The 57671-nt window shown below is 40.6% G+C and carries 43 protein-coding genes and 1 pseudogene (1 of these 44 running past the window's edge); 28 read left to right on the top strand and 16 right to left on the bottom strand.

What is annotated here, in order from left to right:
- Both H6G74_RS12985 and H6G74_RS12980 read right to left on the bottom strand, forming a co-directional pair.
- Positions 1 to 902, bottom strand: the 5' portion of a protein-coding gene (locus H6G74_RS12985) for a DUF4437 domain-containing protein (protein WP_190968063.1). It extends 76 nt beyond the left edge of the window; the window shows 902 of its 978 coding nt (coding positions 1-902); the start codon lies at positions 900 to 902; its stop codon lies off the left edge, out of view.
- A 151-nt stretch (positions 903 to 1053) separates the two neighbouring features.
- On the bottom strand, positions 1054 to 2394 hold the full coding sequence (locus H6G74_RS12980; protein ID WP_190968062.1) for an aromatic ring-hydroxylating dioxygenase subunit alpha: 1341 nt from the start codon (positions 2392 to 2394) through the stop codon (positions 1054 to 1056).
- Between the two features lie 221 nt (positions 2395 to 2615).
- Between H6G74_RS12980 and H6G74_RS12975 the strand changes: the two genes are divergently transcribed.
- The gene (locus H6G74_RS12975; protein ID WP_190968061.1) at positions 2616 to 3014 is read left to right on the top strand and encodes a nuclear transport factor 2 family protein; all 399 of its coding nucleotides are present in this window, start codon (positions 2616 to 2618) and stop codon (positions 3012 to 3014) included.
- 31 nt (positions 3015 to 3045) lie between these two features.
- Here H6G74_RS12975 and H6G74_RS12970 read toward each other — a convergent pair whose 3' ends face one another.
- Positions 3046 to 3522: a hypothetical protein gene (locus H6G74_RS12970; RefSeq protein WP_190968060.1), complete on the bottom strand. Its 477-nt coding sequence runs from the start codon at positions 3520 to 3522 to the stop codon at positions 3046 to 3048.
- A gap of 239 nt (positions 3523 to 3761) precedes the next feature.
- On the opposite strand from H6G74_RS12970, the gene H6G74_RS12965 reads away from it, so the two are divergent.
- Positions 3762 to 4790, top strand: a complete 1029-nt coding sequence (locus H6G74_RS12965; protein WP_190968059.1) for a 1-acyl-sn-glycerol-3-phosphate acyltransferase — start codon at positions 3762 to 3764, stop codon at positions 4788 to 4790.
- Between the two features lie 872 nt (positions 4791 to 5662).
- Positions 5663 to 7975 carry a hypothetical protein gene (locus H6G74_RS12960; RefSeq protein WP_190968058.1) on the top strand — a complete coding sequence of 771 codons (2313 nt, stop codon included), beginning with the start codon at positions 5663 to 5665 and terminating at the stop codon, positions 7973 to 7975.
- A gap of 137 nt (positions 7976 to 8112) precedes the next feature.
- Here H6G74_RS12960 and H6G74_RS12955 read toward each other — a convergent pair whose 3' ends face one another.
- Entirely contained in the window at positions 8113 to 9558 is a 1446-nt protein-coding gene (locus H6G74_RS12955; RefSeq protein WP_190968057.1) for a sensor histidine kinase, read from the bottom strand.
- 299 nt (positions 9559 to 9857) lie between these two features.
- On the opposite strand from H6G74_RS12955, the gene H6G74_RS12950 reads away from it, so the two are divergent.
- The gene (locus tag H6G74_RS12950; RefSeq protein ID WP_190968056.1) at positions 9858 to 14687 is read left to right on the top strand and encodes a GAF domain-containing protein; all 4830 of its coding nucleotides are present in this window, start codon (positions 9858 to 9860) and stop codon (positions 14685 to 14687) included.
- On the opposite strand, the gene hpsU is transcribed toward H6G74_RS12950, so the two are convergent.
- The 4 genes from hpsU to H6G74_RS12930 all read right to left on the bottom strand — a co-directional run bounded on the left by hpsU (position 14684) and on the right by H6G74_RS12930 (position 18446).
- Positions 14684 to 15247, bottom strand: coding sequence for a hormogonium polysaccharide biosynthesis acetyltransferase HpsU (gene hpsU, locus H6G74_RS12945; RefSeq protein ID WP_190968055.1), 564 nt, complete (start codon positions 15245 to 15247; stop codon positions 14684 to 14686). The two genes, H6G74_RS12950 and hpsU, sit on opposite strands and share 4 nt — an antisense overlap.
- 192 nt (positions 15248 to 15439) lie before the next feature.
- A complete protein-coding gene (locus H6G74_RS12940; protein WP_190968054.1) occupies positions 15440 to 16381 on the bottom strand; it encodes a glycosyltransferase family 2 protein in 942 nt (313 codons plus the stop codon).
- 15 nt (positions 16382 to 16396) lie between these two features.
- The gene (locus H6G74_RS12935; protein WP_190968053.1) at positions 16397 to 17329 is read right to left on the bottom strand and encodes a glycosyltransferase; all 933 of its coding nucleotides are present in this window, start codon (positions 17327 to 17329) and stop codon (positions 16397 to 16399) included.
- Between the two features lie 304 nt (positions 17330 to 17633).
- Entirely contained in the window at positions 17634 to 18446 is an 813-nt protein-coding gene (locus H6G74_RS12930; RefSeq protein ID WP_190968052.1) for a hypothetical protein, read from the bottom strand.
- A 177-nt stretch (positions 18447 to 18623) separates the two neighbouring features.
- On the opposite strand from H6G74_RS12930, the gene cobU reads away from it, so the two are divergent.
- The 12 genes from cobU to H6G74_RS12870 all read left to right on the top strand — a co-directional run bounded on the left by cobU (position 18624) and on the right by H6G74_RS12870 (position 30485).
- The gene (gene cobU, locus H6G74_RS12925; RefSeq protein WP_190968051.1) at positions 18624 to 19181 is read left to right on the top strand and encodes a bifunctional adenosylcobinamide kinase/adenosylcobinamide-phosphate guanylyltransferase; all 558 of its coding nucleotides are present in this window, start codon (positions 18624 to 18626) and stop codon (positions 19179 to 19181) included.
- A 129-nt stretch (positions 19182 to 19310) separates the two neighbouring features.
- Positions 19311 to 19742, top strand: coding sequence for a hypothetical protein (locus tag H6G74_RS12920; RefSeq protein WP_190968050.1), 432 nt, complete (start codon positions 19311 to 19313; stop codon positions 19740 to 19742).
- A gap of 254 nt (positions 19743 to 19996) precedes the next feature.
- Positions 19997 to 20959, top strand: a complete 963-nt coding sequence (locus H6G74_RS12915; protein WP_190968049.1) for a ribonuclease Z — start codon at positions 19997 to 19999, stop codon at positions 20957 to 20959.
- 534 nt (positions 20960 to 21493) lie between these two features.
- Positions 21494 to 22420, top strand: a complete 927-nt coding sequence (locus H6G74_RS12910) for a carbohydrate ABC transporter permease (protein WP_190968048.1) — start codon at positions 21494 to 21496, stop codon at positions 22418 to 22420.
- A gap of 118 nt (positions 22421 to 22538) precedes the next feature.
- The gene (locus tag H6G74_RS31515; protein ID WP_277927150.1) at positions 22539 to 22670 is read left to right on the top strand and encodes a hypothetical protein; all 132 of its coding nucleotides are present in this window, start codon (positions 22539 to 22541) and stop codon (positions 22668 to 22670) included.
- A gap of 142 nt (positions 22671 to 22812) precedes the next feature.
- Positions 22813 to 23091 carry a type II toxin-antitoxin system VapC family toxin gene (locus tag H6G74_RS12900; RefSeq protein WP_199340984.1) on the top strand — a complete coding sequence of 93 codons (279 nt, stop codon included), beginning with the start codon at positions 22813 to 22815 and terminating at the stop codon, positions 23089 to 23091.
- Between the two features lie 422 nt (positions 23092 to 23513).
- The gene (locus H6G74_RS12895; protein WP_190968047.1) at positions 23514 to 24134 is read left to right on the top strand and encodes a TMEM165/GDT1 family protein; all 621 of its coding nucleotides are present in this window, start codon (positions 23514 to 23516) and stop codon (positions 24132 to 24134) included.
- Between the two features lie 202 nt (positions 24135 to 24336).
- Entirely contained in the window at positions 24337 to 25068 is a 732-nt protein-coding gene (gene radC, locus H6G74_RS12890) for a RadC family protein (protein ID WP_190968046.1), read from the top strand.
- 544 nt (positions 25069 to 25612) lie between these two features.
- A complete protein-coding gene (locus H6G74_RS12885) occupies positions 25613 to 26419 on the top strand; it encodes a GNAT family N-acetyltransferase (protein ID WP_190968045.1) in 807 nt (268 codons plus the stop codon).
- A gap of 47 nt (positions 26420 to 26466) precedes the next feature.
- Positions 26467 to 28101 (top strand): glycosyltransferase family 39 protein, encoded by a 1635-nt coding sequence (locus H6G74_RS12880; protein WP_190968044.1) that lies wholly within the window; start codon positions 26467 to 26469, stop codon positions 28099 to 28101.
- A gap of 414 nt (positions 28102 to 28515) precedes the next feature.
- Complete coding sequence (locus tag H6G74_RS12875; RefSeq protein ID WP_190968043.1) at positions 28516 to 29085, top strand: hypothetical protein; 570 nt, start codon at positions 28516 to 28518, stop codon at positions 29083 to 29085.
- Positions 29086 to 29342: 257 nt separating this feature from the next.
- On the top strand, positions 29343 to 30485 hold the full coding sequence (locus tag H6G74_RS12870; protein WP_190968042.1) for a hypothetical protein: 1143 nt from the start codon (positions 29343 to 29345) through the stop codon (positions 30483 to 30485).
- 19 nt (positions 30486 to 30504) lie between these two features.
- Here the strand turns inward: H6G74_RS12870 and H6G74_RS12865 are convergent, their stop codons facing one another.
- On the bottom strand, positions 30505 to 32799 hold the full coding sequence (locus H6G74_RS12865; RefSeq protein WP_190968041.1) for a glycosyltransferase: 2295 nt from the start codon (positions 32797 to 32799) through the stop codon (positions 30505 to 30507).
- Between the two features lie 668 nt (positions 32800 to 33467).
- Here H6G74_RS12865 and H6G74_RS12860 point away from each other — a divergent pair.
- A complete protein-coding gene (locus tag H6G74_RS12860; RefSeq protein WP_190968040.1) occupies positions 33468 to 34574 on the top strand; it encodes a metallophosphoesterase family protein in 1107 nt (368 codons plus the stop codon).
- 115 nt (positions 34575 to 34689) lie between these two features.
- Here H6G74_RS12860 and H6G74_RS12855 read toward each other — a convergent pair whose 3' ends face one another.
- Positions 34690 to 35904: an FIST signal transduction protein gene (locus H6G74_RS12855; RefSeq protein WP_190968039.1), complete on the bottom strand. Its 1215-nt coding sequence runs from the start codon at positions 35902 to 35904 to the stop codon at positions 34690 to 34692.
- A gap of 385 nt (positions 35905 to 36289) precedes the next feature.
- On the opposite strand from H6G74_RS12855, the gene H6G74_RS12850 reads away from it, so the two are divergent.
- From H6G74_RS12850 to H6G74_RS12825, 6 genes are all read left to right on the top strand, one after another.
- Positions 36290 to 36529, top strand: coding sequence for a Calvin cycle protein CP12 (locus H6G74_RS12850; RefSeq protein ID WP_190968038.1), 240 nt, complete (start codon positions 36290 to 36292; stop codon positions 36527 to 36529).
- A gap of 492 nt (positions 36530 to 37021) precedes the next feature.
- A complete protein-coding gene (locus H6G74_RS12845; RefSeq protein WP_190968037.1) occupies positions 37022 to 37615 on the top strand; it encodes a DUF3177 family protein in 594 nt (197 codons plus the stop codon).
- A 29-nt stretch (positions 37616 to 37644) separates the two neighbouring features.
- Positions 37645 to 37944, top strand: a complete 300-nt coding sequence (locus tag H6G74_RS12840; RefSeq protein ID WP_190968036.1) for a DUF7734 family protein — start codon at positions 37645 to 37647, stop codon at positions 37942 to 37944.
- A 203-nt stretch (positions 37945 to 38147) separates the two neighbouring features.
- The gene (gene cbiD / locus H6G74_RS12835) at positions 38148 to 39263 is read left to right on the top strand and encodes a cobalt-precorrin-5B (C(1))-methyltransferase CbiD (RefSeq protein ID WP_190968035.1); all 1116 of its coding nucleotides are present in this window, start codon (positions 38148 to 38150) and stop codon (positions 39261 to 39263) included.
- 364 nt (positions 39264 to 39627) lie between these two features.
- Positions 39628 to 41250, top strand: a complete 1623-nt coding sequence (gene guaA, locus H6G74_RS12830; protein WP_190968034.1) for a glutamine-hydrolyzing GMP synthase — start codon at positions 39628 to 39630, stop codon at positions 41248 to 41250.
- Positions 41251 to 41412: 162 nt separating this feature from the next.
- Positions 41413 to 42903, top strand: a complete 1491-nt coding sequence (locus H6G74_RS12825; RefSeq protein ID WP_190968033.1) for a caspase, EACC1-associated type — start codon at positions 41413 to 41415, stop codon at positions 42901 to 42903.
- A 160-nt stretch (positions 42904 to 43063) separates the two neighbouring features.
- Here H6G74_RS12825 and H6G74_RS12820 read toward each other — a convergent pair whose 3' ends face one another.
- The 3 genes from H6G74_RS12820 to H6G74_RS12810 all read right to left on the bottom strand — a co-directional run bounded on the left by H6G74_RS12820 (position 43064) and on the right by H6G74_RS12810 (position 50966).
- Positions 43064 to 48904 (bottom strand): translocation/assembly module TamB domain-containing protein, encoded by a 5841-nt coding sequence (locus H6G74_RS12820; RefSeq protein WP_190968032.1) that lies wholly within the window; start codon positions 48902 to 48904, stop codon positions 43064 to 43066.
- A gap of 722 nt (positions 48905 to 49626) precedes the next feature.
- Positions 49627 to 50277 carry a sigma-70 family RNA polymerase sigma factor gene (locus tag H6G74_RS12815; protein ID WP_190968132.1) on the bottom strand — a complete coding sequence of 217 codons (651 nt, stop codon included), beginning with the start codon at positions 50275 to 50277 and terminating at the stop codon, positions 49627 to 49629.
- Positions 50278 to 50414: 137 nt separating this feature from the next.
- The gene (locus H6G74_RS12810) at positions 50415 to 50966 is read right to left on the bottom strand and encodes a PadR family transcriptional regulator (protein WP_190968131.1); all 552 of its coding nucleotides are present in this window, start codon (positions 50964 to 50966) and stop codon (positions 50415 to 50417) included.
- 108 nt (positions 50967 to 51074) lie between these two features.
- On the opposite strand from H6G74_RS12810, the gene H6G74_RS12805 reads away from it, so the two are divergent.
- Positions 51075 to 51566, top strand: coding sequence for a DUF4188 domain-containing protein (locus H6G74_RS12805; RefSeq protein WP_190968031.1), 492 nt, complete (start codon positions 51075 to 51077; stop codon positions 51564 to 51566).
- A gap of 134 nt (positions 51567 to 51700) precedes the next feature.
- Complete coding sequence (locus tag H6G74_RS12800) at positions 51701 to 52072, top strand: 2TM domain-containing protein (protein ID WP_190968030.1); 372 nt, start codon at positions 51701 to 51703, stop codon at positions 52070 to 52072.
- Positions 52073 to 52331: 259 nt separating this feature from the next.
- Here H6G74_RS12800 and H6G74_RS12795 read toward each other — a convergent pair whose 3' ends face one another.
- Positions 52332 to 53750, bottom strand: coding sequence for an aspartate ammonia-lyase (locus H6G74_RS12795; RefSeq protein WP_190968029.1), 1419 nt, complete (start codon positions 53748 to 53750; stop codon positions 52332 to 52334).
- Positions 53751 to 54001: 251 nt separating this feature from the next.
- Between H6G74_RS12795 and H6G74_RS12790 the strand changes: the two genes are divergently transcribed.
- Positions 54002 to 54565 (top strand): Uma2 family endonuclease, encoded by a 564-nt coding sequence (locus H6G74_RS12790; RefSeq protein ID WP_190968028.1) that lies wholly within the window; start codon positions 54002 to 54004, stop codon positions 54563 to 54565.
- Between the two features lie 20 nt (positions 54566 to 54585).
- Positions 54586 to 55104, top strand: a complete 519-nt coding sequence (gene pgsA, locus H6G74_RS12785) for a CDP-diacylglycerol--glycerol-3-phosphate 3-phosphatidyltransferase (protein ID WP_190968027.1) — start codon at positions 54586 to 54588, stop codon at positions 55102 to 55104.
- A 31-nt stretch (positions 55105 to 55135) separates the two neighbouring features.
- Here the strand turns inward: pgsA and rfbA are convergent, their stop codons facing one another.
- A complete protein-coding gene (rfbA, locus tag H6G74_RS12780) occupies positions 55136 to 56047 on the bottom strand; it encodes a glucose-1-phosphate thymidylyltransferase RfbA (RefSeq protein WP_190968026.1) in 912 nt (303 codons plus the stop codon).
- Entirely contained in the window at positions 56044 to 57111 is a 1068-nt protein-coding gene (gene rfbB, locus H6G74_RS12775) for a dTDP-glucose 4,6-dehydratase (RefSeq protein WP_190968025.1), read from the bottom strand. Before rfbB ends, rfbA begins: the two co-directional genes overlap by 4 nt.
- Before the next feature lie 133 nt (positions 57112 to 57244).
- Between rfbB and H6G74_RS12770 the strand changes: the two are divergent.
- Positions 57245 to 57559: pseudogene (locus H6G74_RS12770) on the top strand (hypothetical protein); the annotation flags it as partial.
- Positions 57560 to 57671: the final 112 nt, after the last annotated feature.

The raw sequence follows: 57671 nt of genomic DNA, 5'->3' as shown, positions 1-57671 counted from the left end.
TAACAATCTAAGCGATCGCGCGTCCGAAATAACACCAATGCGCCACTTTCTGTCCAGAATGGGCCGTGGGGAACATGGGCAGGTCGCCAATAGTAACCATCTTTGCACATTGCTGCATAACGTCTATTAAATGGATCATCGCTCATTGACCAATGTCCCAGTACATCTCCACTGATGACATAAGCTTCTTCGGTAGTAGGATGACTTTCACAAAAGTTGCTTCCAATCCACATTGGTACTAAGCCAAGAACCCAGGTGGCGCGTCCAGTTTTTTTGTTGGTATACAAACTTTTACGTGCTGAACCAGGGGGTAAGAAAGTTGTGCTTTCCCATTTCATGGCGTGGAGTTCTTGCAATGGTACATACTCAGCCATGCGTGGGTGCGTCTGCATATTCCCGTGGTATAAAGAAGTGGCGGGAATTTGCTCTAGACTGGCATAATCTTCTGTAATATAAGTGGGAGTAGCATCTGGCATCCACAACAGAATTGTGTCTTCTTCAGTTTTCCAAGGGCCTGTAGGTATACCAGCCGGGATATATGAGTAACTGAGATTGCGAAGTTTAAATCCACCTTGGCAAAGTGTACCAGTCAGGACGAAAATTTCTACATCTGTGGTGAAATGACCGATAGGTGCATTCCAACCTTGTTTGAGGATGACTCGTTGTGTAGATTCACCAGTACTGTCGTTGATGGATAAAATCTGAGTCGTACCATATTCACCAGTAACAAAGTTTGTTACCTCAAACAACACTTGCGGGAAGTTAATCACTGAGTTGAGTGATGCTTCTGTTTCAATATGTTTGCGTCCTGTCCAAGTTTGATTACTTGTGTCTGTCTGTGGAAGGTTCACATTGTGATGTTGTAAATATGAACTTTTATTATCTTCGTATGCTTGCACCATATTTATTTGCGATATCCATGAATTGATAATTTACAAAAGTTATACTAAGTTGCTTTCAGAAATAGTATTACTACTCCCCACTCCCTACTCCCTACTCCCACCCCAGGTTACTATCTTTGATTGAAACTTGGTATTAGATTTAGCTGAAAAACTAATGACGAGTATAGGCACGTTCAAATTTAGTTTTTAATTGCTGTGCCGCAAAGGCTAATATTACTGCTAATAAACCACCCACTACAGCTACAGGTTTAACCCAAGAGTTATCTGTAAGTATAGCTAAAGCAGCAAGAGCGATCGCTACCCCAATTAAAATTTGTTTGCTGAAGTTTGTCACCTGATAAGCTTGATTGCAAGAATTACAGATTTGAGTATGTTGGGATAATCTATCCAAAGTCAGCGAATTTTTCTGTAACTCATCGCTATGAAAGTTTTTCTCTGAGTCATAACCTTGATAAAATGGCAAACCCTGACCAAATTTATCTAACCACTTGCGATACTCAACTACTAATGTATCGGAAGTCTTGAGTGGTAAATAAATTTCCTTGAGACTTTTTCCTAAACGCTCAATTTGTCTTTTTTGTTCGACAACAATTTGCAAATCCCCTTCTAAAATTATGTTACGGATCATAATATGGTCGAACCATCTAGGCATCAGCTTTACTTGCCAAGGGAAGAAATTTCCATAATTTCTGACAAAAACTCGACAACTGTCTTTACTTAAAGGTAGGGAATACAAAACTACTCCCCCAAATTTATCTGTATTACTATTGTCAGACTGATAAATAACTAAGTTAGGTGCAACAAAATTTAATAACGACCAAGGCTGATGCGGTTGTCTGGTGCTGCGCCATCTCCCCCGAATGCCTGATAATGAACTATCAAGAACTTCTAGGTCAAGTGGTTGGGCATTTTCACGTTTACCAACAACACCATCATGGCTAATGTAAACATGGGCTGGGTCAATGACATTTTCAATAAAATATGTTTGGTCGTAAGGTAAATCGCGGATGTAATCTGTACAAAATACCCCTGGTTTGTCTAATTCTGGGATGGTGGGGATTAATTCTTCAATAGGTTGTTCTTGCCCAGCCCACATCCAAATTATCCCTTGGCGTTCTACCACAGACAATGCTTTCACACAGGCGTTAGCAGGAATTTTGGCATCCTGCGGTAATTGCGGAATATGCAAACATTGACCATCAATCCCAAATTGCCAGCCGTGATATAAGCACTCAATTCTGCCATCAATAATTTGTCCATCAGATAGTCTAGCAGCCCGATGAGAGCAACGGTCTGTTAAACAACCTAATTTTCCTTCTTGATTTCTGAATAAAACCAAGGGTTCATTATATAGGGAAAATCTGTAAGGCTTGTCTTTTGGTAAATCTTGTGTAAACGCAATGGGATACCAGCAGTTTTGCCAATCAAATTCTTGATTGTTTGCTGGTGTTGGCAAGGTTTCAGAAATTGCTTTATCAGGTGCGATCGCCATATATTTTCACTCAGTTTTTAGCTTAAGACATACAAGAAAATAGTAAATATTATTATTGATAATTGTTAATTAACATTTAGGAGAGATATTAAATTATGAAAATTTTAATATCTCTCCCTAGAGAATGATGACTTTATACATACAGTCTGAATCAAACGTTTTGATGTGAGATAACAAATATAGTTTAAAGTTGACGCTGAGTGTATAAATAGTTAAGAACAATGACACAAGACCCTGCAAATACATTAAAAGTTGCTCACCAAGCATTTAAAAATTTTACATACGGTCTAGCGACGGGAGAATGGCAACAGTTTCTCGATATGCTGACAGAAGATTTTACCTTCTGGTTTCCGATGGGTAAGTTTCATGGTTTGAATGTGGGAAAAGAACGCGCCCAAGAGTTTTTTCAATACGTCTCAGAATCTTTTGGTGGGGGAATTAACTTAACTGCTGTTGACAGTGTTACTAGTAATGATCAAACCGTTGTTTTTGAGTTTCGTGACGAAGGTCTATTATTAGGACAACCTTACAAAAACCGTGTTGCTGTGTCTTTTGATGTGCGCGGCGATAAAATTTGTGCCTATCGAGAATATTTTGGTAGCGATGGGAAATCTTATTAATTAATCAAGAATTAATAGCCTATGACTAGTGTTAATTGCGTTCTTTTAATTCTTGACATTTAGCCTCGGCGGCTTGATAAGCTGCTAAATATTCTTTACCTCCCAACATCACATCACCATAGTATTCATAAGGTGTTGTGCCGTAAATTGGTAAGGGATCATCTTCGGGATAATCTTCTTTTGATTCTTCGATGATGGCTTTGAGTTGTTTAGCGTTTAAACTTTGTGCTGCAAAATACCAAAGTTCTTGGTTAGTTTTACTGATGTGGGGTAAGTTGGGATCAATGATACGTGTGATAGCATCTTCCCCAGATGTATCATTTAATTCAATCCAACCATGTTCAACAGGGCGATATGGTTTACCAGCATAAACTAAGAAACCTTGAACATAAATTGCACCCTCTGTTGCTAATGCTGCTTTGTAAGCATTATCAAAAGTTTTATTTGCTTTACTTTTAATGCGTTTAGCAATTGCTAACGAAAAAGTTTCATCCAATACTTTATTCATTTACAGAGGAAATTTCAGTGCGTACTTATATTATTGTATCACTGGCTTAGACTGGATTGAATTGATTTAAATATCAGGCGATCGCTCTTTGTCTTCACAAAAATACTACTAACTACAAATATTGCTAAACGTCAGCGACAAATGTCAATTATTTTACATCTACAGTAGGATGTCTAGTTTAAATCTCAGAACTTAAAATACATACTTAAGTATACCGTTGTCTAATCCGCATAACCACCGTGATTAATCAACACTCCGAGAATGTCTTTCACCAAACGCTAGAAACATCTTCCGACAAAAACTATAAATTTAGTTGGTTTGATTGGGTTTGTCTGTGGTATCCGCCAGGATGGTTAGTTTTGTTTAACCGTCACTGGCAACATTATCACAGTGACCCAGATGGTTGGAATTGGTTGGAATATATATTATTTCTGATACCGGGTGGATTTTATTTAGCACTACTAATTCGATGGTTGCGCTTGGGTTGTCGTCCTCCCAGAAAAGAAGTTGGAGAATTTAACCCCAAATATCAACAAGCTTTTCGGCAAGAAATTTTAGCCCCAATTGTGAAATATTATTTTCAGGGAGAACTACAACACATTGAGCATTTGCCACAAACAGGGCCAATGATTGTGGCGATGAATCATGCGGGGATGTGTTTCCCTTGGGATTTTCTGACTTTGGGTTATTTATTGAGTGAAACACGGGGATGGGTAGTGCAACCCTTAGCCAATGTCTCTTTATTTGAACATCCTTGGATGATTTGGTGGCTACCATCCCAATGGTCGCAGGTGTTAGGTGCAGTGCGAGCAGAGATTCATGACTTTGAGACAGCGATCGCACATGGTAAAATTTTACTGTATGCACCAGAAGGCATACGCGGGCCGGGTAAAGGCTGGCGAAAACGCTATCAACTGCAAAAATTCGATATCAGCTTTATTCAGTTGAGCGATCGTTATCAGATTCCGATTATGCCAGTAGTTTGCATCGGTAGCGAATTTTTACATCCTTGGACTGTTAATAGTAAAAAGTTACAACGCATCATCAGACTACCATTTTTACCCGTATCACCATTAATGTTTATCTTGCTGTTATTTCCCTCAATGGGAGTTTGGGCAATGAAAACACGCTTGCAATACTTTATCCAACCCTTAGAACAGCAGATTCATACAGGTAAAGACCGTGCTGATACTTATCAGAAAGCTCAAATATTAAGAAATAAACTACAAACTCAAATTACTAGAATGTTGAATAATGTAAATTCGTAGAAATACTCAAATTACTTCTCAAGCTTATCCAAGTATAATTTGGGAGTCAAAAGTCAGAATTCAAAATGACTTTTCTACAAAGTTATGGATGAATCAGTGCTGCAATACCAAACTCAATTTTAAATTAGCAGTCTACAAATGAGTGCGATGCTTTGCCACAGTCTCTTATTCTGATTTCTTCCTTTATTTTTCAACAAGAATATTGACTAAAAGGTTGAATATATCTGCATAAATTAAAAACCATTGAAATGGTAAATATAACCGAAATTTATTGTTACATCTAATTCCTAGCTTTATAGTAGTTCTTGTTGATGTTACCCCAGAAGTCAGGATTGTAAATCATCAATAAATCCGCAGTCCCATAGATAAAAAGTTTGCCAATTAGTCTTGATGTAGCAATTTTTTTAAACATTTGAGTATAAACACTGCATATATATATAAATACATAAAAAATCTTCTTTTCATTCCTCAAATTAAAGTTCTGATAAAAAATAAAGAAAATTATAGACTCTTAGTAACTTGTTGTGCCAAGTTATATCTATCAATCACTGAGAAGCACAGTTCAGAGATTGACTTTAGGTGCATCTTCCATTGAACTCACTAGCAAGTAGAAGTTGCTGTTAGATAACTCAGTGAGCTAACCCAGGCAGGATTAAATACTGATTTGCAGGAATGAATTAGCTTTCGCAAAGCAATTTATAGGCTTAGTGCTTAATGGCTTCAAAATTTATTTTTGAAGGAGAGTTTCTGCTGCGGTGCATTTTTATGAAACTTTTTAGATGCGAAAAGGAGAATTAAAAAAAGTGACACAAATGAACTCAAAAAAACTCATAGGTTACATAACCTGTGGCGTATCATCATTAGCAGTAGTCATGGCAGGACAAACGTCCCAAGCAAACGCAGCAGCCATGAGCTTCACAACCACAAACTTTACAGGCAGTTCACTACAAGCCAAATATACATTAGATGACAGCATAGCAGGAGCAGGGAAAGTTCAGTTTAAAGTAGAATTTATCACCGACTCAACCTATAAAAATATCGGAGACATTCGCGGAGTCTTCTTCGACATCAAAGACAACTACCTGCTATCGGGACTAAAAGTTACAGGTGTAGGAGGAACAGACATCACAACAACAGCCTACAGTAACTTAGGACTACTAGAAAGCGTCGGACAAGCGAATCTCAATGGAGATGGCAACACTCACAAATTTGACTTTGGAATCGAAATTGGCGATAACGGTTTAAAAGGTGGGTCAGATGACTTCCGCACAGCCACCTTCGTTCTATCTCACAGCACAGCAGCCTTAAGCCTGGATCAATTTCTTGGTCAAGAATTCGGCTTAAGAGCAACCAGTGTAGGAGTTGCAGGCTCTTCTAGAGAAGGAAGTAGCAAACTAGCAGGGATAGCAACACCAGCACCAACACCAGCGCCTGCACCAATACAAACCCTCAAAGAGCAATACAACAAACTAATTGTTGAAGCCGACGAAGCGGAAGAAACCGTCAAAACAGCTAGAACCAATTACGAGAGATATCAGAGAGACGCAGACAGCAAAAAAGCCGACTACGAGAAATATCAGAAAGACGCAGACAGCAAAAAAGCCGACTACGAGAAATATCAGAAAGACGCAGACACCGATAAAGCCGAATACGATAGATATCAAAAAGACGCAGACAGCAAAAAATCTGACTACGAGAAATATCAGAGAGACGCAGACAGCAAAAAAGCCGACTACGAGAAATATCAGAAAGACGCAGACACCGATAAAGCCGAATACGATAGATATCAAAAAGACGCAGACAGCAAAAAAGCTGACTACGAGAAATATCAAAAAGACGCAGACAGCAAAAAAGCTGACTACGAGAAATATCAAAAAGACGCAGACAGCAAAAAAGCTGACTACGAGAAATATCAAAAAGACGCAGACAGCAAAAAAGCTGACTACGAGAAATATCAAAAAGACGCAGACAGCAAAAAAGCTGACTACGAGAAATATCAAAAAGACGCAGACAGCAAAAAAGCTGACTACGAGAAATATCAAAAAGACGCAGACAGCAAAAAAGCTGATTGTGACAAAGCTCAGAAAGATGCTGACAGCAAAAAAGTAGCATACGATAAAGCCCAGCAAGAAGCCAACAAAGCTTACGGTTCAGACAAAGCCAAAAAACAACAAGAAGCTAACAACAAGAAAGCCGAATACGAACAAGCTCAGAAATACGCAGACAGCAAGAACGCCGAATATCAGCAAGCTCAGAAAACTGCTGATGTGAAGAAAGCGGACTGTGACAAAGCGCAGAAAACTGCTGATGTGAAGAAAGCAGACTGTGATAAAGCGCAGAAAGAAGCTCAAAGCAAGAAAGCAGACTGTGACAAGGCTCAGAAAGACGCTGATAGCAAGAAGGCTGATTACGAGAAATCACAGAAAACTGCTGATGTGAAGAAAGCAGACTGTGATAAAGCTCAGAAAGAAGCTCAAAGCAAGAAAGCAGACTGTGACAAGGCTCAGAAAGACGCTGATAGCAAGAAGGCTGATTATGAGAAATCACAGAAAACTGCTGATGTGAAGAAAGCAGACTGTGATAAAGCTCAAAAAGAAGCTCAGAGCAAGAAGGATGATTGTGACAAGGCTCAGAAAGAAGCTCAGAGCAAGAAGGATGATTGTGACAAGGCTCAGAAATATTCTGACAACAAAAAATCTGAGGTTTACAACAAGAAAGTAGAGTGTGATAAGGCGGAGAAGGAGTCTGGTACACCTAAGCCTACACCAGCACCAGCGCCAGTACCTGCACCTGCACCAGCACCCGCACCAGTACCAGCACCAGCGCCTGCACCTGCACCAGCACCCGCACCAGTACCAGCACCAGCACCAGTACCAGCACCAGCACCAGCGCCTGCACCAGCACCAGCGCCTGCACCAGCGCCTGCACCTGCACCAGCACCCGCACCAGTACCAGCACCAGCGCCAGCACCAGCACCAGCGCCAGCACCAGCACCAGCACCAGCGCCAGTACCTGCACCTGTACCTGCACCTGCGCCTGCACCATCTCCCACAACTTACTATCAACCGCCTGCTTCTCAGCCTCAGCCTAAGAAGGTACCTGAACCTAGTACACTAGCTGCTTTGGGATTATTCGGTCTGAGTACTATCAGGTTGAAGAAAGTTAACAAGAAAAATGATGTGTAAGCTTCGGTAATACTTTTAAGCTTTCATATTTAGCTAAATATGGGTTGAGAGGTAACAAAAAACTTCTCGCCCAATTTTTTTATAGTTAAAAGTATTTATAGCAGTGCGATCGCCAGTCTATTTAAGCTATTCAGCACCTAATTTTTCCTCACTTCTAACTTTTGCTGATGGCTAACTTCTAAAGGTAAGAAAATCGTCAACACTTCGCCATATTGGGGTCTTTGACGCACAATCAGCTTACCGCCAATCGCTTGGAACAAGTGTTTAGTAGCATTTAAATTTAAACTAATGGTACCTGTCTCTGGTTGAAACATCAGCAATTGACCCAGAGCTTTCCGAATTGGTGGTGTGACAAATGTATCTGCTGTTTCTGAGTCTTGGCACTGGAGTTGCGGTGACAATTGCAGCTTGAGTTGGTCGCCTGCAGGAATGACCTGCACTTGAATATGGCTCCCAGCAGGTAAGCTACGGGTAAAATTCTCCATCAATCCCGTCAGTACGCGATCTAACATTATCGGATTACTGACCACTGTAGGCAATTGTTGGGGAACCACAACTTCTAAGGTGAGGTTGCGTCGAGATGCAGCTTGTTGCCAACGGGGAATACTCTGTTGCAGAACTTGATGCAGCGACATAGGCGTAAGATGAGTATTAGCTGCTTTTGTAGCAGCACAAGTTTCTAATTCTGCCGCCTTGAACAGCAATTCCATCCGATCAATTTGCTCAGTACACTCATGATCAATAATTTCTAAGCGGTTGACAACAGCCGCAGGCAAGTCACGCCGCTTGAGTAGCAGACGTGTCATGGTGCGAATGGTAGTTAAAGGAGTGCGAACCTCATGAGCAAAAGCTTGGAGCAATTCCACATCGGGAACTGGGTGTTGGGGATTGGAGATTTGCGTTTGGGGATGAGGTATGCTGGTTGCAGTTTCCCACTCTTTAGCAACTTCTGGTGCTGGCAATTCTTGAAGTAGCAACTGACTAAACTGCATAGCAATACGATAATCTGGCGCTACTGGCGAATATTGCTGCACTAACCCATCAAGTTCCGCGCAAAAATCAGGATTAGTCAGCATTACCCGCGCTCCGATCGCTCGCCATGCTTGCTGAACTATCTGGGGTTCAAAGGAAAATGAAAATCTTTTGTTGCCATTTTTGCATTCTGCCAAAACCAAGACTAATCGGAATTTCTCGGTAAATACCAAACAAAACTGCTCGGCAACTAGGGGATCAGCAGGTAGTATCGGCAGCACTGCTTCTTGAAAAGAATTTTCTTTGGCTACTGTGGCTGTTGTTGGCATTTGAAACGGCATCAAAGCCAAGGGGTTAAAAGGCTTGGCTGTGAAAGTAACCGTCTGGATGTTTTGAGTTAATACTGGTTGACTAAATAAAGGTGCTGGTGCAGCTAATACCAGTGCTGGTGCAGCCGGAGAAGTTGTTGCTAAAGTCTCAATTAATAAATGTTCTGTTGCGGCTAAACTCATTTGCCACTGTCGCTCTGCCTTGGCTGGTGAACATTCAGCCATAGTTGATTGACTGTCGGCTAAAACTTCACTCAGACTTGGCAAGATCCATTCGTACACAGGTTTTCACCCCTTGGTTGAAGAGCGACTAAATAAAATAAAAACGTAATTTTTTACTACTACTTAAGAGGGTATAGTCATTTGTGTACAAGAGACAGTCGTATAACCGAACAAGATAGGCGCAATTTCCCCGTCACCTGGGAAAATCTTACATTGCATTCAATAGAGAGCAGGTTACAGCTTACAGGAAGAGAATGTGTTTGACGGAAATTACAAGCTAGAAAAATCCCAGAGATAAAACTAGATTGTAATGGGAACAATAAGAACAATAAATTATATATTTCTTGGTCAATACATGAATGCTTAACCACACAACTTCTCTGACAGCATCAGAACTGAAGTCGGCGATCGTTCCCCATCCGCTCATCGTGAAACCAGAGACACTGGTAACGGAAGTGATTAACCAAATGAGTGGTATTCGCAATATTTGTGATACTACTCAAGGTCTGGATGGGCAACTAGATAAAGTTTATCTAGAGGCACGCTCCAGTTGTGTATTAGTAGTAGAAGATGGCAGCTTAATCGGGATCTTCACAGAAAGAGATGTTGTGCGGTTGAGTGCAGAACAGCATTCTTTAGCAAATTTGGCAATTAGGGAAGTGATGATTTCTCCAGTCGTCACCCTACACGAATCTGATTTGACAGATTTATTTTCGGCGGTGAATTTGCTTCAGCAGTACCACATCCGCCATATACCGATTTTGAATGAGCAGGAGCAGGTGCTAGGGTTAGTAACTCATGAAAGTCTGAGTCATGCTTGTCGTCCGGTGGATTTGTTGCGGTTGCGTTTAGTGTCGGAGGTGATGATCACTGAAGTGATTTGTGCTTCCCCTGATAGTTCAATGTTAGCGATCGCCCAACTGATGGCTCAACATCGCATTAGTTCGGTAATGATTGTAGATACTGGTGGTAGCCCAATTCAACCTCTGCAATTTCCTCTAGGAATTATTACCGAGCGTGACATTGTGCAGTTTCAAGCTTTGGGCTTGAACTTAAAACATTGCCTAGCTCAGATAGTCATGAGTTCACCAATGTTTACGGTAAAACCCCATGATTCCTTGTTGGTGGTGCAGCAAATCATGGAACAACGCTTAATTAGAAGATTGGCAGTCATCGGGAAACAAGGTGAACTCTTGGGAATTGTCACCCAAAGCAATCTGCTACAAGCCCTCAACCCCTTGGAATTATACAAGTTAGCAGCAATACTAGAAAAACGAGTGGTGCAATTAGAAGCGGAACATGTGGCTATACTAGAAAATCGCACCGTTGAACTAGAACAACAAGTTGACTTCCGGACAAGCGCCCTCCAAGCGAAAGTCAGGCAGGAAAAATTAATCGCAGAGATCGCCGCTCAAATTCGCTCATCCTTGAGTTTGCAAACTATTTTGAACACCACAGTCGAAAAGGTGCGGCATTTATTAGGGTGCGATCGCGTCAATATTTTGCAATTTGATACAGACGGGCAAATGACAGTGATTGCCGAGTCAGCAAACTCATCGCTATCACTGGTGGGTGAACAAATTCATGATCCCTGCTTTCAGCCAACTAACACCGATAGTTATCGCCAGGGAAAAATTCGTGTTGTCTCAGATATCTACACAACCCAATTATCTGACTGTCACCGCGAGATGCTGATACGCCTGCAAACAAGAGCCAAAATCTTAGTACCACTTTTATGCGGTGATCAATTGTGGGGTTTGCTGAATGCCACTGAAAGTCAATACCCCCGTGAGTGGCAACGAGAAGAAGTTGAACTGCTGCAAGTATTATCGGTGCATTTAGCGATCGCGCTTCAGCAAGCGACAACTCACCAAAAATTACAGGAAGAATTGCGCGATCGGCAACGCATTGAATTGACTTTACAGAAATTGGTTGAAGGTACAGCCGCAGTTACTGGTGAGGAATTTTTTCCCGCCTTAGTTAGCCACATTGCCGAAGCCTTAAATGTCTCTTATGCTCTCGTTACCGAACGAGTGGGTGAAGAACTCCATACCTTGGGCTTTTGGGCAAATGGAGCCTTGCAACCACCAATTTCCTACCCTATGGCTCTAACTCCCTGCGAATATGCTCTGAAGAACGGGGAATTTTACTGCCAAAGCCAAGTCCAGGCATTTTTCCCTGACGATTTAGACTTAGTAACGATACAAGCAGATAGTTATCTGGGGATTGCCCTCAAAGATGATGACGGTAATGCCATTGGGACTCTTTGCATTATCGATTTACAGCCCATCCAGGAAAATCAATATGCTGAAGCCATCCCAATTCTCCAAGTATTTGCAGCCAGGGCAGCCGCAGAATTGCAGCGCAAAGCCGCTAATCATGCACTACATCGGTTGAACCAAGACTTAGAGCAGAAAATTGCACAGCGCACCCAAGAACTCCAGGCGAAAGAAGCACAATTACGAGATTTCTTTGACAACGCCACCGATTTAATTCAAAGCATTGCCCCTGATGGGCGAATTTTATTTGTGAATCGCGCATGGAAAGAAACCTTGGGATATGACGATAGCGACTTAGAGCAGTTATCAATTTTCCAAGTCATTCATCCCGATGAATTGGTACATTGCCAAACAGCAATGCACAGCTTGTTTGCAGGCACTATGTGTTTAGGAATCGAAACCAGATTTCTCACCAAAGCCGGCAGAGAAATTATTGTTGAGGGGAATGTGAATTGTCAATTGCAAAATGGACTGCCGATCGCCACACAGGGTATCTTTCGAGATATTACCGCTCGTAAACAAACCGAGAAAACAATCTATCTCCAAATACAACGAGAAAAACTACTGCGAGAAATTTCCCAAAGGATTCGTGAATCCCTAGACTTGCAAACGATTTTTAACACTGCTTGTCAGGAAATTCGCCAGGTAATTCAAGCTGATCGGGTGGGTATTTTTAAGTTTTATCCTGATTCCAGCTATAACGACGGCGAATTTGTGGCGGAATCAGTAGGTGAGCGTTTTAGTTCAATCATCGCCATTCCCATACATGATCACTGCTTTGGCAAAAATTATTCATACCTCTATGCTAAAGGTCGATTTTTTGCGGTTGATGACATTTATCAAGGTGGAATGAGTACCTGTCACAGTGACATTTTGGCTGAGTTTCAGGTGCGGAGCAATTTGGTGATGCCCTTACTTTGTGGTGATGAATTGTGGGGTTTGTTGTGTATTCATCAATGTGCCGAAACTCGTTCTTGGCGACAATCTGAGATTGAGTTTACCCAAGAATTATCATACCAGTTGGCGATCGCCATTCAACAAGCCAATCTCTACGAACAAATTCAGGCGGAATTATTAGTACGACAGCAAGCTGAAGCCAAAATTGCCTTACAACTCCGGCGACAAGAAACACTAAAAATTATTGTCCAAAAAATTCGAGAATCCTTGGATATTAACGAGATTTTGGCAACGGTAACTCAGCAAGTGAAAGATGTACTACACTGCGATCGTGTGATCGTCTTCCGGCTGTTTGCTAACGGTAAGAGCCAAATTGTCGAAGAAGCTATATCTGAGGGATTGCCTAGACTCAAAGACCAACACTGGGAAGATGAAACTTGGTCTCAAGAAATCCTAGATTATTACTGGCAAGGCAAGCCACGCATTGTCCCCGATGTCATGCAAGATATCTGGACAAATTGCTTAGTAGAATACTCCCAGACAGGTCAAATTCAGTCCAAAATCGTCGCACCAATTCTTCAAGAAATGCGAGACAGAGAAAATCATCGCTGGGTGACTCCTTGGACAAATAACAAACTCTGGGGCGTTTTAGTTGTTCATGCTTGTCAAGAAAAGCGTGTCTGGAAAGACTCAGAAGCACAACTCCTGCAACAAATTGCCAATCAATTGGCGATCGCAATTCAGCAAGCAAGTTTATTTCAACAATTACAACTAGAACTCGCCGAACGCCAGCAAGCAGAAGCGAAACTCACCGAGAGTAATCACAAATTGGCAATTTCTAACCAAGAACTGGCTCGCGCTACCCGTCTCAAGGATGAATTTTTGGCCAATATGAGCCATGAACTCCGCACTCCCCTCAATGCCATTTTAGGTATGACCGAAGGGCTACAAGATGAAGTCTTTGGCATTATTAATGAGCAACAACTCAAAGCATTACAAACAATTGAGCGTAGTGGCTCTCATTTGCTGGAGTTAATTAACGACATCCTTGATGTGGCAAAAATTGAATCTGGACAGATAGAACTTGACTATACCTTAATTTCCGCAACTCATCTATGCCAATCTAGTTTGGCATTTATCAAACAACAGGCATTGCAAAAACAAATTCAAGTTGAGCTCAAATGTCCGCTTAATTTACCGGAAATACTTGTAGATGAACGACGCATTCGTCAGGTTTTACTTAACCTGCTGAATAATGCAGTCAAATTCACTCCCAACGGCGGACGCATTACCCTAGCAGTTACACAAGTTTCATCCCCGCATAACTTCTTGCACTTTGCAGTCACAGATACTGGTATTGGGATCTCTCCAGAGAATGTCAAGAAACTATTTCAACCCTTTGTACAAATCGATAGTGACTTAAATCGTCAATACACAGGCACAGGCTTAGGACTGGCATTAGTGAAACAAATTGTCGAACTCCACGGTGGTAGAGTAGGACTCACTAGCGAACTTGGTCTAGGTAGTTGTTTTACAATTGATCTGCCTTGTAATCCTATTTCTGACATCTCACCGGAAATCACAACAGGTACTCAACCAATTAGTACTTCAGAACTAGGCTTTTCCAGCAATGATGAAACACTAGCTCTTGACCCCCTAATCTTGTTGGTGGAAGATAACGAAGCCAATATCAGTACTGTTTCTAGCTATCTCGAAGCCAAGGGGTATCGCATTGTGCTGGCGAAGAATGGTCAAGAAGCCATTGACTCGACAAAAGCATACCGTCCTGATTTAATTTTGATGGATATTCAAATGCCAGGAATAGATGGTTTAGAAGCTATCAGACAAATTCGCCGAGATCCTCAATTTGCCGATGTTCCCATTGTGGCACTCACGGCACTGGCGATGAGTGGCGATCGCGATCGCTGTTTAGCAGCAGGAGCCAATGACTACCTGAGTAAACCTATAAAACTCAAGCAACTGGCAACTACCATCAAAAAGTTTTTAATTTAATTTTTCAACCTGGGATACTGCGGTTTACAAGGACTACCCCAACAAACTTGTCCAGGGGGCAAATTGGCAAATACAGTACTACGAGCGCCAATCACAACATTTGCACCAATTTCTACCCCAGGGCCAACAAAACAATCGGCTGTAATCCACACCCCATTACTAATAGTAATTGGTGCTGTTTTTAACCCAAAAGCCGGGTCTTGGATGTCGTGACTACCCGTACATAAGTAGGTTTTTTGGGAAATCACACAGTGTTCACCGATATTAATTTTATCCAAGCTGTATAAAACTACATCATCACCAATCCAACTATAGTCACCGATGGTAACTTTCCACGGATAAGTGAAGCGGGCTGTGGGTCGAATTAATACACCTTGACCAATATGCGCCCCGAATAGTCGCAGCAAAAAACAACGCAAACCATTAAAAGGATGGGGAGTTAAGGGAAAGGCGATCGCCTGTACAAACCACCACAACAAAACATACCAGCCTGGACGACCACGGTCAAACCAGGATTGGTCATACTTGCGTAAATCTACAAAGGATTGGTTATTTGTCATTGGTTATTTGTTATTCGTCATTCGTCAATAAACAAAAGAGACTGGGAAAATCATACTACCCAGTCTCTCACGTCTAAATAAAGCAGTCGGAGTATAAATTAGGACATTGAGAAAGCACGAATGCTAGTTATAGTAAGACTTTTACCTCCTGCCTTCTGCCTTCTGCCTCCTGCCTCCTTCAATCCATACTTCCTAAACTGCCGTTTGCTCAATTTTTTGGGGGAGAGATGGCGGCGCAGATTTAGCAGTATTGGCTGTATTTAATTTACCGCCACAACTACGTAATTCATACAGTTTCACCCCAATTTGATATTCATATTGACTCAGTAGGCGGCCATAAATATATCCGGCTCTGCCATCTAAAAAACCACGCTGAATAATATAGAACAAAATAAACCGTAAAACTGGTTTAAAAGGCAAATGTACCCAGACTTTCTTGAGAAAACGTTTACGTTGAACGGCATCACCAAATAAGTTAGCGCCAATTGTACCTGTGTCACCTTGACCAGTCAGCAGATTGTAATAAACTCTCGCTTCCCAATTAGAATAGCGATTGTGTCTTTCTAGCCAGTGGAACAAATCACGAAAGTCTTCATGGAGCATATCATTGTTTAGATATCCCACTTTACCTTGCAAAATCACATGTTCGTGAACTTCGTTATCACCAGTGTTGGGGATATCTTCAGTATTGAGGTTTTCGTAACGACCAGCTTTGTGTTTAAACAAACGCAAATTCCAATCGGGATATTTCCCACCATGACGAATCCATTGACCTAAGAAAAATACGCGGCGATTGAGATAGTAACCGCTATATTCTTCATTTTGAATTGCTTGAGCAATTTCATCCCATAATTCGGGAGTAATGCGTTCATCGCAATCAACAATTAGTACCCATTCGTTACGGAAAGGTAAGTTATCTAAAGACCAATTTTTCTTTTTTGGCCAGCGTCCATTGAAGTGAAACTGCACAACATTAGCACCGTAACTGTTAGCAATTTCCAGACTTTTATCAGTGCTTTGAGAATCGACAATAAAGATTTCATCTGCTCTTTGGAGGCTGGTCAAACAAGCCGGTAAATTGGCTTCTTCGTTTTTGGCAGGAATTAAGACTGAGACGGAAATTTTAGAGGACATATATGTTGTTATTTGTTATTTTTTATGGGATGTAGACAGCAGACCCTGAATAGCAGCATTTAAATAACCTATTTGACAATATGTATACACAAGTTTGTCGAAGCGTTCTGCTGGGTCAGAAAAATACTGTAATGATTTATATAAACCCCGAATCAAACGCTCACTACCGCGTAATAACTGACGGCTCCCTGTTTTGCCTGCAAGTTGTTCTCGGTAGCATTCACTGATACCTTGCCACCAGCCGCGATTCAAAAACCAAGAGCGATTGAGCCGTTCGGGTGCAACGTTATGCGCTACTAAAGCTTCTGGCAGATAGGCAACTTGCCAGCCATGCTGGAGTGCAAATTCTGTCATTTGCAACTCTTCATTAGATAACAAGTTTTTGCCGACTCGACCAAGATGGGGGTCAAAACCACCAATTTCTGCCAGAAAACTCTGTCGGATGGAATAATTTAAGCCTCTGGGGGTTAAGCCTGGTTGATCGATATAAACTATTTTGTCACCTAGATCATAAGCTCCCAAATTACCGGCTAACCCAGAGGATAGCCATTTGGGTGGTTGGACTGTCGGCGGCCATAAAAGTGTGACTTTGCCACCAGCGATCGCTAGTTTGGGGTTGCTTTGATAGGCAGAATACAATACTTGCAACCAGCGATCGCTGGCGACAGCATCATCATCTAAATAAGCTAAAATTTCGGCACGCGCAACTTTAGCACCAGTGTTCCGAGCAACTGATAAGCCGGTGGTGGGTTCAAAGATATACTTTAAACGGGGGTTGCAGGCTCTTTGTTCGACAACTTCGCGGGTGCGATCGCTGGAGTTGTTATCTACCACTATCACCTCAAAATCGGCGGCGAAGTCCTGCGCTAACAGGCTATCAATTGCCGCACCTAAATAGGTATCTCGATTGTGAGTACAGATAATGGCAGAGATTTGGATGTCTGACATAGGATTAAGTTTAACAACAGAGAATTCAGGAGTCAGGAGGAGACAGTGCGGCGGATGGTTACTGTATTAACAGTGAAACACCACACACTCATCAAAGATTCAGTGGATGAACAATTAGTGCAGGATTATACCTATTACTCATTGCTTCTGAATTCTGAATTCTGCATTCTGTATTCTTTTTTAAGTTGTCACCCTTGGATTTGAGACTACAGCCTGCTATCCAACGGTCGCCTGCTCTGTGCTAATCTATAACAAAAAATTCCAACCCACCAACCGCGTTTCTTCGGAATTCGTCTTTAATTCTTTAAGCTTGTTGAATATGGCTGTGTAAAACTACGAGAGTTTCGGCTAATTGACTCAGACGGGTTTCGAGATATTGTTTGCGTGCTAATAATTGGCGGAGTTTTTGATGTCGTGCGATCGCCATACTCACTGTCGGTACCTGATCTGGTGGACAGGGACGTGACCAAACTTTACCCGAACCATCCAAGCCACACAGCCGATATCCTGTGCGCGAAAATTGATAAGCGTCTTTATTCCCAGTAGTGCAGAGTTCTTCAACATAGTTCATCAAGCGGTCAACTTCCGCGTGGCGGAGTGTGGCGGTTCCTGGTTGTTCTGGTTCTTTAGGATTAGACTCTAACCAACCGTTGACTATCGGCCCTTCTAAATATAGCTCTTGAATTTGTTGCAGGATATGTTGCAGTTCTTGTTGCCAACCCGCTACATGAATTTGAATTTCTTGGAGCAAATTCATGGCTAAGGCTGGGTTAGCTCCGTGGCGATGGTTACTAAAGCTAGGAGTTTTAAACTTAGGTAGGCTGGGAGTTTTATTACCTATTTCTTTAGCGGAAAATGTATCTACAGCCGGATGTTCTGCAAATAAATGCTGTTCAATAGTGCTGTCGTAGACAGAATTTATCTCTAGATTTTCTGTGAGTTCTGGTGTCACACTTGGCTCATCAGATATATCTACATCTGGGGTAGCAGCTTTGGTAGAGACACTAATTCTAAAAGATACTGGCTGCTTTGGCGAATCTCCAGCTTCGACTGTGGCGTTGTCTCGATTTCCGAGATCATGTAGAGTCGCTTCAATCCGTTTTAGCCCTGTTTTCATAAGCATATCCTGTGAGTTTGCTGCTCTTTGTGGTGTTTAATCATTCACAAAGGTTAGTTGGGAGTTTTGGCTTTTGCCAATTTTGGCACAAATTAATCTGGTGCTAATTTTATCTTTTAAAAGATATTTGCAACAAACAAACTCAAAATTATCTTCTCAAAGTATGAGGAAAAATTTGTGGGTAAAGTCATTTTAATTACAGGGGCTGCTCGGTCGGGAAAAAGTGAATGGGCAGAATATCTTGCCCAGCAGTTAGGTAAACAAGTAGTTTATATTGCCACTGCTACCGAAAATCCTGATGATCCTGAGTGGCAAAAACGCATTGCGGCACATCAACAGCGCCGTCCGCAAAATTGGGTAACTTTAGCAGTACCTAGAGAATTATCAGCTACTTTGGCTGATGCTAAACCCCAGAGTTGTTTGTTAGTTGATTCTTTGGGAACTTGGGTGACAAATCTATTAGATGAGGATGAAATTAGTTGGCAAAATACAATTGCCGAGTTTTTAGACACAGTACAACTCGTAGCCGCCGATATGCTATTCGTAGCGGAAGAAGTCGGTTGGGGTGTGGTTCCTGCTTACCCTATCGGTAGACAATTCCGTGATCGCCTGGGTACTTTGGTGCGGCAATTAGGTGTTGTTTGTGACACGGTTTATCTTGTAGCTGGTGGTCATGTATTGAATTTAAGTGTGCTGGGTACATCATTGCCAACAGCGATAAATGAGGAATTGTAAATTATTGAATTAAGAAAAATGAAGAGAACTTGATTATTATTTTGTCTACCGATGGAGGGTCAAATTTTTAATAGAAAATTAATACTATATACAGAGCAAGTCTCCTCATGCCGAATGTACAATCGTGGTATGGCAAACACAGAAGATGTCAAAAAGTATCTCGCCTACTGGTTTCAGTTGGGTAAGAGAGTAGTGGTTGGTAATGGGGTAGCAAGCTTGTTGCCTCAACCTGTATATAGAGGCGATCTCTATAGCCAGGAATTTGAAGAGTGTTGGCAGAAAATTATTTCGCCAGAATCTGGTGATTGTTATTTAGAAGGCACTCACGAAACCATTGCCGAATTACTGACAGCCGCATGGGAAGTATCACCTTGTAGCCGTTGTAATATGCCGGTTCCGATGAGAAACGTAGGAATGCCAGCAGAAACTTGCCCATGCAATAATTTACCCGGTTGGCCGAATACTGATTTACCAGCACCACGCTCGGCAATTGATAATCAAACCCGACTGATGGGAATTCGCGATCGCTTGTTAGAAAATCTTTCCGCCAAAAGTAAATAAACTTGAGTTAGGCAATTCATAACAAAAGGTTTGTAACCGTGGTTTATCAGCAAAACTGCGGTATTTTTATATAAGAATTCAGGAGTCAGAATTCAGAAGTATGAATAAATTAGGATATCAGAGAAAAATTTTTCAAGTCTGAGAATAGACATTATCAAACGCTTTCACAATTCTGACTTCTATATTCTAGATTCTGTTATGTCACCATATAGAATAAAGAGCCAAAATCAGTAATAGGGAAACAAAAAAACGCTGTGCAGATAACATTTTTAGGGACAAGTTCCGGTGTACCAACGCGATCGCGTAATGTCTCTAGCGTCGCCCTAAGATTACCCCAAAGGGCAGAGCTATGGTTATTCGATTGTGGTGAGGGTACTCAGCACCAAATTTTGCGGAGTGACCTAAAAATCAGTCAACTTTCCCGAATTTTTATTACCCATCTGCACGGCGACCATATTTTTGGCTTGATGGGTTTGTTGGCTAGTTGTGGTTTAGCTGGCAATGTGGACAGAATTGATATTTACGGGCCGCCGGGATTAAATGAATATATCCAATCGGCATCAAAATATTCTCATACACACTTTTCTTACCCGATTAAAGTTCATGCTATCCGTCCAGGTGTAGTTTACGAAGATCAGGAATTTACTGTCACCTGTGGCCAGTTGCATCATCGAATTACCGCATTTGGTTATCGAGTAGCCGAAAAAGACCGCGCTGGACGTTTTGATGTCGAAAAAGCCAAAGCACTGCAAATTCCTGCTGGTCGGATTTACGGTCAACTCAAACGGGGTGAAACTGTCACCTTGGAAGATGGGAGAGTAATTAACGGTGCTGAACTTTGTGGCCCCACAGAAATTGGCCGCAAAATAGCTTACTGCACAGATACAATTTATACAGAAGGTGCGGTAGAACTAGCTAAAGATGCGGATGTGTTAATTCACGAAGCGACCTTTGCCCATCAAGACGCAGAGATGGCTTTTCAAAGATTACATTCAACAACCACAATGGCAGCACAAACAGCTTTAGCAGGTGGTTCCCATCGGTTAATCATGACTCATTTTAGCCCTCGCTACGCTCCAGGCAACCCCATAGAATTGAAAGATTTGCTTCAGGAAGCACGGGCAATTTTTCCTAAGACAGATATGGCTTATGATTTTATGACTTATGATGTCCCTCGACGGCGAGAAGTAGAGTTGAAAGAAGTGCCTGTAAGTTAAAAATCAAGGGTTTGGGAAAGGCTAAAAGAACAGAATCAAGTCAAAAATAAAAAAAAGCGTTTCTTGAAGATTTATATGAAAATAGCTTAATTTTATTCTGGAAGATAAATATATTCCTAGCTGATGGGAACAATAAATCTTGAAAAAATCCTCAAGATTTAACTTAATTTCATGGTGACTCCACATTTAACAGAAACTGTAAGTTAAACTGTATTTCGGCTCCTGGTCAGGGTGCAGAATTTCAAATCGAAATCCCCATTTGAGAAGTGAGATGATAGCGAAACCCAACATTTAAAAACTTGGTATTGCTGGTTTACGCTACATTTTACCTAACCGACTTTCATTTTACTGGGGCGATCGCGTTACCATTGCCTACAGTTAATCAGGCGATCGCTCCAAGTTAAGCGATAATTACAATTGATAAACTAAAAAATCATTGAGACAGCAATTCTCAAATCTCAATTTATGCGATCGCTCTCCAACCGCAACTATTCGTGTAATATGAGTTAGCTTTGTTGTCGAACTCACAAGGTTATGAGTCAACTAACATCTAAAAATTGGATTTTCATCCAACAACGACTGACACCATACTTGTTTTTGCTACCTGCATTAGTACTGTTGGGGTTAACTGTTTTTTGGCCTGCATTACAAGCCTTTTACCTCAGTTTCACCAGCTACGAAGATATTTCCCAGCCACCACAATGGATAGGTTTTGGCAATTTTCTGCGGTTGTGGAAAGATGCAGTGTTTTGGAAAACTTTAGAAAACACCTTTCTTTATCTGGTGGGTGTAGTTCCCATTCTCGTCATTACTCCCCTGGGTTTAGCAATTTTAGTCAATCAAAAACTGCGTGGTGTAAGTTGGTTTAGAGCCGCATACTATACACCAGTAGTAATTTCAATGGTAGTTGCAGGTATCGCCTGGAAATGGTTGTACGCTGAAAACGGTTTACTGAACCAGTTACTCAAAACTTTAGGAATTTTCCCCGAAGGAATTCCTTGGTTAACTAGTCCAGATAAAATTTTGGGGATTTTACCAATTTCTCTAGCCAGCGTGATGGCTGTAACTATGTGGAAAGGGTTAGGCTACTATATGGTAATTTATTTAGCTGGGTTACAATCAATCCCGGCTGATGTTTATGAAGCCGCCGCTATTGATGGTTCGGATGGTATTAAGAAACATTGGGATATTACAATCCCTTTAATGAGACCTTATTTAGCTTTAGTCGCAGTAATTTCTGCAATTTCCGCCACAAAAGTTTTTGAAGAAGTATATATTATGACTCAAGGCGGGCCACTCAGTAGTTCCAAAACAATTGTTTATTATTTATATGAACAAGCTTTTAGTAATTTAGACATTAGCTATGCTTGTACAATTGGATTGATATTATTTTTAATAATTTTATGTCTGTCAGTTTTACGGTTAACCCTAAATCAATCAGGAGGAGATTCTCTGGTTTAACATTAACAAAATCGAGATATTTAGATACACGACTTCTTGAAGAAGTCGGGTATCTCGTTTTTCAATATGACAATATAATTACTCATATATTGAACAACAAACTGTGGAGTTTATGACTATGAGATGGACACTTGAAGAAGCCCAAAAACAGCTATCATCAATCATTTATGAAACTAGTAGAGAACCTCAGTTAATCTACACCCAAGAACAATTAGTAGCTGCTATTGTAGATCCTGAGCTTTTTGAATAATTTTTAACATGGCGGCAAAAAAATCAGCAAAATTCTCTAGCCCAAGTTTTTCAAGAACTTCAACAGTTGTGTATTGAAGAAGATTACAGCTTAGAAATTCCACCACGCAGTAATCGCAATAATTCTTTTACTGACAATGAGAATGAGTAGTCTGTGTGACACGAATATTATTAGTGAGTTAACTCATTCGCTGCCAAATCCAGGGGTAATAGCATGGAGTGGCACTGTAACCTCTATTAACTTAAGTGTGATTACAATTGAGGAAATTTATTATGGTATGACAGCCAAGCCAAATGCCAAAATCCAAAACTGGTTTGAAAACTTTCTCACAAATCACTGTCAAATTATTACTATTTCCTCAGAAATTGCCCAGTGTGCAGGTGAATTGAGGAGCTGGCTCAGAACTCAAGGTAAACCATGATGTCTGGCGACAAGAAGCAAAGCTTCTACGCAAGCTGATATACTAATTGCTGCCACAGCTAAAATACATTCCATGATTCTTGTTACCAGAAATATTAAAGATTTTGAGGGTTGTGGTATATCTACATTTAATCCTTTTGTTTGAACGCTAAGATGATTGTAGTTGCTGGCAATCGTGATAATTTAACGATTGACTCTATCTTCAGACAGATGTAATATTTAACTTAATCGAAGGGGAGTAGCTACTGGCATCAAGCCAGTTTATCTGAATCAACATACTGGTGATGAACCTGGTTCAGATATCAAATTTAAGTATTTGACAGCGAGACCTTCACTAAGTTCACAGAAAAGATGTGAGCTTGGTGAGGTCTTTTGGCTCTCTTCAAGCTCACATCGCTAAAAATGATTTAGGAGCTTGAGAGAGTGTTAACAGCTTTTACCGCAGGTTTATTATTAATTACCGTTTCTGAGCTTGGTGATAAAACTTTTTTTATCGCTGTAATTTTGTCGATGCACCATTCGCGGCGGTTAGTGTTTGCTGGAGTGACAGCCGCTTTAGCTGCAATGACTATTCTTTCGGTAGTATTTGGGCAAGCTGCATCGTTGCTGCCAAAAGTTTACATTCATTACGCTGAAATTGCTTTATTTATTGCCTTCGGTATTAAGTTGTTGTACGACGCAAGTAAAATGACTGCTGCTAGTTGTGATACGGATGTAGTCGAAGAAGCAGAAGCAGCAGTTAAAAAAGCAGATGCACAGTTACCCAAGCGCAAAACACCTTGGGCAATTGTAACTGAAGCCTTCTTACTAACATTTATGGCAGAGTGGGGCGATCGCACACAAATTGCTACCATTGCTTTAGCTGCTGGTAATAACCCAATTGGGGTGACAGTTGGAGCAGTTTTAGGACATAGTATTTGTGCAGCGATCGCAGTTCTTGGTGGTAAACTCATTGCCGGACGCATTTCTGAACGCCAACTCACCTTTATTGGTGGATGTTTATTTCTGATTTTTGGTGTAATTGCGGCTGTAGAAGGAGCGTAAAGAGGGAGTTGGGGCTGAAGGAGTGACAAGTGCATCACCCACCACAGATGACACATTCTTTCCCCACTCCCCACTCCCCACTCTCTACTCCCTCATCTCCAGTTTCAAAATTAAAGATTTTCTCAACTTAAGATAATTTGGAGCGCAAACAAGGGATAACTAAAAATAGTTCCATCTCGGTAACTATTTCCTGAATGCTTCTATGACCTATTGCCTAAGAATTGCTGATATCCCGACAAATGAACGTCCGCGTGAACGTTTGATGACTTATGGCCCGAAAATTTTAGGAACGGCGGAATTAATTGCAATTCTTTTAGGTACTGGTCAAGGGCCAGGAAAACTCTCAGCCGTGGGTTTAGGACAATATTTGTTGCAAGAATTAGGCAAACATCAACGTGACCCATTAGCAGTTTTACGAGAAGTTACGCCCGCCGAATTGATGCAAGTTTCTGGTATTGGCCCGGCAAAAGCCACAACTATTTTAGCGGCGGTGGAATTAGGCAAACGTGCATTTCAATCTCGTCCCCAAGACGGCGTACCAATTGATAGTCCAATGGCGGCTGCGGCTGCACTCAGTCAAGATTTGATGTGGCAAGCGCAAGAACATTTTGCTGTATTGTTATTAGATGTCAAAAACCGTTTATTAGGTACACAAGTTATTAGCATCGGTACGGCGACCGAAACTTTAGCTTCGCCACGGGAAATTTTTCGGGAGGTCATTCGTCAAGGTGCAACACGCGCTATAGTTGCCCACAACCATCCTTCTGGGAATGTCGAACCTAGCCAAGAAGATATAGAATTGACACGCCAATTATTAGCCGGAGCGCAATTATTAGGTATTCCGTTGCTAGATCATTTAATTTTAGGTAATGGAAATCACCAAAGTTTACGGGAAATTACAACTTTATGGAATGATTATCCCCAAGGTGATTGATAGAAGTCTGTAGACGCTTTTAGCGGCTTGCCGCAGGCTAGTATGAAATGAAGAAACTCTGATAGTGAGCTTTTCTGCAATTTATCATCGGTGCTTCTACCTGGACTAGCTCTAGCCTCTAGCCTCTTTCTCTCTATCAACATTGAACTAAGAAACACTACGATATCTGAAAATTGTCTATTGACAACAAAATTAATCCATGTATTCGTAAAATTTGTATCTTATTGCCAGATTTTTCTCTAACTCAAAGGCATAATAAAAGCACTCATTTCTCACTCTGGTGACTCTACTAACTTCTCAAATCATGACGGGGAGAGGATTTGTTGATGAAATGGGGAAAATCAATACTGTTTTCAGAAGAGGTTTGGTGATAATTCTCAGATAAACCTGACACGCTACTAAGTCAAGATTTATCAAAAGACCTTTCTGGAAATGTATCCTAGAAAATTACGCCTGTAACGCTTTGGTATGATGGTGCATCGAATGTTTGAGTAAAGCGTGTGAATTGACTAGGATATCTCCGCACATCTCAGTTGGAAGACAGATGGAAATTTCTTACCGCAACATTCATTATTCACGCAATCTTTCTTCTTCTTGGACAGATTTTCCAGTCCTTCAAACCGACAAGTATATTTTGCGACTGGCTGCAACTGAAGAAGAATTAGAATCTATCTTCCGCTTGCGGTTTGAAGTCTTTAATCTGGAATTAGGCTTGGGATTTTCTGGTTCTAGCCTCACCCAGATGGATAGAGATAAATTTGATGAAGTTTGTCATCATTTAATGTTGATTTCCAAACAAACTGGTCAAACAATTGGCACTTATCGGATGCAAACTTATCAAATGGCATCTCAAGGTTTAGGTTTTGATGCGGCTGATGTGTTTAATCTCAGCACAATGCCTGAACATATACTGCAAGCATCGGTAGAAGTTGGACGTGCGTGTATTGCTAAAGAATTTCGTCACAGTCAAGCCTTGTTATTACTGTGGGAAGGACTAGCAAATTATCTTATATGGAGTAAGAATAAATACTTTTTTGGTTGTGCTTCATTACTAACGCAATCTGCGAGACAAGCTGCTTGTGCATATCATTTTTTTCAAAAAAACAATTTCACACATTCAAGTATTTTAGTATCTCCCAATTCGCCCTACAGTTTAGAAATTACGCCACCTTCTTTAGATAAATGTCAAGTGGAAATTCCCAAAATTTTACAAGCTTATTTAAGTATCGGGGCTAAAATATGTAGTTTGCCAGCGATTGATAGACAGTTTAAAACTATTGATTTTTTGACTATTTCTAACCTGGAAAATTTTACAAAATGGCATTTACCCAAGTGTTTGAATAATAAATAATTTGACTAGCGATCGCCATCTTTCATCTCCCTATAATTTATGTAACTATGCAGCAGAACACAATCATGCCAAGTTGGTTGCGGTTTTTAATTATTGTTTTGCTGGTGATGGCTGTATTGTTCCGCTTTTTTAACCTAGATAGCAAAGTTTATTCCCATGATGAAACATATACATCATTGCGAATTTCTGGTTATACAGTCGCGGAAGTCAAGCAGCAATTATTTAATAACCGTGTTGTTTCGCCAGAGAGTTTCACTCAGTTTCAAGGTGTGAATGCACAAAAAGGACTGAGTGATACAATTATGTCTTTAGCTAAAGAAAATCCCCAGCGTACACCACTTTATTTTGCGATCGCACGATTTTGGCTAGAGATTTTTGGTAATTCAATTACAGCAATTCGCAGTTTATCAGCTTGTATTAGCTTGTTAGTATTTCCGGCTATTTATTGGTTATGTCGGGAATTATTTCCTTTATCGTTATCAGTATCTGGGATTGCGATCGCACTTACCGCAGTTTCTCCAGTTTACCTGATATATGGCACAGAAGCCCAAGAATATATTCTGTGGTTTGTCATTATTATCATTAACAGTGCAGCACTCATTCGCGCTTTACGGCTAGAGTCAAAATCTGGTAATAAATCAGCACCAGATCAGTTTACGAATTGGAGTCTTTATACAGTCACTTTAATATTAAGTTTTTATACCTGTATATGGAGTATATTGGTTGCGATCGCACATGGAATTTATGTGATCACAATTGCCGGATTTCGTTTTAATAAAGCTTTTCTTGCTTACCTCTCAGCCTCAGTTGTCGCCTTTTTTGCATTTATTCCTTGGCTCATCATTGGGTTAGCCAAATTTTTTCAATTCTTAATCTCAAATAATAAAGTAAATAGCCAATTACCATCACAGCCTGTCTTCTCATTTCTATTAACACAGTTCAGAAGAATATTTTTTGATTTGGATATGATGTTAGATGACAATTACAGTTATCTAATTTTAGGATTTTTGGTAATTTTGGTAGGATGTGCAATTGCCTTTCTCTGTATGACTGCTAACTATCAAGTTTGGCTATTTATTGTGATTTTGATTTTAGTGCCGTCCTTACCATTAATTTTATCAGCCTTAAGCTCTGGCAGCATCGAAATAGGTTCTGAACCATATTTTTTCCCAGCCTATTTAGGTATTCAAATTGCTGTCGCTTACTTGTTAGCTACACAACTTAATAACGGTGGTTTAGCAAGACGCAGAATTTGGCAAATTATTCTATCACTGCTGATTATTAGTGGACTAGTTTCGGCGCGGGTATATTATCAAGCAGAAATTTGGTGGAATAAAGGCGTGAGTTATGATAACTTCCAAGTTAGCCAAATTATTCATCGTTCTCCCCGTCCATTATTAATTAGTGACGCGGAAGGAGTTAATTATGGTAATATCTTTTCTTTGAGTTATCTTTTAGAGCCAACTGTCCGTTTAAAATTGGTGAAAAATCAAATTATTCCCAAAATACCAGAAGGCTATACCCAAATTTTCTTCTTCAACATTACTGATACTTGGCGACAAAAATTAGCGACTCAATACCAAGCCAAAATAAATCTTGTTTATCGAGATGAGTATTACTCACTCTGGGAATTACGTAAACCAATTAATCCACGCCCAATCATTATTCTACCACGTAATTAGTTGTCTAAAAGTTGATAGTGTAATATTTTGTGTGACAAAATATTAAGCTAGCTTATTTCTATTTTATTAATTCAATAGAGAATAATCTAAAATAAACCTTGATAAAGCTGAAATTCGATGCGATCGCACAATTATTATCTATTGTTCAGATATGATTAGGATAATTTTTTCCTCTCTTTGTAGGAATAAAAAATAGTTATTCTTCATCCGAGATTTGAGAAATTTGCAAAACCTAATTCATAAGATTACACAGGGTTTCGATTGATTTATTTCAACATTAAGACTGCGGTAAATTATTTTTTAAATCTATCATCTGAAAAAAGTAAATATATAGTATATTATTTCTATCGACTAATAGAAAATAATGTTCTTGCTTTAAAAAATCAAAACTAAATTAAAATTATTTAATATTCTATGACAGAAAATAAAGAGACAGGAAATTTCTGGACTACAGTTCCTGGTATACTCACAGCGATCGCAGGTTTAGTCACAGCCGTAGCTGGATTATTTGCATCCTACAATGCCATTTTAGAAACAACCAATAAAAACCCTTCACCTACTCCTTCGATGACTTCGGGTGCGGCGATTGCAACAGGGGTAGGAGTAAATTCACAACAAAGTGGAACTCTAAATATTTCTGCCAAAAATAAAGAAGGTGTTAAATTTACCAATCCTACTGGTAAAGTAGTTAACGTGTATTTTCGTCCTAATGGTGAATCTTTATGGAGTGTAGGAAGTGATTGGGGTTCTGTGTCATCAAGAGGCTATGAAACGCAACAATATCAATATCAAAATCGTCTACGTTGTCCAAAGCATAACATTGGAGCTTTAGTAGTTGAACACAATGGACAATGCGAATCTGTTGGGTCAGGCATAACTTTAAAGTTATTAGCCAATGACGAAATTTCCTTTTTCATCAATGAACTTCCTGATTATTATGAAGATAATCAAGGTTTTGTTCCAGTGACTTGGAACATTGAATGAGACTCAGCCATCTTTGAAAAATTTGAATTAACACATATCTTGCACCTAACCCTGACGAATGGAATTCGCGGCTATAAAAACAAAGTCCGCCTATCGCGCTTGCGCTGCGCTTGGCGCACCACGCGGACTAATGTCAAATCAAGGGTTTTGTTCTTGTAGCCACCCACGACTTCATTGGCTTGGTGCAAGATATCAATTAATTCCTTGTGTTATAAACATTTAAAGTAGCTATTTTGATAAAGCTGCTCAATTTCAGCATGAAAATCACGCTAGAAACACAACCTAAAGATAATAATTCTAAAATCAATGGCTATCTTTTTGTAATTTTAATGTGGTTGGTGAGCAGACTTGTAATTATCTTTGCCATGCAAGTTGTTGCTCCTTTCATGCACACATCACCTGTGCATCCATACTGGCAACCTCCATATCCACTAGACTATACTCGTGGTTTCTTTCCGCAACCAGGTTGGGAATTATTTTCTCATTGGGATGGTAAATGGTATCGCAGAATTGCTGTTGAAGGTTATAGCTATGCTAACGATGGCAACCAGCATTCTATTGCTTTTTATCCTCTATTCCCCTTAATTAGTCGTGGGTTAATGATGTTTGGCTTACCCTTTGAAGTGGCGGGAACAATATTGAACAACCTCACTTTCCTTGGGGCGCTACTTCTTTTGTACTACTGGGTAAAAGAACGTCATGGAACTAATGTGGCCAGATGGGCAACTGCTGTAATGGCTTGGTGTCCGTTTTCTTTATACGGCACAGTTATTTATACTGAAGGTTTGTTTCTATTGTTGACTACGGCAGCTTTGCGAGCATTTGATAATCGTCAATATGTTTGGGCTGCTGTTTGTGGGGCGTTGGCTAGTGCAACTCGCGCCACAGGAATTACATTATTACCTACGTTTATTTTGGTTGCTTGGCAAGAAAAGAAACCATTAAGTGCTTATATTGCGGGGCTTTGTGTCCCATTAGGATTAATTTCATTTAGTATATATTGCGCCATTGCTTTCAAAGATCCTTTAGCATTTGTGCATATCCAAAAAACATGGGCGCAACCAAGTTGGTGGTACATTTTAACGGATGCTATTGCTGTGGGCAGAGATAGTTTAATTAAAGTTGTGATGGTATTTGGTGGCGGTTATATGTTGTGGTATTTTCGCCACCAGTTGAGTAAAACGGCTGTAACCTACGGTTTTTTTTATTTGTTACTCATCATATTTTCTGGAGCTTTGATGTCTATTAATCGTTATGCTTATGGCATTGTGTCACTTTCATGGGCATTAGGCTTAGTGTTTTCTCGCAACAATCGTTGGGGATATGCAATTTTAACTTGGTTTGCTATATCACTTTATGCTTATGCTTTTAATTTTTCTATTTGGAATTGGGTGGCTTAATCTAGCCAAAATCTGTTAATTACACCTTAGTTACAACCACTGGATTAACATCAATTTTGCGATTAAAAATAAAGCGGGGTTTTAGCAAGATTCTTAATATTAACCATAGAGAAATTAACTCTCCCGGCGCATTTTGACGCTTCCATTGTCCGGGACGACAAAATAATATTTCTACTAAATGACGATGTTGACTAATAGTGAGTGATTCAAACTGGAGGCGAATAATAGGAAACTCATTAGCAAATCCTTGATGCACAACTTCTGCTTTTAGCTGTAAATTTTCTTCAGCAATTTTGATTTCGACTGTTTGACCAACTAATAAATCGATGGGTGGTTGCTGAGTTAGTGCTATCTCTGCACCAATTTCTGACATCATTGTGGTGACACCCCAAAAGCTTTCACTGCCAATTTGTAACTCTACAACTCGCCGTAAATCAAACCATTCAAATTTATCCGTCTTGGGTGCATCTAAAAAAACTAAAATAGCTGAACCAATCATGATTAAGTTATAAACACTCCATAGCCAACCCACACCTATGCCGACAGTTTTTTCAGCCATTGCAGGTGCTTGTGTGGCTATCATTTGTTTAAGTACACTCATGCAGAGATTTTGCCACAAACTAATAGCTGTACCAATAAATAGTATGATTAAAGGTAAGGCTAATTTCCAGTTAAAAGTATAGCGATCGCTACTCAGTCCTTTAGGTGTAACTTTAAATCCTTTGCCAAAGGGACGCAATAAAGATTGAATAACAGTCCAAGCCACAGGAAAACATAACACTAGAAAATAAATATCAGATAAAAACGCCGAACGCGAATATTTATTCAACCAAGCAAATACTGAAAGATTGACTACATAAAGAGGTAACCAAAAATAAATTAATTCTGGTAAGTTTGCCCGAATGGGAATTACACCCAAAAATGAATAAGCCAAAGGCATTAACAAAAAAGAAATTCGTGCGACATTGGCAAACCAACTCAAAAAACCTCCTAAATGAGCTAATCTTTGAGTTAAAGTCAATCCGGGCAGAATCAACGGATTAGTTTGAATAAACAGCCCTTGGAGTGTACCTTGCGCCCAACGCAAACGTTGAGTTGCATAAGCAGCTATGTTTTCTGCGGCTAAACCTGCACTGAGTAATTCATTTAAATAAATAATGCGATAGCCATAAGCCGCTAAATTAACTCCTGTAAAATAATCTTCTGATAAAGATTCGGTAACAAATCCTCCCGTTTTTTCTAATGCAGCGCGACGCATCACAAAAGAAGTACCAGCGCAAATTGCACTTTCAACGTTATCTCGGACTGATTGAACATGGCGATGAAAAACTTCTTCATCAGGGGTAAGAATATTTTCTAAACCAAGATTTCTAGCGACGGGATCAGCATTATAAAAGCTTTGTGGTGTTTGCACTATGGCTATAGTTTCATCTTGAAAAAAGCCCACAGTCCGCAAGAGAAAGTTAGTGGTAGGCACAAAATCTGCATCAAAAACAGCAATTAATTCACCACTAGTTTGAGTCAGGGCATTATTTAGATTTCCGGCTTTGGCATGTTGATTATTGGGGCGGCTAATGTAGTTACACCCCAGTTCGACTGCTAGTTTTCCCATTTCTGTGCGCCGATTATCATCCAAAAGATAGATGTTTTTTTGAGGATAATCTAGGGCTTGACAACCCATAATCGTACGCCGCACGATATACTCTGGTTCATTGTATGTAGGAATATAAATATCTACTGATGGTGTAAACTCACCATTGATAACCGCTAGAGATTTTTCATCGGCTTCCCGGTGACGCTCTTTAATATTTAACATTAACAATAATTCGATTAAGCTGCTAGAAATGATCACAATTTCTAGAGCAAATAAGCTTAAACTAATTGTGCCATTTAAGGGGTCAGCTAAGTTAAAGGTAGAGAGCGATCGCCATAACAAATAACGCACCGTCAAAATAATTAATATGCCAACGACTAACCTTTGTGACCAAACACGCGGTTGGGGTGAAAGTTTCATCACGGCAAACATTGTAACTAGCAATGCTAAAGTCAGAGAAAGTAAATATTTATTATGTATCATTGGCGCTTCTAACCACATTGGTGGGTTCATTTGCCAAGTGTAAATTTGAGCAAAAAACTGATTAATTGTCATTTCACCGGCAAACCAACCTGCTACCAACAAGCCAGATAAAATCACAATGCTCAAAAGTATGAACGCTACTAAGCGAAAGAGGAAAACTCTTTGTGTAATTAAATCATCATTATTTTTCTCTCCCCGATTCAAAAGATTAACTCTGGCAAGTTCATGTTTCTGCACTTGATCAATCTCCTAAATAACTAAAAAATATGACTGACTTTAATGCAAACATTATTATATAGTCTATTCCTGAAGGTAAGGTTAAATAAGTAACAATATAACCTCGATCAGCTCCATATCTCTGAAACCTTGTTGATAATACTTCCATTTGTTGCGATTATTTTCACTAATTGTGCCACTAATTCCACACAAATATATTTGAAATTCACCCAAATTTGTCCCTTATGGGTTTACCAAACCTTACACAAAAAGCGTTTGAACCTATTTCGTCTCCCCTTCAGTATTTTTACATATACACATCATTGATCTTCCAATTTAAAGTTCAACTTTTCGGAAGCTAAAAAGTAAGAATTCAGCATACAGAAGTCAGAATTCAGAATTTAAGAGTAATTCAGTATGATTAATTAATCGTGATTAAGAAGAATGTGATTAAGTTTTCTAACATTCTGGCTCCTGGATTCTGACTCCTGAATTCTTACGCTAAAAAATATATTCCTGCTCAATAATAGGTGAATAAATAAATCCCTGGCTTCTTTAAGAAGTCGGGGATCTGAATTTTACTCTATTTACAAATGTTAAGTATTTTCCAGCCGAGTAGACAAGGCAAAGGTTATACTTTGTGGAAAAGGCTTTTTTTAACCTGTATTTTTAAATTTGTCTGCAAATCAATGGCTCTCAATTTTCGCTTTGCTGTAGTCAGCGACTTACACATTGCACTTCCCCATACAATCTGGGATCATCCCAGTCGTTTTCATTTGGTGGAAGTTAGCATTCCAGCTTTTGAAAGTGTCATCGAACATTTAACACAACTTGATTTAGATTTTCTGTTGCTTCCAGGCGATTTAACCCAGCATGGTGAACCAGAAAATCATCTTTGGTTACAACAACGCTTATCTAAGTTGCCCTTTCCGGTTTATGTTGTTCCGGGTAACCATGATGTACCTGTAATTATGGCAGATCATCAATCCATTGGTTTTGCTGATTTTCCCCATTATTACCGCAAGTTTGGCTATGACAATCCTGAGCAAATTTACTACACACATCAAGTGTTACCGGGAGTGCGGGTAATTGGTTTAAATTCCAATTTTTTTGATGCAGAAGGTAAGCAGTTAGGACGTTTAGATCAGCAACAGCTAACTTGGTTGGAAAATGTTTTAGCCACAGCCACTGAAGAGTTAGTGTTAGTGATGATACATCACAATGTAGTTGAGCATATACCCCAACAGTCGCGCCATCCGATGGGGAACCGCTATATGTTGCAAAATGCGCCGAAACTGTTGAAATTGCTGCGTCAATATCACGTCAAGTTAGTATTTACAGGACATCTGCATGTCCAGGATATTGCCTGCTCAGATGGAGTTTATGATATTACTACTGGCTCTTTAGTGAGTTATCCTCATCCTTATCGGGTGTTTGAGTTTCGCCAAGATAACTACGGCAGAGAATGGTTGCAAGTATTATCGCATCGAGTGGAATCTGTACCGGATTTTCCCAATTTGCAATATTTATCAAAACAATGGATGGGCGATCGCTCTTTACCTTTTTTGATGAAGTTTCTCACTCATCCACCGTTAAATTTACCATCAGAGCAGGCACAAGCCCTAGCCCCCAGTTTACGTGACTTTTGGTCAAAAATTGCCGATGGCGATGCTTTATTTGACTACCCCCAATTTCCGCAAAATGTCCGTCACTATATTCAAACTTACAGTGCGATCGCTCGCTGTGGTACTCCGCATTTTATTGATAACAACAGTACTTTGTTGTTGGAGAAATAGAAGAGGCAGGGTGCAGGGGGCAGGGAGACAAGGGAGCAATTTTTCTACCTTGTCTACTCCTACTCAGTACTCACACTTCAACTGCGCTCAGTGTAAAACACTCAGCACTCAGCACTTAAAACTCCGACTGACGACAAATGCCGAATACAGAAGTGTAACCATGTAGGAAAGTATTACCAGCTACAGGGCCAATTTCGCCAGCGCAGAAAAAGCCCCCGATGGGGATATTTTGGAAGTAGCGCCTAAATAATGAGGAATCAAAATTAGGTTTACCATAAAGTCCTTCGCCTCGACCGACGCAAGCAAACATTAACGCGGCAATTGCTGAGGATGAGGAAGTTTCTTGGTTTTGATATCTTTCCAAGAGAAATTCCAAGTCTTCTGCGGAAGCTTCGGCATCACGTAAATGAAATTGTAAACGTTGACCAGGCCGGACGCGATCGCCAATTGCGATCGCGCCTCCCGTGGGATCTACCCCTAAAATACTGCGAATTAAAAAGTCTCCTTGCTGCAAAGCCAGTTTAAATTCATCCATCGCCACCCCAACAAATAAAGAATGTTGGGCTAAAGTGCGTTCTTGATCGCTCAGACTATTAATTAAATCACGCAACACCACCAAAGGCACTTGCTCATCTAGTTCTAAAATAATGTTGCGTTCGGCTTTGGTAACTTGCATTGGTTTACCAATGGGGCGACAGCCTTGAGCCACAATGGTTTCTAACACAATATTACCAGTTAAAGCCAAGCCGACAGTGCCTTCGCGGTAGAGGCGATCGTTACAAAATAGCGCCTGTCTTCCACCCATACCGCCACCACTAGCTTGTCCGCCCACAATCACCGAACCAGGATAAGCAAAGTCTAATCCTTGCAAAAGTTCATTAATACCGGAAGAAAAAGAACTAGACAGTAAAATAAACTGTGGTTTAGCGGATGGTTCCACACCAATCAAATTCACCCAAGCATCTGGCGAACTGTCCAAATCGGGTAATTCATCCGCCAAAACATGAAAAACTTGGATATTAACCCCTGGTAAATGTGCCAATGTCAAACTTAAAGCTGCTTCTGCTTCGATCTCTTGAGTTTGCCCATCTGATGTAGTTCCAATTACTCCACCACCGCTACAACCAATCATGACGGGTACAGACAATTTTTCTGCCAACAAAGGTAAAAGCCGAGAATATTCGCTAGCAAAAGCAGATGAAATAAATACCAGCCCTAAATCCGCCGGTGCTGTTAACGAAGACGTAGTTTTCTGCACCGCATCTGTAATGGCGGCTTCTAGAGAAGGACGGGTTGATAGGGCATTAGCCCACTGCATTTGATCTGCCATGAAATTTCATCTCTTCCTTTTTCATCGTGCTTTTAGCCCAAGGTTTTGACAAGGTAAAGCGTCTCACAGACTGCCTCACCGCCTTGCTTTACCTCCTGTTAGCAGTCTTTAAAGACAGATATTCATCAATAACCATTACATGCAATAAATCATGCAATAAATATAGTTTATAGATGCACTTTCGCAGTACTGACTCTACAAAATCTTAAAAGATAGATAAAAATACAGCCTGGATATCCCAATATACCGTGGTTATCTATCATCAGGCGGCCATAGATACTAAGTGGCTCAACTAATTAGGTAGAATGATAAGTGATAGTACAGAAAATAGAAATTTTTGAATTTTTCTATACTAGTATTAACAACACACAGCAAAACGAAAGCTATGAGCGAAACCAAAGCAAAAGTTGATATCGAAGAACAAATTCAAGCAGAAGTAGAACAAGCTCGTGCTGTCTGCGACATCTCAGGTAGCAATTCTGCTGAGTGTGCAGCCGCTTGGGATGCAGTTGAAGAACTGCAAGCTGAAGCCTCTCACCAGCGCCAAAATAAGCCCAAAAATTCTCTAGAACAGTACTGTGACGACAACCCAGAAGCAGTTGAGTGTCGAGTTTACGATGAATAGACATTGAGTGGGTAAATTTCTATTCATCCAATCAAGCAAGCAACCAAAATCTGTTTACTGTGACCTTGTGCTTGATCATTTTTAGGGTATGTTTTTTAACTCATCCTAAATCGCAAGTTATCAGTTAGTACAGGTTACAAAAGTAAAGGATACACAAGTTGCTTGTTTTTTTACTCTACACAAGCACATTTCACCCCGATGAAGGATGAAGTGAGTAACCATACATCAATGAGCTATAGGAATACGGTTTGATTCCTGAATTTAGTTGTGTAAGCAGGGAGTAGGGAATGGGGAGTAGGGAGTAGGAAAGAAGCCTGCTCTGGGTGTGCTGATTTTTTTCCCAAATCAAATATGAATCCTATATTTAAATATTTTTCCGTAACTACTGCCTGATGAGAGTCTTATAGTCATTTCTAATATTTCCAGAAGTATCCGTTATTATTAAATATCTGTTCTTCATGCAAACTTTTTATTGAGCGTCTGGCAAAGATAATGGAAGATGTATGGTTTCGCCCTTATGTCTGGGCGGATTATCGACTGGCAGTATTATTTACACTGATTATTCCCTTAATTCTGCTGATTTGGGCATTTGTCCAGAGGGCAGAAGGAATACAACGCCTGTTAATGATTTACTGGCGAGTGGCAAGTCTGTTGGCAATTACGATTTATTTAATGATTGCTGAGTATCCAGTCAGCTTTGTTTCTGGGTTGATAGCGCGTATCCTGATTCCGATTTCTCTGTGGTTTTGGGTGGATCTCAATGATGAAATTGAGTATCAACAAACTGGCCTGTTAAAGTTGATTTTTACTTCTTGGCGCTGGGCTGTAACAGTTTATAGTTTACTTGGTGCGATCGCCTTTGTTCCTTTTATCGGTTGTGCCTTTTCCGAAACAGCCATTAAAAGTCCCTATTGTCGAGTCTGGTTTGAAGCCCCTTTAATCTTTAAAGACTACTTCCATCACAACAGCAAGCCTGCATTTCTCGGTTTTCTGGGCATTACCTTTTTAGTGATTTATGTACTTTACTTAAGCTACTTTGTTCTGATTAAGCTGGGCAAACAAGGACGTTCAGCAACACCTCATTAAATTAACTCCAAGACAAATTTTCAATTTTGATGAATAATTCCATTGGCAAGCGCCTAGAACAGTACACCAGCAAACGCCCCCAAGAAGTTTTATTGATTACGGTGGAAATAGGCGATGAACAAGACAAAATTGCCGTCTTCAAAGGTTTTTCTAGTTCTTTGATGCGTCCCACAGCTTTTGATCCCGATGTCCCAATCCTATTAGATGAGGCCACAATTCTCAGTATTGATCGCATCGCCAGCCCCTATAATCCTGAAGCACCCCGTTACATCGAAAAAGGCATCTCTTGGGAAGCAATGCAAGCTTTGTTGGCAGAAGTGGGAGTGTGAAAGAGTTGTGGGAGTAGAAAGTAGCACCTCGACTTCTCCTGACGGAGACGCTGCGCGAACGTTCGGCGACCGGGGGCAGAAGAATTTTAGATTTTGGATTGCCGATTTTAGATTGAAAGATTTTCCTAATCTAAAATCCAAAATTTAAAATCCAAAATTGATGCACTCAGCACTCAGCACTAATGACAAATGACCATTAACCAATGACTAAAGCAGGATACACTTTACCTGTGTTTGCTTGTGCGGCGGCGATGGCGGCGTTACATTGGTTACGCCAAAATCAGCCTGTGCAAACTGTGGCGGTTGACTTAATTACACCAGCACAAATCGCGGAAATCCCGATAGAACAAGTGGCGGGACTATCGGAAAATCTCGCCTTGGGAATTACTCGCAGTGATCCTGGTGATAATCTTGACCTGACAAAAGATACACCAATTTGGGCAATGGTGGCTTGGGGTGGTGAAACAGCACAAGCAGTCACAATTAAAGGTGGCGAGGGAATTGGCAAAATTCTGGATGCAGATGATCAACCTGCGATTTATCGTTATGCCCAAAACTTATTGCAAGAAAACTTGCAACGGATGTTAGCACCAGGGGAGAAAATCACAGTCACGATTATTTTACCCGAAGGGCGATCGCTGGCTGTCCGCACTTCTAATGCTGCCTTTGGTGTAGTGGAAGGACTGTCGCTTTTAGGAACAACCGGCATTTCCCAACCTTTAAGTTCACCAGACCAGTTAACTGCGTTTCGGGCAGAATTACAACAAAAAGCCAGTCGCTTTGAGAGTTTGGTATTTTGCATTGGCGAGAATGGTTTAGATTTGGCGCAGAAAATCGGTATTAATCCCGAACAATTGGTAAAAACGGCTAACTGGTTGGGGCCGATGTTAGTTGAGGCGGATGCTTTAGGTGTTAAAGAAATCTTATTGTTTGGTTATCATGGCAAGTTGTTGAAATTGGCGGGAGGCATTTTCCACACCCATCATCATTTGGCAGATGGACGGCGGGAAATTTTAGCAGCCCACTGTGCTTTGGCGGGAATGCAGTCATCAGATATACAAGTAGTATTTCATAGTCCGACGGCGGAAGCAGCCCTGAAATATCTCCGAGAATTGGATACTGACAGTGCTAGTGATTGGGTAAATCAAGTTTATGGTGCGATCGCTCAAACCATAGATACTCGTTCTCAAGAATACATGCAAGCCCATAATAACCGAGGTACGACAGTACCAAAATGTGGCTCAACTCTCTTTGATCGCGATCGCAAAATTATCGTAAAGAGTAAAACTGCTTGTTTCTTAATCGCAAAATTATGTTAACTTAATATGAATAATCATTAATAATCTAAATAAATAGCTTTTTCAGTAACCACTCTAGGGTAATTTATTCCTTCTAATACCATGTCAGACTGAATGGCCGAGCAAACGCTTTATAACCCGCGTTTGTAGGGGACTCCTTTACCATTTACCAGCCCATAGTAGAGTGCTGAGTTACCGAAGTTTGCTCAACGGGGGGAACCCCCGCACGCAACTTCTCGCTGAGTGCTGAGTGCTGAGTATAGACCCAGTTACTTCCAAGCTTTGAGCAATCAACACCGCTCTAATCTATTTGACTAAGGCTATAAATGGTATTTTTGTCAAACCACAGTGCAACCATCTACTACTTCATTCACACTTCCCCATCATGAATACAGCGGTGACTCTACTAACCGAACAAGCACCTCAACCAGTAGAAGAATTGAGGCAGCTTGAGCGTCAAATGATTATTATTTTAGACTTTGGCTCTCAGTATTCCGAACTGATAGCCCGACGCATTCGTGAAACTCAGGTATATTCTGAAGTTCTGTCTTATCGCACCACAGCCGAACAATTGCGGCAACTTAACCCCAAAGGCATTATTCTTTCTGGCGGGCCGAGTTCAGTTTACAGCGAAAAAGCTCCCCACTGTGACCCAGAAATTTGGCATTTAGGTATTCCCATTCTGGGTGTATGTTATGGGATGCAGTTGATGGTAAACCAACTCGGCGGAGAAGTGGCGAAAGCCGATCGCGGTGAGTATGGCAAAGCCTCATTATATATAGATGATCCCACAGACTTATTAACCAATGTCGAAGATGGTACAACCATGTGGATGAGTCACGGCGACTCCGTGGTGAAAATGCCAAGCGGTTTTGAAATTTTAGCCCATACAGAAAATACTCCCTGTGCGGCTGTTGCTGACCACGAAAAGAAACTTTATGGTGTGCAGTTCCACCCCGAAGTTGTACATTCTATTGGTGGTTTAGCCTTAATTCGCAACTTTGTTTATCATATCTGCGAATGCGAACCCACCTGGACAACTGCCGCTTTTGTGGAAGAAGCAATCAGAGAAATTCGGGGTAAAGTCGGCGATAAACGGGTACTTTTAGCATTATCTGGCGGTGTTGATTCTTCTACCCTAGCCTTTTTACTGCATAAAGCGATCGGCGATCAACTGACTTGTGTATTTATCGACCAAGGCTTTATGCGGAAATATGAGCCAGAAAGGTTAGTGAAATTGTTCCAAGAGCAGTTTCATATCCCTGTAGAATATGTCAATGCCCGCGATCGCTTCTTAGATACCATTGCAGGTGTGACAGATCCCGAAGAAAAACGCCGTCGCATTGGTCACGAATTTATTAGCACCTTTGAAGAAGCATCAAAGCGCCTCGGCCCCTTTGATTATTTAGCTCAGGGTACACTGTATCCAGATGTCATCGAATCTGCTGATACCAACGTTGACCCCCAAACAGGTGAACGGGTAGCAGTCAAAATTAAAAGCCATCACAACGTTGGCGGTTTACCCAAAGATTTGCGATTTAAACTAGTCGAACCTCTGCGGAAACTATTTAAAGATGAAGTCCGCAAAGTTGGTCGTTCTATTGGTTTACCAGAAGAAATCGTTCAGCGCCAACCCTTCCCCGGCCCTGGTCTAGCAATTCGCATCATCGGTGAAGTCACCGCCGAAAGGTTGAATATTCTCCGCGATGCTGATTTAATTGTGCGGCAAGAAATCAATCAACGTGGATTATACAACGAAGTTTGGCAAGCCTTTGCTGTCTTGTTACCCATTCGCAGCGTTGGTGTGATGGGAGATCAAAGAACTTACGCCTTTCCTATAGTTTTGCGAATCGTCACCAGTGAAGATGGTATGACCGCAGATTGGGCGCGTCTCCCCTATGATGTGTTGGAAGTAATTTCTAACCGGATTGTGAACGAAGTCAAAGGTGTGAATCGTGTAGTTTACGATATTACTTCCAAGCCACCTGGAACCATCGAATGGGAGTAATTAAGTGAATGTTTAAGTGAAAGATTGAGGTGGGAAATACCCACCTTTTTTTTCAGAAGTAGAAATAAATGGAGGAAACCTAGGGTTGAAGCTGATAGTCGTCAAAAATTAGTAGTAAAAATTGAGCCATCTCAAAAATTTGTAACAGGGTAACTAGCTAAAATGTCAAAGTTAGCTTTACTAATTGGTGTAAGTGAATACACACAAGGGTTAACTCCCTTACCTGCTGCGACAAAAGATGTGGAAGCTATACAGAGGGTTCTACTGCATCCTGAAATGGGGAATTTTGATAGTGTGCAACCACTGATTAACCCTGAACCATTAGCAATGCAGGAAGCAATTGAGAACCTTTTTGCTAACCGTCAACGAGATGATTTAGTATTACTCTTTTTTTCCGGTCATGGGATTAAAGACTCTAGTGGAAAACTTTACTTTGCTACTCGTCTCACCCGCAAAACATCTCAAGGAGAATTAGTTAAAGCTACGGCTGTTCCTGCAACTTTTGTGCATGACATCATGAGCAACAGTCGCTCACGACATCAAGTTATTATTCTTGACTGCTGCTTTAGCGGAGCCTTTGCAGAAAACTTGTTAGCTAAAGATGATGGTTCAATCAATGTGAACAATCAGTTAGGAGGTGAAGGGCGAGTTGTACTGACTTCCTCAACTTCTACTCAATACTCTTTTGAGCAAAAAGGCACAGAACTGTCAATTTATACCCAGTATTTAGTAGAAGGAATTGAAACCGGGGCTGCGGATTCCAACAGCGATGGAGCGATCGCAGTAGATGAATTACACAACTATGCTAAACAAAGAGTACAAGCAACTGTTCCGGCAATGAAGCCAGAAATTTATGCAGTCAAAGAGGGCTTCAAAATTTTACTTGTTAAAGCTGGGATTCGTGATCCACAACGAAGATATCAAAAAGAAGTTGAAAGAGTTTTGACTGATGGCAATATCTTTCCACCAGATCGCCGCTATCTTGATGAATTATCGAGTCAGCTAGGAATCTCTCAAGTTGAAGCTAATTATATTGAAATTGCAGTATTAGAAGCCTATAAAAACTATCAAAACAATTTAGAACAATATAAGCAGATTTTCTTACATAATATCCAACGTGAATCTACTTTAAGTGAAATAACTCGTCACAAGCTCAATCAATTTATAGAACGTTGGGAGCTTAAATACGAGGATATCTTACTAATAGAAAATCAAATTACGCAACAATTAAAAGTTGCACCAATAGCTGAAAAATCTTCTAATCCTGTTTCTAGATTTGCAAAATCATCAAATATAAAGTCACAATCCAGAAGCTCTAATTCCTGGGTTGGTGTAGTCATAGTTTTCATCGCTCTCAGCTTTCCTTTAACAGTTGGTTGGGTAATATTTCGTTTTGTTACATCAATTTTTCCAGAAATTTCTATCCAACAAGAGCCTGAAATTACACAAGCTGAGTATGAAGCAGTAAAATATGGAATGACCTACGAAGAAGTTGTGAAAATCATTGGTTCACCGGGAACAGAAGATGGTGGAAGTCAATTGAGTTCTGACACAACAATCACCTATTATAAATGGAAAAAAGGCTTTTCAGAACCCAACGTGACTATGACATTTAAGAATAACAGATTAATTCACAAAGGAACTTGGTGGTAAAGTTAACGTTAAGTCCGATAAACATATTCAATATGTTGGATAGGGAAACAGAAACCAAAAGCATCAAGACTTTGTTAGATTACACTAGCGCCACATCCAACTTACGAACTTATTTCTCCGCACGCAGCACTTTGATATATCTTGAATTGTAGCAACCGAATTAAAACCTTGTTTGATACTCAATCACGGCGCGACTATCATCTTCTAAGTTAGTAGAGGCACGTATCCGTAATTCATCATTAATGCGGTAATTTATCCCCCACTGAAAGGGGTCATTAGCTGTTAAAATCTTGATACTGGAAATCGAAAACTTTGTAGAAATATCAACACCAGCTTCAGCCGCTAATTCTAATGTGGAACTATTTCTACCTGCTTCGGGATTATCAGAAATCACAGTTGGAAAGATGCGAAATTCACTCAAACCAAAAGCATTGGCAATTTGATTAAATGTTGTTTGAAAGTTATTAAAGACGGCGGAACCTGCAATATTAATTAAGCCTAATGTACTATCAGCACGTCCTTGAGTATCAACAAACCCGCCGCCTAATAAAGCAACAATTTCGGTTTGACTGCGTGAGGGACTGCTGGTAAGTTCGAGATTTTCATTGAGTTTACTAGCTGGCCCTTGGACTCTTGCTTCCACTCGCACACTTTCTAATGAACCTAAGCCACCGACGGAATTGTTTCTGGTGAAATCTGGTGTTTGAACTGCATCCAGTACCTTAGCAAATAACCGCACATCTAAAATAGGATCGCGGGGCGAATCAGACCTAAATGTGGCTGTATTTTTATAGCCACGCACTAAGTTAAATTGGGTGGTAAATAAATTCACGCCACCTTTTTGCAGCCGAATTGTACCATCAGGTACAGGCTGATTCAAAGCGCCATTAACTTTTAAATTACCTGTAGCACTAAAGCTAAGAATTGGCGGACGAGTAATTTGGATATTGTTTCCTAATGTTAATTCCAGATTATTTAATCTAGCGACATTGGGATTATTTCTCGCTTCGGTTTTATCTTGTTTGTTTGCTTTAACAGCATCGCTAGTTGTAGGTTCATTAGTGCTAGTTGATTCTGCTAATAAAACCTGACCATCAGATAACCGAATTTGACCGCCAATGAGGGGGTTTAAGGCTGAACCTGTAATTTGTAAATTACCACTGGCACCACCTTTATATAAACCTTTGAGATTTAAATTTAATTTTTCTAAATTAACAGTCAGAGGATTACTTGCGACTTCTCCATTATTAAAGACAGGAATTTCCCCAGCCGCGTTTACTTGACCCCGACTAAATCTGCCTTCAACACCTTCTACAAGAATGCGGTCAAAATTGAAATTTATCTTGCCTGTTACCCGCCTAATTTTACCGGGTAAGGCTTGGGCGGCAAAGGTAGCATCTTTGACGCTGGCAATTCCGGTTAACTCTGGGCGTTGTCTGGTTCCCCGGACTGTTAAATCAATTTCACCTTCACCTTTTTCAAAGGCTATTTGATCTGTTAACAGATTTAGTAGTGCTAATCCTTCATTACGGACTTTGACATCTAAACTAATTTCATTACTGGCGGGTGCGGTAGTTGCAAAGGGTAACTGATAAGGGATGCTGCCACTAATATTAACTGGTTCTGGCCCGGCAACGGAAACATTACTACCAAAGTTCAACCGACCATTGATATAGCTAAAGCTGGCGGTAGCTGCTTCTACTGGCTTTTGATTGAGGGTTCCGTCGGTAATTTCTAATTCGCCTTGGGCTTGGGGGTTGCTAAGACCACCTGCTAAGGCGGCGGAACCATTCAAATTACCTGTGATATCAACTGGGAGTTTGACAAAGTTATTAATTAAGGCGATGGGAAAATTATTGACACGTAGCTGGCCTGATTGGTCTTTACCGCCGATGTTACCTGTAAAGGCTAAGAGACTATTATCTAACTCTATGCGTAACGGGCGTAACTGCAAGACACCATTTTCAAAGCTACCTTGGGCAATGATTTGTTTTGCATTGTAGTATCGCTCGCTTTCGCTTTCTTTACCCCAGGTAAAGTTCTGCCCGTTAATATTAAACTGTACTGATAATCCGTTGGCTGTGGCTGTATCTAAGGCAATATCGCCGTTAAAGGTTCCTTGCAAGTCTGCCAGTTCTGGTAATAAATTGTTATCCCGCCGTTGTTGTTGCTGTTGTGCGAGTTCTGCTTCAATTTCGTAAAAGCGGCGCAGTTGATCAAATAAAGATTGATTGGGTAAACCACGAGAGTTGGTAGTTAAGTCGGCTGCTGTGCCGTAAGCTGGTTCTGATATGCCTCGCTGAAAATCTTGGATTTCAAATATTTGGGCAACAGCTAATACATCTTGGATTTTGCCTTGGCTGATGTTGATTTTGCCTTGGAGTTGCGGCCCTTTGGGACTTTGACCCAAACTCCCCGCAAAGGCATAAATACTGCTGCCTTTGACAAATTTACTACTGGTGAGTGTGACTTTACCATTAGCAAAGCTGAATTGGGCTGTTAATTCGTTGCCTTGAATGCGTCCGATTTTTGGGGATGCGATCGCTAAATTACCATTGGCGGCAAATGTTTGTTGATTAACTTGCAAGTCGCCACTAATTAAACCAGCTACTGTACCCGTACCTAAACGCAAAGCTGGTGGTACAGAAACATTCAAAATTTGTAAGGGGAAGTTCTGCACATTCAAGGCGATGTTATTGCCTTGAAATTGTCCTTTGGCTGAGGCATCTTGCCACTGTACTAAAAAGGATTGGGGGCGATTCTTGCCGTCTAAATTGAAGGCGATGCGGTCTCGATTGCCCATTAAATTTAAGTTCAAGCCGCGCCCTTGGGCTGAATCAATACTACCTGTTAGCAGTGGTTCAAAAGCAATGTTCTGTACTACCAAGTCTCGTAAGGCAATTTTGCCACTGACGTTTGGCAAGGGTAACTTGCCTGTGACTCTGCCGTTAAAATCTACCTTGCCTTTCAACGCCACTTGATTAGGCAAATTAATCGGTAATTGTTGCAAGTTATAGTCCTGGGCTTGGACATCCAAATTTAAGGCGGTAATTTCTGGAATGCCTGCTTTATTGGCGTTGGCTGTGATGTCTCCAGTGACATTTAAACCAGGGGCAGTGAGTTGATTAATTGCTAGTTTCTCACCATTCCAAGCGATCGCAGCTGTTAATGGTCGTTCTAATCCCGGCAAACCTTGGGATAACTGCACTTTACCAGAGGCATTCAAATTAGCTAAAGTTGCCGAACCCAGCGCCCCAGCAACTTGTAATCTACCGCCCAATTGCCCCCGCAATTGCTGATTCAACTTGGTTAACTGCACATCAGCCGCATCCAAGATGGCTTGATAACGACCTTGATTCACTTGAATATTCGTGGCGGTAATTGTCCCCCCGGCAATATTCAACTTGCCTTGACCACTGGCTTGAATGGTTTGGGGTTGGAAAGATGTAACTGAACCCGCCACGTTTAATTGACCTGTTAAATTGCCTTGAAATTGGGGCGGGACGGCTGCTAATTTTTGCAAGGGTACATTATTCGCTGCGACTTGCGCCTGATAACGACCGTCAGCCACGCGAATATTAGATGCGGTAATTGTCCCCCCTGCCACATTCAACTTAGCTTGACCACTGGCTTGAATAGTTTGGGGTTGGAAGGATGTCACCGAACCCGCCACGTTTAATTGACCTGTTAAATCTCCTTGAAATTGGGGCGGGACTTTGGTTAAGCGTTGGACTGGTACATTGTTAGCTTGAATCTGCGCTTGATAACGACCGTTATTAACTTTGATATTTGCGGCATTAATTGTCCCCCCAGCAACCGTTAACTTAGCCTGACCACTGGCTTGGATAGTTTGCGGTTTGAAGGATTCCACCGAACCAGCCACATTAAATTGACCACCTAACCGACCGCGAATTGGTGCAGTCTTGGGTGTGAGTTCTTGGACAGCCAGATTATTTGCCACTAACTGCGCTTGATAATTGCCATTGGCGAGTTGAATATTGGTGGCTGTAACTGTACCGCCAGCGACACTTAAGTTAGCTTTGCCGCTACCACGCAGCGTTTTCAAGCTGAGGTTATCTCGATTCCCGGCGATTTGAAATGTTCCCGCCAAGCGCCCTTGCAAAGCTGGGGGTGCTTGTTTGAGAATACGTCCTACGTTGATATTATTGGCAACTAATTGGGCGGCAAAGTTTTGGTTTTGGAGTTGGACACTGGCAATGGCAACTGTCCCACCAGCAATCTGCACTGCTGCCCCTTGACTCCGAATTGATGTCAGTTGAAATGGCCCGCTAGTCCCAGCCAAAATCAACCGCCCGTTAAATTCTGCCCCATCCAAGGAAACGTTTTGCAGTTGATTTTTGTTTACAAAGGGTTCTAACTCGACACCATCACCTGTGACGACGGCTTGCCAACGTTCTTTGGCATAGGTACCCACCGCCCGGACTACCCCGCGACCAACTTTCAGGGCGACATTTTGGAAGTAGATAGTGCGATCGCTGGCAATGATCAATTCCCCTCTACCTGGGTAAGTGGCTTGGGGGACTTGCCACTGTACCGCCGTTCTGACGTTGGTGGGCGTACCTGTAACTTGGGCGGTGGCGGCGACTCTGCCAATGCGGAAAGTCGGGCTGGAGTTGTAGATTTTAGCGATCGCATCTCCCGCAAAATTCTTGGCAGTAAAAGCCAGATTCAATCTTGGACTTTTACCCACCGATATTTGACCGCCGCCGATGATTTCCCCACCTACCGTAGTTTCGCCTTGAACATCTCGCAAGGTTAACAAGGCATCATTCGCCGAAAATTCAAATTTACTCGTAATACTTTTAAAGTTAATTTTATCAATCCGGGCCGTGTTAATTGTGGCAACCGCTCCAGAGAGAATCGGGTTTGTCGCTTTACCAGTAATTTGGATATCTGCTTTGAGTTGTCCCGTTACAGGTACAGGTAATTTCAACTTAAGTGTACTTTGGGCGTTAGCAACACTCACTGTTTTAATTCGCCCAGTTAACTGAAGGCCTGTTTTACTGTCAATAATGCCGTTGGCAACTACAGGAATTTTGCCGTAGTTGGTATTGAGGTTATCTAGCCTGATTTCTGTACCTTTGAAGTAAATATCCCCTTCTGTATTACTTAACAGTTGGGGGACGCGGGGAATTTGCAGCGTTACCTTTTGTAAATCAGCACTGCCATACAACAAAGGATCTTGTTCGGGCGCAAGCTTAACTTGCAAGTCGCCATTCACTCTCCCAGCTTGCAAATTCAGTGGTAACTTGACCAAACTCGTAACTGTCGAGGCGAGTAAATCTTGTCCATACAACTTAATGTCAGCCACTAGCGTTTTTGGGCGGACTTGTCCTTTAACTGCCACATTCCCACCGCTTTCTGCTTGTCCCGCCACATCAAAATTCACCAGTTGGTTATTCTCCAACAGTTGGGCAGAACCGTTAAGTTGGGCAAATGTCACCACCCCATTTTTTTGTTGACCGAGTAGGTTCACTTTGCCATTCCGCAACCGCAGATGATCTAAATCCGTTTTAATTAATCCGCTTTTACCAGGTGGTGCGATGGTGGTTGTAATCCAACGTCCTTGATCGTCTTGTTCAATGTAGACATCAGGGTTAACCAAGGTGACATCCAACTTCAGCTGACGGTTGAAAACTAATTGCCACAAATTAAAACCCACTTCTACAGCTGCCACTGCTGCTTTATCGGGGTCTGTGGGTGTGGCGGGAATTTCCGAAGCCCCAAAATTTACACCTGTGAGGGAAAAATTGGTCACTTTCCCCAATTTGACGGGACGGTTAATTGTATTGGTCAGGCTTTGTTCTGCTAACGGCGCTAACTCTTTTTGGATAAAACTTTGTAACCGCCAAATCCCTAGAATCAGTCCTACTAACAAGACTCCTAACAACGGTATGCCAGCCCGACTTAAAATCAGCAACCACATCCGCACACGGGTACGAGATTTAATTTGACGTTCTTGATGGCGAGAGTTAGTCATGTGGTTTTACTCTATACTTGCTGAACCTAGGGGGAACGTGACTGGCACTAACAGCATATTTGTTCACTATGCCAAATTCTAGGAGCCAAACTAATTTTAGACCTGGGAATTTGCAAGACCTTGGTCAACTCATGTTATTCAGGGGAGTTGGGGGTATATTCAATTAAATTTCCGACGATCTGGAAAGTTTGGTGAATAAAGAGAGTTCGAGGCTGAGGGAATCTACAGAGAAAGAAGTTACAAAATTCCTGTCCATCAAAATCATTTACCCACAGCAAGCGACTTGTTATTACTTAGATTGTAAAAGCATTAATAGTTTCATTTTTTTAAGTAATTTTACTAAGAATAAAATTAAATTTTTTGAATGTAAGTCGAAAAATCTCAAATATTGCCTGCTACTATTTATACTATATTTTTAGCGATTCATAAAGATGTAGTAAAGACTTTCAGTACGGAGACAGATGATCAAGTTAAAAGTCTGTTGCTGTCGTTAACTGGTCTGCTAGTATAACTAACGCTAATGCAAATTCGGTTACAGTATATGTCATCTGGATGAGGTACATTTCTCTAGTACGGGTCGGCGGAAATCAACAGATCATAAGAAATTGCTAAAAGGCTTGTGTTATGAGTATTCTTTCTTTTTCCTTTTGACTTTTTACTTTTGCCTTGTTGTACTAGCCCCTAGCCCCTCTCCCCTTGAAAGTTGTTACCATCTTCTACCTTTATAAAATTCCTTCAGATTCCGCAAAGTTTCGCAAACGTGGCAGACATTGACGCTGATAAAAGCTACTTAGGGTAGGAACGGGTAAGCCAAATTCCTCTGAGAGTTCTTTCCAGCTAATTTCCGGTGGTAAGCGTTTGAGAATCAACACCTGACAGTTTACATCTGGGCGACCTTTAACGTAAGTACGGCGTAATTCGCCATTTGCATCTGTTTCTGCCCATATTTGTACGTTTTCCAGAATTGGCGGTACTTGGGGTGTAGCTTGGAGATTTTCAGTCAAATCAATAATTTCTCCATTGCCACCTTGCCAAGACTGGCGCACTTGCAGAGGAACTGTTAAGGCTTGTTCTCGATGATAGTTGAGGTAAAAGTCTTGGAGTCTGCGTTTGAGATAAGCATTTAGCCAAGTTACTACAGTCCCATAGCTGGGGTCATAAGTCTGACCGGTTAAGCCATCGCAAATGTTACGACAGAAATATAACCAAGTTTGTTGCAATGCGTCTTGATAATAGGGAGTGCTTTCTCGCCAAAGTCTACCGGAAGTTAAACGGATAATTTGAGTCAGCAGCTTTTGACGCTGTGAACTTCCAGGAGGATAACCGCAGGCTTGAATAACTAAGTTGCGTAACTCTTCATCGAGTTCCATGATGGCAATTTTGACAAAAAAATAGCAAGAATATACTAAGTATTGCTTACAATGACATCCAAATATTAACCTGATGTTATGAATAGGCCATCTTAATCAGTAGAAGATTCCAGATTTATTTAGTTTCTGGAATTAATGTTTTAGGTAGGGTTGCTTAAAAAGGCAATGATTTCTGCACACCAAGCCAGCCAAGCTTTTTCCGTCTGAATACCACAACGGAGAGTGACATATTGAAATTTCAATTCATCTGGTAATTCTTGGGGTTTAAGAAAGAACTTTTTCTCAATTTCTTGATAGACTACTAACCTTTGTTGATGTTGACTTTGGTGAGTTTCGAGTTTTGCTAGGATAATTTCACGGTTTACTAAATACCCAGCATATAGCTTGACAAGTAAATCACTTTTAAATGGGGTTGCTGTTTCGGGTGTTGCAATCCATTCACATAATTGCTGTTTACCTAAGTCTGTGACTGAGTAAATTTTTTTATCTGGGCGATTTTCTTGCAAGACTTTTTCTGCTTGTAGCCAACCTTGTTCTTCTAAGCGATTTAACTCTCGATAAATCTGCTGAAAGCTGGCTTCCCAAAAAAAACCTACTGAACCTTCTACAGATTTATCAAACCTTTTAGCCAAGTCGTAACCGCTACAAGGGCTATTAATCAATACTGACAAAATTGCGTGGGCTAAAGCCATAGTTTTTGTTGTTGACATATTCACATAGTTGAATATATCATGTTGTTTGTATTCAACTATGTGAATAGTAATTTGGTTGAATATAAACAACATTCAGAGAATTTAGCTATGACAACAATCATGCCAGGACGCTTCACCGCCGAAGTAGACTCACCATTTGTAGTTTTCTTGATTGGGATGCGTGTTAACAAATTTTGGTCTTTTTCTAAATGGCTACCGGTGGCACAAGCAATGACTCCAATGCTAAAAACTTTAAAAGAGCATCCCGAAAAAGGCTTTTTGGGTGGAGAAATGTTTTTTAAGTTGTCTCCGTTATCAACTTTGATGGTGTCATATTGGCGATCGCTTGCAGATTTAGAACACTTTGCTCGCAATCCGTCTGATCTGCATTTACCTGCTTGGCAACGCTTCAACAAGGCCGTTGGTAATGATGGCAGTGTGGGGATTTGGCATGAAACTTACATCATCGAACCCGGACAGTACGAAGCAATTTACGGCAATATGCCAGCTTTTGGTTTAGCTGCGGCGACAAAACTGGTTCCCATTACTAAACGCACTGATACAGCCAGAGCTAGAGTCGAAAGAATCAAACAACTTTAGATGGAAAAAGGTTCTGCAAGGACAAACTTTTACTTTGATCTGCACAATGATGGCGAGAGATAGAAAGAAAGCCAAAAATTGATTTTTGGTAACTCTCTGTCACAATCCCTCATGGAATCTAGGAGCCTAAATCTATGGCAAGCTTTCGCTCAGAAGATGTACAGCAAATTCTTCAGCGAGCAATGGCTGATCAGCAAAAAGACGAATTTTCGGAACAGCAGCTACAAGAAATGGCGGCAGAATTGGGTATTTCATTTATTAGCCTGCAAGCAGCCCAACAACAATGGCAGCAGGAAAAAGAAATTATCAAACGGCGACAAAGGTCTAATGCTTACCGCCTACAAAAAATCAAACCACATCTGATTAGTTATCTTGTGGTAAATCTGTTTTTAATTGTGTTGAATTTAACAACTAGCCCCAGTTACTTCTGGGCAATTTACCCGCTATTGGGTTGGGGATTAGGTCTTGGTATACATATCATCAGCATCTACCTGCAAAAAGATTAGAAATTTAAGAGTGGGGAGTCAGACAAATCAAGGGTTTGGCGGAGGCGGAAACTCCCAGGTGAATGATTGAGGATTGCTATAGGGATATGTATTGTGATTTACGCAATGAAATTTTCTCAAATGAGTTAGTGTAGGCAAAGACTGGTATTTAGTTTTTCAAAAAACTTAGGTGGTGTCAGGTGGGCATTAACTACTATATTCTTGATTAATTGAAGGTTTTGGTGAAAATGCCCACCCTACTTGCAGTTCAGAAATCTGATTAAGATTCTGTTTTGAGGGGTACAATGCTACTCATCTGTTCTAGATTTAACACTCCAGCTAATTCCGCCTCTGTCATCAACCCTTTTTCTAAAACAATCTGTCGGAGAGATTTACCAGTTATCAATGATTCTTTGGCGACTTCCGCAGCATTGAGATAGCCAATATGAGTGTTGAGTGCGGTGACTAAAGCTAAACTACCTTCAGCGTAAGCTAAACAGCGATCGCGGTTGGCGGTAATATTTTGAATGCAGCGTTCTGTCAGCACCGCGATGGTATTGCCCAGGATTTCAATACTGTGAATCAAGTTATAGGCAATTAAAGGCATCATCACATTCAATTCTAATTGTCCAGCTTGGGCAGCAAGGGCGATCGCATTGTCGTAACCCATCACCTGAAAACATACCATCGATGTCATCTCTGCCATAACTGGGTTATATTTCCCTGGCATAATCGAGGAACCTGGTTGAACTGGTGGGAGTTGAATTTCTTTTAAACCAGTTTTCGGCCCGGAGTCCATCAACCGCAAATCATGGGATATTTTAACTAAATCCTGGGCTAAGTTGCGTAAAGCCCCAGAAACATTGACAAATGGTGCCATACTTTGCATTGCTGCCATTAACTGCGGCGCAGGTTCTAAAGGCATATTCAGCAATTCCGAGAGAATTTCCACCACACGGGCGCGATACAAAGGATGGGTATTCATCCCCGTACCCGACGCACTACCACCCAAACCCAGCACCATCAAATCTCCAGAAGCGGTGTAGATGCGGTTTTGATGATCTGTGAGGATTTGCGCCCAAGCTGCAAAAGTATCACCCAAACGCACAGGTACAGCGTCTTGCATGTGGGTTCTGCCAGATTTGACGATATCTTGAAATTCTACCGCTTTGCTTTCTAGGGCGGCGATCGCTTTTTCTAAAGCTGGGTGTAATGTATGAGTCAGTGCTAATAAACCACCAATGCGAATCGCTGTCGGAATGACATCATTGGTAGACTGTCCGTAGTTCACATGGTCATTAGGATTAACCCGCTTGTAATTACCTTTTTCGTCACCGAGAATTTCTAACGCCCGATTTGCTAAGACTTCGTTAACATTCATGTGGTGGGAAGTTCCCGCACCAGCTTGATAAACATCTACCACAAATTGGTCGCGTAATTGTCCAGCCAGAATTTCATCGGTGGCTTTGACGATTGCTTGACTAATCTCTGGGGAAATGCAGTCTAATTCACCGTTGACAATTGCAGTAGCTTTTTTTATTAATAAGCAAGCATCTACGTAAGTATGTAAAGGCTTTAAACCACTGATTGGGAAATTTTCTGTAGCCCTGAGAGTTTGAATGCCGTAATAAACATTACTAGGAATTTGGCGATCGCCCATTGAGTCGCGCTCAATGCGAAAATTTATATTGTCAGTCATAGTATTGTCTGGATGATCTCGAAATACAGATCATGCCACGTAAATGGCACTCACGCCCTTTTTACTATCTACAATCTTCCAAACTCAAATCAATTTATAGCGTTGTTCATTCTAGTGAGATACAAGCAAGAATAATTAACCGCCGATGAACGCAGATGAACGCCGATGAAAACAGATAAATTTATACCTCAGCAGATTAAGAAACGCTATATTTAAGTTAACCTAAGTTTAAACACACGCAGGTAAATATTATGATTAAAACACCAACTCGCCGGATATCTCTAGAGGAATTTTTACAATTACCAGAAACTAAACCAGCCAGTGAATATATTGATGGTGAAATAATTCAAAAACCTATGCCTCAAGGTAAACATAGTAGACTTCAGTTGCAATTACCTAATGCGATTAATCATGTAACAGAACCCAAAAAAACTGCCCTAGCTTTTCCAGAATTACGTTGTACCTTTGGTGGACGTTCCACAGTTCCAGATGTCGCGGTATTTGCTTGGAATCGGATTCCTATAGATGAAAAAGGCAATATCGCCAATGTTTTTAATACATACCCAGATTGGACAATTGAAATTCTCTCTCCTGAACAAAGCACAACCAAAGTTACTAAAAATATTTTACATTGTTTAAAGCATGGTACGAGCTTGGGTTGGTTAATTGACCCAGAGGAACATTGTGTTTTAGTTTATCCGCCACACCAACAAATTATATATTTAGAAAACGAAGAAGACATATTACCAGTTCCCGATTTAGTCAGTGATTTAAATTTGACATTGGGGCAATTATTTGGTTGGTTAAAATTATAAATAATTTCTCAACCTAAATCATGACTTTACCTAATTGGATTACTTTTTCTCGCCTTCTTGGTGTCCCATTTCTGCTTTATGGTTTGTACAACCCAACACCGCAGGCTAGATGGATATGTTTAGCAATTTTTCTTGTGGCGGCGTTAACTGACTGGTTAGATGGCTATTTAGCGCGGAAACTCAACCAAATTAGTGATTTGGGTAAGTTTTTAGATCCTTTGGTAGATAAATTTTTGGTACTTGCGCCGTTGATGGTGTTAATTGAGTTGGGGAAAGTTCCAGCGTGGGGAGTGTTTTTGATTTTAGCGCGAGAATTAGCGATCGCAGGTTGGCGAGTTAACCAAACAAAAATTTCGGGGGCAAATATTTGGGGTAAACTAAAGACTGTGAGTCAAATAGTAGCGATCGCATTTTTGATTGCACCTTTATCATCAGAATGGCAAACTCCTGCATTAATCGCCTTTTGGGTTTCTGTGGCTTTAACTTTAATATCGGGGCTAATTTATCTTTTGCCGCCAAAGGTGAGTAATGATGAATAATATTTAAACGCAGAGGTAAGCCGAATGTTGACTACATGTTAATAAAACATTGTGGTCTTTTTCTAGCAGTAATATAATCATCTTCTAAAACAGACATTAAATATTGACCATAGCTACTTTTTGCCATTGGTTGAATTAATTCTTTGAGTTGATTAGCATCTATATAGCCTTGATTATAGGCAATTTCTTCAATACAAGCTATTTTTAATCCTTGGCGTTCTTCTAAAGTTTGAATGAAATTAGCAGCTTGATGTAAAGATTCATGAGTTCCCGCATCTAACCACGCATATCCTCTACCTAAAAGCTCAACTCTTAATTTTCCTTGCTTTAAATAAGCCATATTCACATCAGTTATTTCTAGTTCATTCCGCGCCGAAGGTTGGAGATTAGCTGCAATTTCTCCAACTTGAGCGTCATAAAAATAAATTCCAGGAATTACATATTTAGATTTAGGAATTGTGGGTTTTTCTTCTATCCCTGTTACCCAACCATCTGCATCAAATTCAATCACACCATAAGGACGCGGATCTTTTACCTGATAGCCAAAAACAAGTCCACCTTCTTTGAGTTGTGCGGCTCTCAATAATACTTCTCTTAAACCATTACCATACAATAAATTGTCACCCAAAATTAAGCAGACTGGCTGATTCGCAATAAAATCCTTTCCTAAAATAAACGCATGAGCTAAACCTTCAGGATAAGGCTGTTCAATATAACTAAACTGCAAACCCCATTGACTACCATCCTTTAATAATTCTTGCAATAATGGCAAATCACTAGGGGTAGAAATAATTAAAATTTCGCGGATTCCTGCCAACATTAAAACAGACAAGGGATAATAAATCATTGGCTTGTCATAAATTGGCATAAGTTGTTTACTCACAACATTAGTAATCGGATAAAGACGAGTACCAAAGCCACCCGCTAAAATAATTCCTTTCATTTGCGATTTTCGTAGTTTTGTTGCAACCAATTCTGGTAAGCTACTGAACGTACTTGATTGACCCAATCTGAATTATCAAGATACCATTGCACGGTTTTTCTTAAACCACTATCAAAATTTTCTTGGGGTTGCCAGCCTAATTCTCGCCTGATTTTACTACAATCAATTGCATATCTTCTATCATGTCCTGGACGGTCTGGAACAAAATTAATTAAAGACTCATAAGAAAAGTTAGGTTTAGGTGCTAGTTCATCCAGTATGGCACATATTTTTGTTACAACTGTTAAATTTGTTTGTTCATTTAATCCGCCAATATTATAAGTTTCACCAATTTTTCCTTGTTGGATAACTAAATATATAGCTTGACAATGGTCAATAACATAAAGCCAATCTCGAATATTCTGTCCATCACCATATATAGGTAAAGGCTTGCCATCTAGAGCATTTAAAATCATCAAAGGAATGAGTTTTTCAGGAAATTGACGCATTCCATAGTTATTTGAGCAATTAGTTGTTAAAGTAGGCAAGTTATATGTGTGATAGTAAGCCCGGACAAAATGATCTGCTGCGGCTTTAGAAGCGGCGTAAGGGCTATTCGGTGCATAAGGTGTATCTTCTCGAAAGGCTGGTTCATCAATTTGCAAAGAGCCGTAGACTTCATCTGTAGATATGTGCAGAAAGCGAAATTGTTGCTGTTGTTGTGGCGGTAGCTTTTGCCAGTAAACTCTGACGGCTTCTAGTAAATTAAATGTGCCAACTACATTAGTTTGGATGAATATCTGCGGGCTAAAAATAGAACGATCAACATGACTTTCCGCAGCAAAGTTGATAATTGTATCAGGTTGATATTTATCTAGTAAGTAACTAACTAATTCAACGTTGGCAATATCACCTTGCACAAAATGATAGTTGCGATCGCCTCGTAATTCCGCCAAATTTTCTAAGTTACTAGCATAAGTTAATTTATCTAAATTAATTATGTTAAACCACTGATTTTTTCGAGCTAAAAGAATAAAATTTGACCCGATAAATCCAGCACCTCCAGTTACTAATGCTGTTAGCATACGTACCTCAAATTTGATTAATAGTGGAATTTATACAATTAAGTTGTATAATTTAATTGTATAAATATGCTTGTACAAACATATTTAAAACTAGACGAAATATCTATATTATTTTTTAGTCAATTGTAATAATATGTATCAAACAGACCCGCCTCGACCGGCGAAAGAATCTCTACCTACAATGTATGATCTCAAGAGTGAAGATCCCAAGGAACCTGGCTTGCCTGACGAATTTCATATTTTCCAAACCCAACTGCTGCGCGAGACCTTTTTTCCACCCAACTATCGAACAGACGAAATATTTACTGCTAGTGACTTAAACCTCTACTATGACACTCAGCATCCACTATGGTACAAGCGCCCAGATTGGTTTGCGGTTGTAGGTGGTTCTCGTCTCTACGAACAAAAAGATTTACGTTTAAGTTATGTGATTTGGCAAGAAGGTATGGTTCTTCCGGTAATTTTATGGAGAATTAGTAGTAAAGTGCCAAGTTAATAAGCTACGTAAGCGGAAATTACTAAAGTTGCGAAAGCCATATCCAAGTCTTTTGATTAACTTG

Source organism: Nostoc spongiaeforme FACHB-130, assembly GCF_014698475.1.
GTDB lineage: Bacteria > Cyanobacteriota > Cyanobacteriia > Cyanobacteriales > Nostocaceae > Nostoc_B > Nostoc_B spongiaeforme.
The sequence above is the reverse complement of the archived record's forward strand: the minus strand, read 5'-3'. Positions and strand labels throughout refer to the sequence as shown.

Excerpts from the sequence above, each read along its gene's own strand:
- H6G74_RS12980 (WP_190968062.1), bottom strand. The coding sequence starts at position 2,394 with ATGGCGATCGCACCTGATAAAGCAATTTCTGAAACCTTGCCAACACCA.
- H6G74_RS12975 (WP_190968061.1), top strand. The coding sequence starts at position 2,616 with ATGACACAAGACCCTGCAAATACATTAAAAGTTGCTCACCAAGCATTT.
- H6G74_RS12970 (WP_190968060.1), bottom strand. The coding sequence starts at position 3,522 with ATGAATAAAGTATTGGATGAAACTTTTTCGTTAGCAATTGCTAAACGC.
- H6G74_RS12960 (WP_190968058.1), top strand. The coding sequence starts at position 5,663 with ATGGCAGGACAAACGTCCCAAGCAAACGCAGCAGCCATGAGCTTCACA.
- H6G74_RS12950 (WP_190968056.1), top strand. The coding sequence starts at position 9,858 with ATGCTTAACCACACAACTTCTCTGACAGCATCAGAACTGAAGTCGGCG.
- hpsU (WP_190968055.1), bottom strand. The coding sequence starts at position 15,247 with ATGACAAATAACCAATCCTTTGTAGATTTACGCAAGTATGACCAATCC.
- H6G74_RS12940 (WP_190968054.1), bottom strand. The coding sequence starts at position 16,381 with ATGTCCTCTAAAATTTCCGTCTCAGTCTTAATTCCTGCCAAAAACGAA.
- H6G74_RS12935 (WP_190968053.1), bottom strand. The coding sequence starts at position 17,329 with ATGTCAGACATCCAAATCTCTGCCATTATCTGTACTCACAATCGAGAT.
- H6G74_RS12930 (WP_190968052.1), bottom strand. The coding sequence starts at position 18,446 with ATGAAAACAGGGCTAAAACGGATTGAAGCGACTCTACATGATCTCGGA.
- H6G74_RS12920 (WP_190968050.1), top strand. The coding sequence starts at position 19,311 with ATGGCAAACACAGAAGATGTCAAAAAGTATCTCGCCTACTGGTTTCAG.
- H6G74_RS12910 (WP_190968048.1), top strand. The coding sequence starts at position 21,494 with ATGAGTCAACTAACATCTAAAAATTGGATTTTCATCCAACAACGACTG.
- H6G74_RS31515 (WP_277927150.1), top strand. The coding sequence starts at position 22,539 with ATGAGATGGACACTTGAAGAAGCCCAAAAACAGCTATCATCAATCATT.
- H6G74_RS12900 (WP_199340984.1), top strand. The coding sequence starts at position 22,813 with ATGAGTAGTCTGTGTGACACGAATATTATTAGTGAGTTAACTCATTCG.
- radC (WP_190968046.1), top strand. The coding sequence starts at position 24,337 with ATGACCTATTGCCTAAGAATTGCTGATATCCCGACAAATGAACGTCCG.
- H6G74_RS12885 (WP_190968045.1), top strand. The coding sequence starts at position 25,613 with ATGGAAATTTCTTACCGCAACATTCATTATTCACGCAATCTTTCTTCT.
- H6G74_RS12880 (WP_190968044.1), top strand. The coding sequence starts at position 26,467 with ATGCAGCAGAACACAATCATGCCAAGTTGGTTGCGGTTTTTAATTATT.
- H6G74_RS12875 (WP_190968043.1), top strand. The coding sequence starts at position 28,516 with ATGACAGAAAATAAAGAGACAGGAAATTTCTGGACTACAGTTCCTGGT.
- H6G74_RS12870 (WP_190968042.1), top strand. The coding sequence starts at position 29,343 with ATGAAAATCACGCTAGAAACACAACCTAAAGATAATAATTCTAAAATC.
- H6G74_RS12860 (WP_190968040.1), top strand. The coding sequence starts at position 33,468 with ATGGCTCTCAATTTTCGCTTTGCTGTAGTCAGCGACTTACACATTGCA.
- H6G74_RS12855 (WP_190968039.1), bottom strand. The coding sequence starts at position 35,904 with ATGGCAGATCAAATGCAGTGGGCTAATGCCCTATCAACCCGTCCTTCT.
- H6G74_RS12850 (WP_190968038.1), top strand. The coding sequence starts at position 36,290 with ATGAGCGAAACCAAAGCAAAAGTTGATATCGAAGAACAAATTCAAGCA.
- H6G74_RS12845 (WP_190968037.1), top strand. The coding sequence starts at position 37,022 with ATGGAAGATGTATGGTTTCGCCCTTATGTCTGGGCGGATTATCGACTG.
- H6G74_RS12840 (WP_190968036.1), top strand. The coding sequence starts at position 37,645 with ATGAATAATTCCATTGGCAAGCGCCTAGAACAGTACACCAGCAAACGC.
- cbiD (WP_190968035.1), top strand. The coding sequence starts at position 38,148 with ATGACTAAAGCAGGATACACTTTACCTGTGTTTGCTTGTGCGGCGGCG.
- guaA (WP_190968034.1), top strand. The coding sequence starts at position 39,628 with ATGAATACAGCGGTGACTCTACTAACCGAACAAGCACCTCAACCAGTA.
- H6G74_RS12825 (WP_190968033.1), top strand. The coding sequence starts at position 41,413 with ATGTCAAAGTTAGCTTTACTAATTGGTGTAAGTGAATACACACAAGGG.
- H6G74_RS12820 (WP_190968032.1), bottom strand. The coding sequence starts at position 48,904 with ATGACTAACTCTCGCCATCAAGAACGTCAAATTAAATCTCGTACCCGT.
- H6G74_RS12810 (WP_190968131.1), bottom strand. The coding sequence starts at position 50,966 with ATGGCTTTAGCCCACGCAATTTTGTCAGTATTGATTAATAGCCCTTGT.
- H6G74_RS12805 (WP_190968031.1), top strand. The coding sequence starts at position 51,075 with ATGACAACAATCATGCCAGGACGCTTCACCGCCGAAGTAGACTCACCA.
- H6G74_RS12800 (WP_190968030.1), top strand. The coding sequence starts at position 51,701 with ATGGCAAGCTTTCGCTCAGAAGATGTACAGCAAATTCTTCAGCGAGCA.
- H6G74_RS12795 (WP_190968029.1), bottom strand. The coding sequence starts at position 53,750 with ATGACTGACAATATAAATTTTCGCATTGAGCGCGACTCAATGGGCGAT.
- H6G74_RS12790 (WP_190968028.1), top strand. The coding sequence starts at position 54,002 with ATGATTAAAACACCAACTCGCCGGATATCTCTAGAGGAATTTTTACAA.
- pgsA (WP_190968027.1), top strand. The coding sequence starts at position 54,586 with ATGACTTTACCTAATTGGATTACTTTTTCTCGCCTTCTTGGTGTCCCA.
- rfbA (WP_190968026.1), bottom strand. The coding sequence starts at position 56,047 with ATGAAAGGAATTATTTTAGCGGGTGGCTTTGGTACTCGTCTTTATCCG.
- rfbB (WP_190968025.1), bottom strand. The coding sequence starts at position 57,111 with ATGCTAACAGCATTAGTAACTGGAGGTGCTGGATTTATCGGGTCAAAT.